The organism is Halomonas cerina (assembly GCF_014192215.1).
In the GTDB taxonomy this organism is placed as follows: Bacteria; Pseudomonadota; Gammaproteobacteria; order Pseudomonadales; family Halomonadaceae; genus Halomonas; species Halomonas cerina.
The window spans coordinates 113467-161335 of record NZ_JACHXP010000009.1; the positions used below are offsets into that span (position 1 = coordinate 113467).

Annotated in this window: 43 protein-coding genes, 1 tRNA gene and 1 CRISPR repeat array (1 of these 45 cut by a window edge); of the genes, 12 read left to right on the forward strand and 32 right to left on the reverse strand. The window is 63.4% G+C overall.

Annotation, left to right across the window (positions count from 1 at the left end; genetic code table 11):
* The 4 genes from parC to pgi all read right to left on the reverse strand — a co-directional run.
* On the reverse strand, window positions 1-1224 hold the 5' portion of the coding sequence (gene parC, locus FHR94_RS10580; protein ID WP_183325687.1) for a DNA topoisomerase IV subunit A. It extends 1029 nt beyond the left edge of the window; only the first 1224 of its 2253 coding nucleotides appear in the window; its start codon is at window positions 1222-1224; its stop codon lies off the left edge, out of view.
* A 146-nt stretch (window positions 1225-1370) separates the two neighbouring features.
* Window positions 1371-3251, reverse strand: coding sequence for a DNA topoisomerase IV subunit B (gene parE / locus FHR94_RS10585; protein ID WP_183325689.1), 1881 nt, complete (start codon window positions 3249-3251; stop codon window positions 1371-1373).
* Window positions 3252-3290: 39 nt separating this feature from the next.
* Window positions 3291-3917, reverse strand: coding sequence for a YqiA/YcfP family alpha/beta fold hydrolase (locus FHR94_RS10590; RefSeq protein WP_183325690.1), 627 nt, complete (start codon window positions 3915-3917; stop codon window positions 3291-3293).
* A 28-nt stretch (window positions 3918-3945) separates the two neighbouring features.
* A complete protein-coding gene (gene pgi, locus FHR94_RS10595) occupies window positions 3946-5628 on the reverse strand; it encodes a glucose-6-phosphate isomerase (RefSeq protein WP_183325692.1) in 1683 nt (560 codons plus the stop codon).
* Between the two features lie 86 nt (window positions 5629-5714).
* Between pgi and cmoA the strand changes: the two genes are divergently transcribed.
* From cmoA to FHR94_RS10610, 3 genes are all read left to right on the forward strand, one after another.
* On the forward strand, window positions 5715-6455 hold the full coding sequence (gene cmoA / locus FHR94_RS10600; protein ID WP_183325693.1) for a carboxy-S-adenosyl-L-methionine synthase CmoA: 741 nt from the start codon (window positions 5715-5717) through the stop codon (window positions 6453-6455).
* 21 nt (window positions 6456-6476) lie between these two features.
* On the forward strand, window positions 6477-7901 hold the full coding sequence (locus FHR94_RS10605; protein ID WP_183325694.1) for a phospholipase D-like domain-containing protein: 1425 nt from the start codon (window positions 6477-6479) through the stop codon (window positions 7899-7901).
* A gap of 145 nt (window positions 7902-8046) precedes the next feature.
* Complete coding sequence (locus FHR94_RS10610; RefSeq protein WP_183325696.1) at window positions 8047-8607, forward strand: hypothetical protein; 561 nt, start codon at window positions 8047-8049, stop codon at window positions 8605-8607.
* Between the two features lie 15 nt (window positions 8608-8622).
* Here FHR94_RS10610 and FHR94_RS10615 read toward each other — a convergent pair whose 3' ends face one another.
* Entirely contained in the window at window positions 8623-9675 is a 1053-nt protein-coding gene (locus FHR94_RS10615; protein ID WP_183325697.1) for an MBL fold metallo-hydrolase, read from the reverse strand.
* Window positions 9676-9873: 198 nt separating this feature from the next.
* Between FHR94_RS10615 and cmoB the strand changes: the two genes are divergently transcribed.
* The gene (gene cmoB, locus FHR94_RS10620) at window positions 9874-10860 is read left to right on the forward strand and encodes a tRNA 5-methoxyuridine(34)/uridine 5-oxyacetic acid(34) synthase CmoB (RefSeq protein WP_183325699.1); all 987 of its coding nucleotides are present in this window, start codon (window positions 9874-9876) and stop codon (window positions 10858-10860) included.
* Between the two features lie 33 nt (window positions 10861-10893).
* On the opposite strand, the gene FHR94_RS10625 is transcribed toward cmoB, so the two are convergent.
* The 9 genes from FHR94_RS10625 to FHR94_RS10665 all read right to left on the reverse strand — a co-directional run bounded on the left by FHR94_RS10625 (window position 10894) and on the right by FHR94_RS10665 (window position 18249).
* On the reverse strand, window positions 10894-11949 hold the full coding sequence (locus FHR94_RS10625) for an App1 family protein phosphatidate phosphatase (protein WP_183325757.1): 1056 nt from the start codon (window positions 11947-11949) through the stop codon (window positions 10894-10896).
* A gap of 306 nt (window positions 11950-12255) precedes the next feature.
* Complete coding sequence (locus FHR94_RS10630) at window positions 12256-12930, reverse strand: zinc metallopeptidase (RefSeq protein WP_183325700.1); 675 nt, start codon at window positions 12928-12930, stop codon at window positions 12256-12258.
* Window positions 12931-13145: 215 nt separating this feature from the next.
* Entirely contained in the window at window positions 13146-13475 is a 330-nt protein-coding gene (locus FHR94_RS10635; RefSeq protein ID WP_343064662.1) for a type II toxin-antitoxin system PemK/MazF family toxin, read from the reverse strand.
* Entirely contained in the window at window positions 13463-13696 is a 234-nt protein-coding gene (locus FHR94_RS10640) for an AbrB/MazE/SpoVT family DNA-binding domain-containing protein (RefSeq protein ID WP_183325701.1), read from the reverse strand. The genes FHR94_RS10635 and FHR94_RS10640 overlap by 13 nt, the downstream gene beginning before the upstream one ends.
* A gap of 160 nt (window positions 13697-13856) precedes the next feature.
* Window positions 13857-15281: a sulfate adenylyltransferase subunit CysN gene (gene cysN, locus FHR94_RS10645; protein WP_183325702.1), complete on the reverse strand. Its 1425-nt coding sequence runs from the start codon at window positions 15279-15281 to the stop codon at window positions 13857-13859.
* Between the two features lies 1 nt (window position 15282).
* The gene (gene cysD / locus FHR94_RS10650; RefSeq protein WP_246389901.1) at window positions 15283-16254 is read right to left on the reverse strand and encodes a sulfate adenylyltransferase subunit CysD; all 972 of its coding nucleotides are present in this window, start codon (window positions 16252-16254) and stop codon (window positions 15283-15285) included.
* 112 nt (window positions 16255-16366) lie between these two features.
* Window positions 16367-17110: a metallophosphoesterase family protein gene (locus FHR94_RS10655; protein ID WP_183325703.1), complete on the reverse strand. Its 744-nt coding sequence runs from the start codon at window positions 17108-17110 to the stop codon at window positions 16367-16369.
* 31 nt (window positions 17111-17141) lie between these two features.
* Complete coding sequence (locus FHR94_RS10660; protein ID WP_183325704.1) at window positions 17142-17588, reverse strand: DUF1249 domain-containing protein; 447 nt, start codon at window positions 17586-17588, stop codon at window positions 17142-17144.
* A 1-nt stretch (window position 17589) separates the two neighbouring features.
* The gene (locus FHR94_RS10665; RefSeq protein WP_183325705.1) at window positions 17590-18249 is read right to left on the reverse strand and encodes an NUDIX domain-containing protein; all 660 of its coding nucleotides are present in this window, start codon (window positions 18247-18249) and stop codon (window positions 17590-17592) included.
* Window positions 18250-18411: 162 nt separating this feature from the next.
* On the opposite strand from FHR94_RS10665, the gene greB reads away from it, so the two are divergent.
* On the forward strand, window positions 18412-18945 hold the full coding sequence (gene greB, locus FHR94_RS10670) for a transcription elongation factor GreB (RefSeq protein WP_183325706.1): 534 nt from the start codon (window positions 18412-18414) through the stop codon (window positions 18943-18945).
* Between the two features lie 324 nt (window positions 18946-19269).
* Entirely contained in the window at window positions 19270-19548 is a 279-nt protein-coding gene (locus FHR94_RS10675) for an EF-hand domain-containing protein (protein ID WP_183325707.1), read from the forward strand.
* Window positions 19549-19769: 221 nt separating this feature from the next.
* On the opposite strand, the gene FHR94_RS10680 is transcribed toward FHR94_RS10675, so the two are convergent.
* The 3 genes from FHR94_RS10680 to FHR94_RS10690 all read right to left on the reverse strand — a co-directional run bounded on the left by FHR94_RS10680 (window position 19770) and on the right by FHR94_RS10690 (window position 23252).
* The gene (locus FHR94_RS10680; RefSeq protein ID WP_183325708.1) at window positions 19770-20756 is read right to left on the reverse strand and encodes a methyltransferase; all 987 of its coding nucleotides are present in this window, start codon (window positions 20754-20756) and stop codon (window positions 19770-19772) included.
* On the reverse strand, window positions 20753-21577 hold the full coding sequence (locus tag FHR94_RS10685) for a methyltransferase (RefSeq protein WP_183325709.1): 825 nt from the start codon (window positions 21575-21577) through the stop codon (window positions 20753-20755). Before FHR94_RS10685 ends, FHR94_RS10680 begins: the two co-directional genes overlap by 4 nt.
* Before the next feature lie 172 nt (window positions 21578-21749).
* A complete protein-coding gene (locus FHR94_RS10690) occupies window positions 21750-23252 on the reverse strand; it encodes an amidase (protein ID WP_183325710.1) in 1503 nt (500 codons plus the stop codon).
* A 119-nt stretch (window positions 23253-23371) separates the two neighbouring features.
* On the opposite strand from FHR94_RS10690, the gene FHR94_RS10695 reads away from it, so the two are divergent.
* Window positions 23372-23448: transfer RNA gene (locus FHR94_RS10695), tRNA-Arg, on the forward strand.
* A 177-nt stretch (window positions 23449-23625) separates the two neighbouring features.
* On the opposite strand, the gene FHR94_RS10700 is transcribed toward FHR94_RS10695, so the two are convergent.
* From FHR94_RS10700 to FHR94_RS10725, 6 genes are all read right to left on the reverse strand, one after another.
* Entirely contained in the window at window positions 23626-24501 is an 876-nt protein-coding gene (locus tag FHR94_RS10700; RefSeq protein ID WP_183325711.1) for an FRG domain-containing protein, read from the reverse strand.
* A gap of 30 nt (window positions 24502-24531) precedes the next feature.
* Complete coding sequence (locus FHR94_RS10705) at window positions 24532-24798, reverse strand: hypothetical protein (protein WP_221188448.1); 267 nt, start codon at window positions 24796-24798, stop codon at window positions 24532-24534.
* Window positions 24799-25648: 850 nt separating this feature from the next.
* Window positions 25649-26287: a TRADD-N-associated membrane domain-containing protein gene (locus tag FHR94_RS10710; protein WP_183325712.1), complete on the reverse strand. Its 639-nt coding sequence runs from the start codon at window positions 26285-26287 to the stop codon at window positions 25649-25651.
* Window positions 26288-26521: 234 nt separating this feature from the next.
* On the reverse strand, window positions 26522-27796 hold the full coding sequence (locus FHR94_RS10715; protein WP_183325713.1) for a Y-family DNA polymerase: 1275 nt from the start codon (window positions 27794-27796) through the stop codon (window positions 26522-26524).
* Window positions 27793-28251 carry a LexA family protein gene (locus FHR94_RS10720; protein WP_183325714.1) on the reverse strand — a complete coding sequence of 153 codons (459 nt, stop codon included), beginning with the start codon at window positions 28249-28251 and terminating at the stop codon, window positions 27793-27795. Before FHR94_RS10720 ends, FHR94_RS10715 begins: the two co-directional genes overlap by 4 nt.
* Window positions 28252-28380: 129 nt before the next feature.
* Window positions 28381-29430, reverse strand: coding sequence for a helix-hairpin-helix domain-containing protein (locus FHR94_RS10725; RefSeq protein ID WP_183325715.1), 1050 nt, complete (start codon window positions 29428-29430; stop codon window positions 28381-28383).
* A 148-nt stretch (window positions 29431-29578) separates the two neighbouring features.
* Between FHR94_RS10725 and FHR94_RS10730 the strand changes: the two genes are divergently transcribed.
* Complete coding sequence (locus FHR94_RS10730) at window positions 29579-29803, forward strand: hypothetical protein (protein ID WP_183325716.1); 225 nt, start codon at window positions 29579-29581, stop codon at window positions 29801-29803.
* Here FHR94_RS10730 and FHR94_RS10735 read toward each other — a convergent pair.
* The 9 genes from FHR94_RS10735 to csy1 all read right to left on the reverse strand — a co-directional run bounded on the left by FHR94_RS10735 (window position 29764) and on the right by csy1 (window position 40627).
* On the reverse strand, window positions 29764-30195 hold the full coding sequence (locus FHR94_RS10735; RefSeq protein WP_343064663.1) for an SOS response-associated peptidase: 432 nt from the start codon (window positions 30193-30195) through the stop codon (window positions 29764-29766). The genes FHR94_RS10730 and FHR94_RS10735 overlap by 40 nt on opposite strands.
* 684 nt (window positions 30196-30879) lie before the next feature.
* Window positions 30880-31512, reverse strand: coding sequence for an SHOCT domain-containing protein (locus FHR94_RS10740; protein ID WP_183325717.1), 633 nt, complete (start codon window positions 31510-31512; stop codon window positions 30880-30882).
* A 119-nt stretch (window positions 31513-31631) separates the two neighbouring features.
* Window positions 31632-34724 carry a type I-F CRISPR-associated helicase Cas3f gene (cas3f, locus tag FHR94_RS10745; protein WP_246389913.1) on the reverse strand — a complete coding sequence of 1031 codons (3093 nt, stop codon included), beginning with the start codon at window positions 34722-34724 and terminating at the stop codon, window positions 31632-31634.
* A 512-nt stretch (window positions 34725-35236) separates the two neighbouring features.
* Window positions 35237-35509, reverse strand: a complete 273-nt coding sequence (locus FHR94_RS10750) for a hypothetical protein (protein WP_183325719.1) — start codon at window positions 35507-35509, stop codon at window positions 35237-35239.
* A gap of 25 nt (window positions 35510-35534) precedes the next feature.
* Window positions 35535-35684, reverse strand: coding sequence for a hypothetical protein (locus FHR94_RS10755; protein ID WP_183325720.1), 150 nt, complete (start codon window positions 35682-35684; stop codon window positions 35535-35537).
* Between the two features lie 6 nt (window positions 35685-35690).
* A CRISPR array of direct repeats spans window positions 35691-36438; the repeat unit is 28 nt; unit sequence TTTCTTAGCTGCCTACACGGCAGTGAAC.
* Between the two features lie 129 nt (window positions 36439-36567).
* Complete coding sequence (gene cas6f, locus FHR94_RS10760; protein WP_183325721.1) at window positions 36568-37143, reverse strand: type I-F CRISPR-associated endoribonuclease Cas6/Csy4; 576 nt, start codon at window positions 37141-37143, stop codon at window positions 36568-36570.
* A gap of 4 nt (window positions 37144-37147) precedes the next feature.
* On the reverse strand, window positions 37148-38221 hold the full coding sequence (gene csy3, locus FHR94_RS10765; RefSeq protein ID WP_183325722.1) for a type I-F CRISPR-associated protein Csy3: 1074 nt from the start codon (window positions 38219-38221) through the stop codon (window positions 37148-37150).
* Between the two features lie 15 nt (window positions 38222-38236).
* Entirely contained in the window at window positions 38237-39244 is a 1008-nt protein-coding gene (gene csy2 / locus FHR94_RS10770) for a type I-F CRISPR-associated protein Csy2 (RefSeq protein WP_246389903.1), read from the reverse strand.
* Between the two features lie 3 nt (window positions 39245-39247).
* Window positions 39248-40627, reverse strand: coding sequence for a type I-F CRISPR-associated protein Csy1 (csy1, locus tag FHR94_RS10775; RefSeq protein ID WP_183325723.1), 1380 nt, complete (start codon window positions 40625-40627; stop codon window positions 39248-39250).
* 1778 nt (window positions 40628-42405) lie between these two features.
* Between csy1 and FHR94_RS10780 the strand changes: the two genes are divergently transcribed.
* The 4 genes from FHR94_RS10780 (at window position 42406) to tnpC (ending at window position 47330) form a co-directional block, all read left to right on the forward strand.
* Window positions 42406-44031 (forward strand): hypothetical protein, encoded by a 1626-nt coding sequence (locus FHR94_RS10780; RefSeq protein WP_183325724.1) that lies wholly within the window; start codon window positions 42406-42408, stop codon window positions 44029-44031.
* A 955-nt stretch (window positions 44032-44986) separates the two neighbouring features.
* The gene (tnpA, locus tag FHR94_RS10785) at window positions 44987-45355 is read left to right on the forward strand and encodes an IS66-like element accessory protein TnpA (protein ID WP_183325725.1); all 369 of its coding nucleotides are present in this window, start codon (window positions 44987-44989) and stop codon (window positions 45353-45355) included.
* Window positions 45352-45687, forward strand: a complete 336-nt coding sequence (tnpB, locus tag FHR94_RS10790; RefSeq protein ID WP_183325726.1) for an IS66 family insertion sequence element accessory protein TnpB — start codon at window positions 45352-45354, stop codon at window positions 45685-45687. The genes tnpA and tnpB overlap by 4 nt, the downstream gene beginning before the upstream one ends.
* Window positions 45688-45779: 92 nt before the next feature.
* Entirely contained in the window at window positions 45780-47330 is a 1551-nt protein-coding gene (gene tnpC / locus FHR94_RS10795) for an IS66 family transposase (RefSeq protein WP_183325727.1), read from the forward strand.
* The last annotated feature ends 539 nt before the right edge of the window (window positions 47331-47869 follow it).

Below are 47869 nucleotides of genomic sequence, written 5' to 3' on the forward strand. Positions count from 1 at the left end.
GGCCTTGGGCTCGTCCTCCTCGCGGATGATGCGGATCACCTCGTCGATGTTGAGGTAGGCGATGAGCAGGCCTTCGAGGATGTGCAACCGGTCCTGGACCTTGCCCAGGCGATGCTCGAGGCGCCGGCGCACCGTGCTGCGCCGGAAGCGCAGCCATTCACCGAGCAGGTCCGGCAGCGACATGACCCGCGGCCGGCCATCCAGGCCGATCACGTTCATGTTGACGCGGATGTTCTTCTCGAGGTCGGTGGTAGCGAAGAGATGCGCCATCAGCGCCTCGATGTCCACCCGGTTCGAGCGTGGCTCGATGACCAGCCGGGTGGGCTCCTCATGGGTGGACTCGTCGCGCAGGTCGGCGACCATGGGCAGCTTCTTGGCCTGCATCTGGCCGGCGATCTGCTCGAGCACCTTGGCGCCGCTGACTTGGTAGGGCAGCGCGGTGACCACGATACTGCCCTCTTCCATCCCATAGCGGGCCCGCAGCTTCACCGAGCCACGCCCGCTTTCGTAGACCTTCCGCAGGTCGCGACGCGGCGTGATGATCTCGGCGGCCGAGGGAAAGTCCGGCGCCGGCAAATACTCGAGCAGGTCACTGGTGGTCGCCTCGGGATGGCGCAACAGGTGGCAGGTCGCCTCGACCACCTCGGCCACGTTGTGCGGCGGAATGTCGGTGGCCATGCCCACGGCGATGCCGGTGCCGCCATTGAGCAGCACATGCGGCAACCGTGCCGGCAGCACCACCGGCTCAAACATGGTGCCGTCGAAGTTGGGGGTCCAGTCCACGGTGCCCTGGCCGAGCTCACTGAGCAGCACCTCGGCGAACTTCGACAGCCGTGCCTCGGTGTAGCGCATGGCGGCGAAGGACTTGGGATCGTCGGGACTGCCCCAGTTGCCCTGGCCGTCGACCAGCGGGTAGCGGTAGCTGAACGGCTGGGCCATCAGCACCATGGCCTCGTAGCAGGCGCTGTCGCCGTGGGGATGGAACTTACCCAGCACATCGCCGACGGTACGCGCCGACTTCTTGTACTTGGCGCTGGCATTGAGCGAGAGCTCGCGCATTGCATAGACGATGCGCCGCTGCACCGGCTTCATGCCGTCGCCGATGTGCGGCAACGCCCGGTCGAGGATGACGTACATCGAATAGTCGAGGTACGCCTTCTCGGTGTACTCGCGGAGGGACAGGCGTTCAACGTCGCCCTCCGCCACCTGGATATCCATGGTCATGGGGTTAGCGCCCTTCTACCATCGATGGAAAATTCGCGGGGAGTGCCCGCACGATACGCTCTGGAAAAGCTTCGGGCCGCGAGCTTCGGGCTGCGAATCCCACGGCCCTTAGCCCGTAGCCCGTAGCCCGTAGCCCGTAGCCGAGGTTACACCTCGATCTCGGCGAGGTTGCCGTAGTCCTCGAGCCAGCTCTTGCGATCGGACGAGCGCTTCTTGGCCAGCAGCATGTCCATCATCTCCATGGTGCCGTCGCCAACCTCCCGGGTGAGCTGTACCAGCCGACGGGTCTCCGGCGCCATGGTGGTCTCGCGCAGCTGCAGCGGGCTCATCTCGCCCAGCCCCTTGAAGCGTTGGACATTGGGCGTCCCGCGCCGACTCTCGAGCTGACGCAGGATGGCGGCCTTCTCGCTCTCGTCCAGGGCATACTGCACTTCCTTGCCGAGATCGATACGGTACAGCGGCGGCATGGCCACGTAGACATGACCGGCGTCCACCAGCGCGGGGAAGTGGCGCACGAAGAGCGCGCACAGCAGGGTGGCGATGTGCAGGCCATCCGAGTCGGCATCGGCGAGGATGCAGATCTTGTGGTAGCGCAATTTGGTAAGGTCGTCGCTGCCCGGGTCCATGCCCACGGCCACGGCGATGTCGTGGACTTCCTGGGAGCCGTAGATGTCGTGGGCCTCCACCTCCCAGGTGTTCAATATCTTGCCGCGCAGCGGCAGGATCGCCTGGGTCTCGCGGTTGCGTGCCTGCTTGGCGCTACCCCCGGCGCTGTCGCCCTCCACCAGGAACAGCTCGCTGCCGGCCGGGTCCTGGCCCGAGCAGTCGGCCAGCTTGCCGGGCAGTGCCGGGCCCGAGGTGACCTTCTTGCGCGCCACCTTCCTGGCACTCTTCTGGCGGCGCTGGGCGGCGCTGATGACCAGCTCCGCGAGGGCCTCGCCCTGGTCGACGTGGTGGTTGAGCCACAGCGAGAAGGCGTCCTTGACCACCCCGGAGACGAAACCGGCCACGGTACGCGACGACAACCGCTCCTTGGTCTGGCCGGCGAACTGGGGATCGAGCATCTTCACCGAGAGCACGTAGGCGACCCGCTCCCAGAGGTCTTCGGCACTGAGCTTGACGCCCCGGGGCAACAGACTTCGGTATTCGCAGAACTCGCGAAGGGCGTCGAGCAAGCCCGCACGCAGGCCGTTGACGTGGGTGCCGCCCTGGGGCGTGGGGATCAGGTTGACGTAACTCTCGAGCAACGGCTCGCCGCCCTCGGGCAGCCACTGAATGGCCCAGTCCACGCCGTGCTCGTCGTCGGCGAAATGCCCGACGAAAGGCGAAGCCGGCAACACCTCATAGCCGTCGGTGGCCTGGGCCAGGTAGTCGCGCAGGCCATCCTCGAACTGCCAGACGCTCTGGGTGCCGTCGGGCTCAGTGAGGGTGACCTCGAGCCCCGGACAGAGCACCGCCTTGGCGCGCAGCAGGTGCTTGAGGCGACCCAGCGCCAGCTTCGGGGCGTCGAAGTAGCTCTCCTCGGGCCAGAAACGCACCAGGGTCCCGGTGGCCCGCTTCGGGGCACTGCCGATCACTTCCAGGGGCGAGGCCGTCTCGCCATGCTCGAAGGCCATGCCGTGGCGCTGCCCGCCCTTGAGCACCTCGATCTCGAGGCGCTTCGACAGGGCGTTGACCACCGAGACCCCAACGCCATGCAGGCCGCCGGAGAAACGATAGCTCGTAGCCGAGAACTTCCCGCCGGCATGCAGCCGGGTCATGATCAGCTCGACTCCGGACACTCCGTGTTCCGGATGGATATCGATGGGCATGCCGCGGCCGTCATCACCGACCTCGATGCCCCCGTCCTCGAACAGCCGCACGCTGATCGTGCTGGCATGCCCGGCCAGCGCCTCGTCGACGCTGTTGTCGATGACCTCCTGGACTAGGTGATTGGGCCGCGAAGTGTCGGTGTACATGCCGGGGCGCTTGCGCACGGGCTCCAGCCCGGAAAGCACCTCGATCGAGCTGGCGCTGTATTGTGTCATGGCATCATCCGGTTCCTATGCATGATGGGGTCGGCGACCTCAGCGGCGCGGCCCGACCGTGCCGGGCGCCAAGGCATGGCCGCCGTGGGCCAGCACCGCCGGCAGGTAATCGGCCAGGGCAGCAAAGCCATGGTCACCTCGGGGATGCAGGATGCATCGGGCGCCGCGGTAACACGCGAAGGCATCCCGGCAGTCTAGGGTCTCGTCGGCGGTGCCCAGCAACAGCAGGTAGCGCGCCGGGGTGACGTGGACGGGCGTCAGGGCCGCCAGTTCCTCACGGTGGGCCGCCTCGACGACGAAGGTCTCCTCGGTGTAGGGATTGACGAACGCAGTGTCGATCCAGTCTGCCACCAGCCCCGCCGGCGCGACCGCCGGATTGACCAGGACCGCGGGCAGCCCATGGCGCTCCGCCAGCAGGGTGGCCAGAAAGCCCCCCATGGAGCTGCCCACCAGCAGCGGATACGCCCCCAGCCGTGACAGGCATGCCTCGGCCTGGGCCAGCGCCGCGCCGGGGCGATGCGGCAGGTGGGGGGTCTCCCGGGGCAGCCCGAGCGCATCGCAGGCACAGCGCATCAGCGCTGCCTTGGGCGAGGCGCTGCCGCTGTTGAAGCCGTGCAGGTAGAGCACGCCACTGGCCGGTCGCCGGTCGAGCGGCGCACTCAGCATACCTCAAGCCCTGTATATATGGCCAGCACTAGGTCTCCCCCTCCGCCTCGGCCCGCCAGACCGCCTCGATGAGCCCGCGGGTGGAGTCGTCCATGCCATCGAGCCCACGGTGATGCTCGAGGATCCGCTGGGTCTCGCCGGCGATCTTCTTGCCCAATTCCACCCCCCACTGGTCGAAGGGGTTGATGTCCCAGATGGTCGCCTGGACGAATACCTTGTGTTCATAGAGGGCGATCAAGGCCCCCAGGGTCGCTGGGGTCAGGCGGTCCAGCAGCAGGGTGCTGGAGGGCTGGTTGCCCCGGTAGTGCTTGTATTCGGGGCGCGGTCCCTCGTCCTCGATGGCATCGTCACCGAGCATCAGCACCCGTGACTGGGCGAAGCAGTTGGCCAGCGTCAGGCGATGCTGGGCCATCAGGTGGTCGCGGGTCGCCGGATCCTCGACATCGTCATAGCGCACCCGGGGGGCGATGAAGTCGCACTCCACCGCCTGGGTGCCCTGGTGGAGCAGCTGATAGAAGGCATGCTGGGCGTTGGGCCCTAGCTGTCCCCACAACACCGGGCAGGTGGAATAGTCGACCTGGTGGCCTTCGTGGGTGACCGACTTGCCGTTGGACTCCATCTCCAGCTGTTCGAGGTAAGCGGCGAAGTACTCCAGCCGGCCATCATAGGGCAGGATCGAGTGGGCACGGATATCCAGGAAGTTGACGTTCCAGATCCCGGCGAGCGCCAGCAGCACCGGCAGGTTGTCGGCAAGCGGTGCCTCGCTGAAGTGGCGGTCCATGGCATGGGCCCCGGCCAGCAGCTCGCGGAAACGGTCCATGCCCACCACCAGGGCGATGGGCAGCCCGATGGCGCCCCACAGCGAATAGCGCCCACCGACCCACTCCCAGAATTCGAGCTGGTGGTCGGGGGCGATGCCCCAGTCGGCCATCTTCTCGGGACTCGCCGAGACGCCGATGAAGTGCTGACGCATGATCAGGTCGGTGTCGACCCCTTCCGGATGGCCGTCCATCAGCCGAGCCTTCAGCCAGTCCCGGGCGGTGCGGGCATTGGAGAGGGTGTCGATGGTGGTGAAGGACTTCGAGGAGAGCACGAACAGGGTGGTTTCGGGATTGAGCCGGGTCAGGTAATCGGCCAGCTGGGAGCCATCCATGGTCGAGGCGAAGTGCACATCGACCCGATGAATGCCCTCGGGCCGGTAGTCGGCCAGGGCATGGGTGACCATCAGCGGCCCCAGGTCGGAGCCCCCTACGCCGAGGTTGACCACATCGCGGATGGCCCGGCCGGTGGCGCCGCGCCACTGACCGGCATGGAAACGCTCGACCATGGTCGCCATGCGCTCCAGGGTGGCATGCACCCCGGGCACCAGGTCCTCGCCGTCGACCACCAGCGAGGCCTCCGGCGGCAGGCGCAGGGCGGTATGCAGGGCCGGCCGATCCTCGCTGCGGTTGACCCGCTCGCCGGCCATCAGGCCGCGGATGGCCTCCGGCACCCCCGCCTCACGAGCCAGGTCCAGCAACAGCTCGAGGGTGGTTTCTGACCAGCGCTGCTTGGAGAGGTCGAGGGTCAGCCCGGCCGCGCGGCGACCGAAGGTCTCGAAGCGTCCGGGCTGTTCGGCGAAGAGGTTGCGCAGGTGCCGGCGTCCCATGCCGGCGGCATGTTCGGCGAGGGCACACCAGGCCCGCTGCTGGTCGATGGGAGTATGGCGCATGGATCTCCTCCTGGACGTCCTGTCGTGCAGCCAACAGCAGGGAAGCGTAGAATAAGGGCCTTCCAGCCTACTGCTCCAGCCTGCCCATGAGTGACGCATCTTACCGTGACGCCATCTTTTCGACACCCCTGGACCGGGTGGCGAGCTTTTCCTTCGACGAGCGCGTGGTGGCCTGCTTTCCCGATATGATCCGCCGCTCGGTGCCGGGCTACGGCCAGATACTCGCCATGCTGGGACTGATCGCGCGGCGCCACCTGCGCCACGGCGGGCATGTCTACGACCTGGGCTGCTCGTTGGGCGCCGGGGGGCTGGCGCTGGCCGGGCGGCTTTCCCCCGACGCCTTTCGCTATACCGGCGTCGACCTCTCGCCGGCCATGGTCGCCCGGGCCCGGCAGACCCTGGCGGACGAGTGTCCCGAGCACGCCATGACGGTCCTCGAAGGCGATATCCGCATTCTGGACTACCGCCCGTCGGGAATGATCATGCTCAACTTCACGCTGCAGTTCCTGGCCCCGGAGGAGCGCGACGCGGTGATCGCCCGTCTGTATGATGCCCTAGAGCCCGGTGGGGTGCTGGTGCTCTCCGAGAAGATCAAGGCCGACGACGAGCAGGACAATGCCTGGCTGGTGGAGCGCTACCATGACTTCAAGCGCGCCAACGGCTACAGCGAGTTGGAGATCAGCCAGAAGCGTAACGCCCTGGAAAATGTGCTGGTTCCCGACACCCTGACCGCGCACCACACGCGCCTGGCGCGGGCTGGCTTCCCGCGCTCGCTGACGTGGTTCCAGCACCTGAACTTCGCTTCCCTGATCGCCTTCAAAGCCTGAGGATCAGGCACCGGGGGCCTGATGAGCAGCCTATCCGTTCTCGTGACATTGGTCCTGCTGTCCGCCTGGCTGGGCACGGCCTGGTGGCAGGTGCGCAAGCCCTTGCCCCGCGGCCTTCACCTCTGCGGCCCCTGGCACGAAGCCCGGGATCCGGTCCTGCTGCTCGACGAGACCTGGTTGGATACCGCCGGCCGACGGCAGTGCCGACAGCAGATCTTCGACGAGTGGCTGGCGCTTATCGGCCAGGCCCGTCGTCGGGTGGTGATCGACATCTTCCAGTTCGGCGTGCTGGCCGACGAGGCGTGCCACCGCCCCATCGCCAGCGAGCTCTGCCAGACCCTGCTGCTTCGCAAGGCAGAGGTGCCAGCCCTCGACGTATTGGTGATCACCGACCCGATCAACACCTGCTACGGTGACCAACTGCCGGCGCACCTGGCGGCGCTGCGCCAGGCCGGTATCCAGGTGGTGGTCACCGACCTGCGTCCCGGCCGGGACCCTAACCCGACCTGGACGGCGCTGTGGCGTCTCGCCTTCCAATGGTTCGGCACTCCCCCGCCCCGGGGCGGCTGGCTGCCCAACCCCCTCGGCCCGGGGCGCGTCACCCTGCGCTGCTACCTGTCCGTGCTCAACCTCAATGCCAATCATCGCAAGGTGCTGGTGGTCGATCGGGGCGAGGAGTGGCTGGCGGTGGTCGGGTCGGCCAACGCCGATGACGGTAGCAGCGCCTATCGCGACACGGCGCTGCGCCTTCGTGGGCCCGCGGTCCTGGACCTGCTGCACAGCGAACTGGCCATCGCCGCCTTTTCGGGCGGCTCCCCCCTTCCCACCCCAAGCCCCCCGACCTCCCCGTTTCTCGGGATACCTCGGCTGCGGGTCCTCACCGAAGGCGCCATCCGCGACGCCCTGCTGGTGCTGATCGACCAGGCCCGGGACGACGAGTGCCTCGACATCAACGCCCTCTACCTCGCCCACCGGCGGGTAATCCGGGCCCTGTGCCGGGCCCACGCGCGGGGGGTGACGGTGCGCCTGCTGCTCGACCCCAACGTCAGTCACTTCGGCCGGCGCAGTCCCGGCCTGCCCAATCGTCCGGTGGCCCGCGAGCTTCACGCCGCGGGACTGGCCATCCGCTGGAGCGCGGTACCCGACATTCATGCCCATAGCAAGGTCCTGCTGCGTCACGGTGGGGCCCGGCCAGCGGCCCTGCTGGTCGGTTCGGCCAACTACACGCGGCGCAGTCTCGACGACTACAACTTCGAAGCCGCGGTACACCTCGTCGCCGGACACGACCATCCGGTGATCCGCCGTGCCCGGGAAAGCTTCAGCCGCTATTGGCATAATCGCGACGGCGAACGTCACAGCCACCCCTACACGGCCTTCGACGATGCCACGCGCTGGCGCTACTGGCGCTATCGCCTGATGGAGGCCAGCGGCTGGTGCCTCTTCTAGGGCGAGGCTTTCCGCACCCGCTGACCTGATTCCAGTCTCTCGACGTCACCTCGCTGAACGCCGTCAAGGAGTGGTAACCCGGTGCGGCCACTATATTGAAAGAACGTCCATACTTGTTCCTTCGAACGTAAGGGGAGGATTGGCCATGTTCGACCTGGATCGCTTCAGGGAAGCATGCTGCCTCGCCGCGGCAGGTGGGGAGGCTCAGCAAGCCACCCGCGAGCTCCTGGCCAGGGCATTGGAAGACACCCCCGGTATGCTCGAGGCCCTAGGTGAGCCGCGGCGAGCGGGCATCCAAACGCTACATCGCTCGGCCGAGCTGACGATCCTCAACGTGGTTTGGGGGCCACGCATGATCCTTATGCCCCATAACCACAACATGTGGGCCGTCATTGGCATCTACACAGGCCGCGAGGACAATATCCTGTGGCGGCGCGTGCCGAACGTTCCTGCAGGTCGCATCGAGGCCCACGGAGCGACAGACCTCGGCCAAGGCGATGTCCTGCCCCTGGACCGAGATGTCATCCATTCCGTGACCAACCCGCTGGACCGACTGACGGGCGCCATCCATATCTATGGCGGTGACTTCTTCGCGGTAACACGCAGCGAATGGGATCCGGAGCGCCTGGAGGAGCGGCCATATAACGTGGAAAGGAATCTTCAGCTGTTCGAGGAAAGCAACCGCCTATCCGCGGCACGGCACTGAGCCGGCCCTGCCCCCTCAGGAGGCAGCTGCCAGGCGATAGACGCTGCCCACCAGGCTCGGCGCATAGCGACCCGGGCTGAAGGCCTCGGCCAGTCGCATCTTCGCCCGCCAGCCCGTGCAGTGCCCCGGCGCGACGAGGCGGGGCTGGATACGGGTCTCGAGGTCGCGAACCGTGGCCTCGATGCGCGCTTCCATCCCCTTGCCCGCCAGATGATAGCCCCCGTGGACCAGGTCGACCGGTAGGCTCGGGAATAGCTTCTGCACCGTCAGGCAGGCGTTGACGATGCCGGCATGGGAACACGCCGAGAAGAGGCTCACGCCACGTCCTCTCACACAGGCGGCGACAAAGCGTTCGTCCATGATCAGAGGGTCGGGCTCGCAGCGCTCCCCCCGAAAGCTGTGATGGCCGGGAAGGCCGGTCTCGTACTCGGTGACGCGCTCGATCTCCCCGCTGCCGAAGAAGAACCCCTCGCACAGCGGGTGGGGGGTGCCTTGGGTGACGACCTGTCCACCCGCCCGGGCGATGTCGTCGAAGGTCGGCTCCAGCGGCAACATGGCCATGATCCCGCTCGGCAACAGAGCCCCGCGCTGGTCGGGACGGTCGGGATGCAGATCGACCACCGGCGGCGACAGCCCCGCCGCGTCCCGGGCCGCGCGGATGGCAGCGACCACCGCCGGCAGGCCGCCACTGTGGTCGAAATGCCAGTGGGAGAGGAAGAGACACTCGATGCTCGCCAGGTCGATATCCAGGCGCGCGACATTATCGAGCCAGATGTCAGGATAGGGGCCGACATCGAACAGCAGACTGTGCGCCTGCCCGTCCCGGCGCCCTGTCACCAGCACGGAGAGCCCGTGGCAGGCACAGCAGAGCCGATCGAACACGGTCTTGCATTCGTGACCCTCGTGATGGCGGCTCGGCGGCGTGCGTTCGATGAGCCGCGCCACTTCGGGGCTCTGGGGCACACCCGGATCAATGCTGGACAACGTGTCGGTCTCGTTGTCCACGATCACCATGACCTCCAGTTCATCGAGCCATGTCATGCCGTCGGGAAGTGGTTCCTGGGTCATGGCAGCCCCTCCTCCCTTGCCTCCGCCTTATAGAGCAGACTAGCAGGGCAAGGAATCGACTGCCTGGTGCTCCGCGTTCCAGGCATCGCGTATGTCCCGTCGTCATCGCCATGCCCTCTCGGGTACACTCTGGCCCCGGCCAGCGGCGGCGATCTTGCTGCCAGCGCACGATGATTCCACTCCTGACCAGGCGAACCAATGCAGCCCCCACATCGCGCCCTCTACCACGCCTTTGTCGACCAGGGGCTCGAGACCTGGCTGGCCCGGCTGCCCGAGCAGCTGGCCGGTGGCCTCGATCGCCGCCGCTACGGTGACCTGCCCGCCTGGGAGAAGGCGGTGGCCAAGCTGCCGCCGCTGCCTGCCGACCGCCATGTCCGGCTGGACGCGGACGCGGTGACGGTCGACTGCGATCTCGGTACCTCGCGTCGCCGCCAGGCCGAGAACCTGCTGCGCGTCCTGATGCCTTGGCGCAAGGGGCCCTACCGCCTCGGTGGCATCGCCATCGAGACCGAATGGCGCTCCGACTGGAAGTGGCGGCGAGTGGCCCCGCACCTGGCATCGCTGGCCGGCCGGCGGGTACTCGACGTGGGTGGTGGCAACGGCTATCACGCCTGGCGCATGGCCGGGCAAGGGGCCGCCTTCGTGCTGGTGATCGACCCCTCGCCGCGCTTCTACTGGCAGTTCCAGGCGGTGCGCCATTTCGTCGGGGAGGCGGACAGGGGCGTGACCCACTTCCTGCCGGTGGGCATCGAGGCAGTCCCCGAGGGGCTGGGGTTCTTCGATACGGTATTCTCCATGGGCGTGCTGTACCATCGCCCTTCGCCGCTGGAGCACCTGCTGCAGCTGAAGGGCGCATTGCGTCCCGGTGGCGAGCTGGTGCTGGAAACCCTGGTGGTCGAGGGCGATGCCCGCACCGTGCTGTTGCCGGGCAATCGCTACGCCGCCATGCCCAATGTCTACTTCCTGCCTTCCTCCGCCGCCCTATGCACCTGGCTTGCGCGCTGCGGCTTCGAGCATGTGCGGGTGGTGGACGAGGCCGATACCACGCGAGACGAGCAGCGTGCCACCGACTGGATGACCTTCCAGTCCCTGGCCGACTTCCTTGACCCGGCCGACACCGCCCTGACACGGGAGGGCTACCCGGCTCCTCGGCGCGCCGTGGTCATCGCCAACGCGCCAAGGTAGGCGTTACTCCGTCGAGACGGCTGCCCCCGGAGCTCAGGCGACATCGTCGTCGCTCCCGGTCACGTCACGGCGCACGGCCTCCACCCCATGGGCGGAGATGAAGCCATGCGCATGGGCATGTTCCGCCATCCGCACGCTGTCGGTGGCCAGCACCAGATCGCAGCGGGTGTGGCGGATCTGGTCGCGCAACCGCTGGATGGCGCGCTCCCGGTCTGGCCGCCGGTCCACACGACGGATGTAGATCGCCTGCACGCGATCGGGATAGGCCTTGACGATTCGGGTATAGACCTCGGGGTCATGCTGCCCGCTGTCGCCGATCAGGATACAGGGCACCCCCTCGAATAGCGCCAGCATGCGGCTGATCAATTTCTGCTTGTGATCCTCGGCCCGGCGCGGCCAGGGATGGCGCAGGGACAGGCCCCACTCGCGCAGGAACAGGATCGGCCCGACCGGAATACGATTGAGCTGGAAGAAGGTCTCCAGCACCTCGTAGATTGCCCAGGGCCCCCGCGACACGTACAGGATGGGCCGCTCGCCCCGATCATCGGCGCCGCGATGCAAAGCTTGGTACAGCGATGCGACACCGGGAAAGGCCGTGCGGCGGTGGGGTTTCTCGATGAACAGCCGATAGAGCATGCCGAGCTTGTGGGCCACGCCGGTGTACATCACGGTATCGTCGATATCGCTGATCACCAGCAGATCGGTCTCGGGGGCCGGGATATAGACGTCCGCGGTAGCGCACACCGGCGCTTCGTGGTCGGCCGTGACTCGCAGGTCGGCCTGGTGCCAGGCGGTATCGCGCGGCAGGTGCGGGGAGAGCGGCAGGTGGGCGTCGAAATAGCCGTCAGGGTTCGTGGTCACGGTGACGTGACTGTCGGCCAGGCGGATCTCGACGCTGGCACCGGCCAGGCCGCGGCGGGCGATGCGACGCACCACATCGGCCAGGTCGCGCAAAAAGCCGCGCCGCGGCAACATCCGCGCCAGCGGCGACTGTCGGAACACACGCCCCGTCAGGAAGGCTTCCCGATGCGAGCCATACCCCCGATAGGGGGTGACCGTCAGGCCACCGCGGCCATGATCACGCTTCATCGGTCGGGCCACGACCCGCACCAGTCGCTTGACGAACAGGGTGACGTGGCAAAGCGCCTGTCTCACCCTCGTCATCCTGTCCGGTAGCCGCGCCGGGAAGTGTCGCTCATGGTCGGTCGCCGAGTCATGGTCATGACCCCAAGCCTAGCCCCAACCCAGCAGCTCCCGCACGTCCTTGGCCTCCCTTGACGATAATCTGCGCCAGGTAGAGACGCCGAGCGTACCGAACGTGCCAGGAATAACGTGGTGAAACTCAGCCCCATCGGCCAGCTAAGGTCGGCGTAGGGCATCACCGGCGGAGGGGGCCTACCGCCTCAGGATCACCAGCCAGCGCCCCAGGTTGAGCAGGCTGGCTAGCGACGCCGCCACATAGGTGAAGGCGCAGGCGGTGAGCACATGGCGGGCAGCGGCCAGGTCGCGGGGCGGAATGTACTCCTCGAGCAGCGGCAGGGCACGCTGGAAGCTGGCGTCGAACTCCACCGGCAGGGTAATGAGGTGCACCAGGGCGGCGGCACCGAAGCTGAACACCGCGGCCAGCACCAGTACCAGACTGCCCCCGGGCATGCGGGTGGCCACCAGCAGTACCGGCGCCGCCATCATCAGCAGCGCGCCGACCTTCTCGGCCTTCTGCGCCACCGCCACCAGCCGTGAACGGGCCAGCAGCGGCGCATAGCCCTGCTGGTGCTGGATGGCGTGCCCCACCTCGTGGGCCGCCACCGTCACCGCGGTGAGCGAGCGACCCGCGTAGTGGTCCCGCGCCAGTCGCACCCGGCGCGTCTGGGGGTCGTAGTGGTCGCCTTGGTCGGTCATCTCCACCTTCACGCCCTCGATGCCCAAGCGCCGCAGCAGGTGCTCGGCCAGCTCGCCGCCGGTACCGGGATAGTCGTCCCGTCGCCGGGCGTGACGACGTAGCACCCACTGCGCCCAGAGGTTGGGCAGCACGAAGAGGGCGAGCAGCAGGACGATGGCCAGGACGAACATCGATAGGGCACTCCAGGAGGGCTGTACAATATTGGACCCAGCCTACCAGAGGCGGTTTCCCGGCACTCATCGACCAAATTTAAAAGCTGCCAACAGCGAGGGGCGCCGGGGCAAGCCGAAGAGGAGATCCTACGCCAAGGGTGAGGAGGATTCCTCCGAACGGGATGGCCAGCACCGGCCCCTGCAAGCAGAGCAGGATGCGAGGCCGCGGTAGTTTATTGCAGCATCTCCAGCAGGGTCGCGTGCCAAACCGACTCCGGAATCACCCCCATTCTCCCGAGTAACCGGCGCTTGTCGATGCAACGAACCTGGTCCAGCAAGATGCGCGCCGGCTTATCTTGGAAGACCAGCGTAGGCCGACAGCCGAGAGGCTGTCCCTTGCTGGTGGTGACCGGCGCCACGATCACCCTGGGCAGCGCGGCGTTCATGTCATCCGGCGAAACCACCAGCGCAGGACGCGTCTTGCGAATCTCGGTGCCCATAGTGGGATCGAGGTTGACCCAATAGACCTCACCACGGCGTATCCTGCGACTTACCACTGCCACTCATCCGCATCCGCATCGACCAGCTCTTCCCAGGCGGCCTCATCGCGGCTGGCGTCATAACCATCAAACCAGTTCTTGCGCAGCTGATTGACCGGCTCCACCACCAACCGCTGCCCCTCCAGGTGAATCTCAACCTCATCGCTGATGCCCAACTCCGACAGCATGGCGGCCGGGATCAGCACCCCTTTCGAGTTACCGATCTTTCTCAGGTGCGTACGCATTGCCGACCTCCTTCCGCATACCAGACGAAACGTAACAACTTAGTTATTACACACGGGTAAGCGGGAATCAATGCCTCAGGCTCACCGGCCAGGGGCCCCAAACGCGACGGGCCCGGCAACCTCGGTTGCCGGGCCCGTCGAGGCGGTGGATCGCTCGCCGCTACTTGAGCAGCTCGCGCACGTCCTTGGCCTCCCAATGGGGGAAGTACTTGCGCACCAGGGCGTTGAGCTCGACCTCGAAGCCGGCCCAGTCCACTTCGCCCGGGGCCACAGCCTCGGCCTCGGCGACCCCGCGGATCATGCCCGCGCCCACCGTCACGTTGGACAGCCGGTCGATGATGATGAAGCTGCCGGTGCCGGGGCTACGGTCATACGCGTCCAGGGGCACCTCACCGGTCAGCGCCACCCGGCAGCGGGCGATGGCATTGAGCTCGAGGCGCGCCGCCGGATGCCGCTCCAGGGTGTTGACATCGACCTGGTGATGGATGGTCTCGACCTGGCCGGCCACCGCCCGACCGGCGAGGCGGATGTCGTATTGGCGGCCCGGCACCAGGGCCTGCTCGTTCATCCACACGATATCGGCGTCAAAGGCGCTGGACATGGCCACCTCGGCATCCGCAGCGACGATCCAGTCGCCCCGGGAGATGTCGATCTCATCACTCAGGGTGACGGTGATCGCCTGACCCGGCCAGGCGGCCTCCAGGTCGCCGTCGAAGGTGACGATGCGCTCGACCGTCGAGGTCTTGCCGGAGGGCAAGACCTTGACGGCCTGACCCGGGCGCAGGATGCCCGCCTCCAGGGTGCCGGCATAGCCGCGGAAGTCCAGATTCGGGCGGTTGACGTACTGCACCGGCAGGCGCAGGTCATGCAGGTTCTGGTCGTGACGGACCTCGACGGTCTCGAGCAGTTCGAGCATCGCCGGCCCCGTGTACCAGTCCATGGCCGCGCTTTGGTTGACCACGTTGTCGCCCTTCAGCGCCGAGAGCGGCACGAAGCGGATGTCGTCGGCGGCCAACTGCTCGGCGAAGGCCCGGTACTCGGCGACGATCTCCTCGAAGCGCGCCTCGCTGTAGTCCACCAGGTCCATCTTGTTGACCGCGATGACCAGGTGGCGAATGCCCAGCAGGTCGGCGATGAAGCTGTGCCTTCTGGTTTGGGTCTGCACGCCGTAGCGGGCATCGATCAGGATCACCGCCAGCCCGGCGGTGGACGCCCCGGTGGCCATGTTGCGGGTGTACTGCTCATGCCCGGGGGTGTCGGCGATGATGAACTTGCGCTTGTCGGTGGAGAAGAAGCGATAGGCCACGTCGATGGTGATGCCCTGCTCCCGTTCGGACTGCAGGCCGTCCACCAGCAGCGCCAGGTCCACCTCCTCGCCGGTGGTGCCACTCTTCTTCGACGCCTGGGTGATCGCCGCCAGCTGGTCGTCGAAGATCATCTTGGAGTCATGCAACAGCCGGCCGATCAGGGTCGACTTGCCGTCATCGACGCTGCCGCAGGTGATGAAGCGCAGCAGGTCCTTGTTCTCGTGCTCGTGCAGGTACTGCTCGATGTTATCGGCGATCAAGGTCGATTGATGTGACATGTTAGAAGTACCCCTCGCGCTTCTTCTTCTCCATGGAGCCGGCCTGGTCGTGGTCGATGGCGCGACCGCTGCGCTCGGAGGTCCTCGTCAGCAGCATCTCCTGGATGATCTCGGGCAGGGTATCGGCCCTGGACTCCACCGCCCCGGTGAGCGGGTAGCAGCCGAGCGTGCGGAAGCGCACCCACTTCTCCTCGGGCACTTCCCCGTCTTCCAGCGGCAGGCGCTCGTCGTCGACCATCACCAGCATGCCGTCGCGTTCCACCACCGGCCGGGGGGCCGCGTAGTAGAGCGGCACGATGGGAATCGACTCGAGGTAGATGTACTGCCAGATGTCCAACTCGGTCCAGTTGGAGAGCGGGAAGGCACGAATCGACTCGCCCTTGTTGATCCGGGCGTTGTAGAGGTTCCACAGTTCCGGGCGCTGGCTCTTGGGATCCCAGCGATGGTGCTTGTCGCGGAAGGAGAACACCCGCTCCTTGGCACGGCTGGCCTCCTCGTCACGACGCGCCCCACCGAAGGCGGCATCGAAGCCGTACTTGTCCAGGGCCTGTTTGAGCGCCTGGGTCTTCATCACGTCGGTGTAGCCGCTCGAGCCGTGGTCGAAGGGATTGATGCCGGCGGCGCGCCCCTCCTCGTTGATGTGCTCGATCAGGTCCATGCCGGACTCCGCGGCCATGCGATCGCGGAAGGCGATCATCTCGCGGAACTTCCAGGTGGTGTTGATGTGCATCAGCGGAAACGGCGGCGGCCCCGGGTAGAAGGCCTTACGCGCCAGATGCAGCATCACCGAGGAGTCCTTGCCGATGGAGTAGAGCATCACCGGATTGGAGAACTCGGCCGCTACCTCGCGGATGATGTGGATGGACTCGGCTTCCAACTGCTGCAGGTGGGTGAGCCGCCGTGGTGTCAGACCGGGGAGCGCCCCATCGGCCTGGACGGCGCTGTCGCGTGTCGGGGCATGAAGACTGGTCATGGCTCGGCTACCTCGAGTGGCATGAGCGGAAAAGGTCATGCCGGCGAGGATAACGTCCGCCTATAATAACGTAAAAGAATCAATAACTATCTTTTTATACCCATTAAGGATATCAAGGGTCGACTCGAGTGACCCGGGTGGTCAGCTCATTCCCTTTCAGGTCGATGATACGATAGCCTGGGCGGGTGGCCGCCTCGACGGCGAAGGCCGCCGAGCCCGGCAGGAACTGGTCGCTGGTGGCGGGGCAACCATAGACCCGGATCGTGCCGGGAGCGCCGCTCGGGTCGGGAAGCCAGCCTGCGAAGGCTTGGTGGATATGGCCGCAGAGGATCGCCTTCACCTGTCCATAGGGCGCGACCCTGTCCTGGAAGGCCTCGGCATCCATCAGACCGAGCGCATCGAGCCAGGCCGAGCCGACAGCCATGGGGGGATGGTGCATCACCAGCAGGGTCGGCCGGTCGTCCTGGGCGAGTCGTGCCTCCAGGGTCGAGAGTTGCGCCTTTCCCAGTTCTCCCCGAGGCTCGCCGACCACCTGAGTATCCAGCAACAGGGCCCGCCAGCCGTCGAGTTCCAGGCATTCCTGGAAGGGATGGCACGCGGCCATCGGCGCCGGCGCATCGTGATTGCCGGGCAGCCAGACCCAGGGACAGCCGAGCCCGGCGAGGGCCTGTTCCGCCAGCCGGTAGGAGGCCGGCGTCTGGTCCTCGCTGACATCACCGGTAACCAGTGCCAGGTCGGGGCGCTCGCGGGCCGCCGCCGCCACGACTGCCTCGAGCTGGCGCAGGGGAAGGCCGATGCGGGAGCGCGCCGCGGGGTCGGCATGCAGGTGGCAGTCAGTAAGCTGCACGAGGCGCATCAGGACATCTCTCTCAGCAGGGCCATTCGCTTCACGGCAGTTGGGGCAGATCCAGGGAGTGGCCGTGGGCGAGGCCGTGGTCGAGCCACTCGCCCAGAAAGCGGTTCAGCTGGAGCTTCTCGTCGGGCTGGTGCATGCGCGCATTGGGATAGCGATAGCGACCGTCGAAGTGGCGCTGGCGCTGGAAGTCGGTGACCTCGGCCATGCGCACATCGTGATAGAGGTGCACGCGCATGCGCGGTGTCTCGATCATCGCATCGAGCACCCCGCGCTGGGAGACCCGCACGATGCTGGTATAGGGCGCGCGCTCCTGCAGCTTCAGGCACAGGGCGCCCAGGCGTCTTCCCTGGCTGACCAGTTCGACCTCGCGGCTCTCGCCCGCCTCCAGGTCGCCCAGCAGTCGCATGAGGCGCAGGTAGTTGGCACTGCACTCTCCCTGCAGACTCCTGAGATCGGTGACATACGCGCTTCGCGACACGCTACCTCCTTGCCCTGAGGGACGCCCGCTCACCCGCCAGCCAGTGGAAGGCGATCAGGCACATGGCATTGTCGAGTCGCCCGGCCGCCAGGAGTTCCCAGGCGCGAGCGAAGGGCATCACCCGCACCCGGATATCCTCGTGCTCCTCGTCGAGGCCGTGGACACCGCCGAGCCCCTGACTGTCGACCAAGGCACAGAACAGGGTGACGCGCTCATCGCAGGCCCCCGGGCTCGGGTAATAGGTGTGCAGTTCGATCAACTCGCCGACCTCGCAGCCGGCCTCCTCCTTGGCCTCGCGCCGGGCCACCTCGGCGGCACTCTCGCCTGGCTTCACCAGGCCGGCCACCACTTCGAGCTTCCAGGGCGAGGCCGGGTCATCGATGGCCCCGGCACGGAACTGCTCGACCAGCGCCACGACATCGCGTTCCACATCATAGAGCAGTACGCCCACGGCATCATGGCGACGATGCACCTCGCGAACCACCTGGCCGCTCCAGCCACCCTCGAATAGGCGATGGCGCAGGTGCAGCTCCTCCAAGCGGAAGAAGCCCTGGTGAAGGCAGCGACGCTCGGCGAGTTCCACGTCGTCCCGGGTGAAGGGCGGCGTGTCGGGGACGTCCTCCCGGTCGGCACCGGGGGAAGGGGCGGGCGCGTCCGTCATGGGGGGTCTCCGAAGGGCACAATGCGCTCCATTATCATGGCCGAAAGCGAGCCTGCCAACCTCGCAGGCACTTTCCTGTGGCGTCGATCCCGCCGGTGCATTGCCGACTCACCCATGGATGGCGTATGTTGCGCCTCTCGTCGACGAGTCAGGAGCGTGAGCATGAAAGGCCGCAACATGACCCGCTGGCGCGACCCGGCCAAGGACCCGCGCCAGGAGCCTAAGAGCAACCTGATCACCGCCGAGGGCGCCGAGCGCCTGCGCGGCATCCTCGACCACCTGTCCCGGGTCAAGCGCCCCGCCCTGTCGACCAAGGTGGGCGAGGCGGCTGCCCTCGGCGATCGCAGCGAGAACGCCGACTACACTTATAATAAGAAGGAATTGAACCGGGTCATCGCCCGCATCCGCTACCTCACCAAACGCCTCGACGAGCTCCAGGTCGTGGACCGGCTGCCGGCGGATACCGAGCGGGTCTACTTCGGCGCCTTCGTCACTCTGGAGGACGAGGCCGGCGAGGAGTTGACCCTGCGCATCGTCGGCCACGACGAAACCGATACCACTAAGCGCTGGATCAGCATCGACGCCCCGCTGGCCAAGGCCCTGCTGGGCAAGGGGCTAGACGACGAGGCTACGGTGGCCGCCCCCGGCGGCGAGAGTACCTATCTCATCACCGCGATCGACTACCGCCCCCCCTAGGACGGGGCGTCCCGCCCCCTCCCCTGATGCCAGCCACCGGTACCCGCCCTTTCGCTTCGCGCCTGTCGCGGTTCGATGACAGTCATTGCAGTGGAGAATCAGGTACTTGCCGCCGAGAACCGCCACACGTCGCCAACCGTCGACAGACTCACCCCCCGACCGCGGGTGCCTGCCCACGACGCACCTCTCGAAATGACACCCATCCTTATGTTTTTAAAGAAATTTCTCTCAACCTGGCATAAAGATGGCTACCTACAGGACAAGCGAGCCATCCGGCTCGTGGTCGATCAAGAGTGTATTCACTGAAACCTCAGGAGAAGCACCATGAAGACATTACCCCTGAAATCGATGTTGCTGGCCCTCGCCCTGCTCTTCGGTAGCGGTGTTGCCATCGCCGAAGGCACCGACAAGTTTACCGAGCTGGATACCAACCAGGATGGTTCACTGAGCCAGGAAGAAGCCTCCGGTGTCGAAGGGCTGGAGTTCGAGTCCGCCGACACGGACGGGAATGGCTCCTTGAGTGAAGAGGAGTTCAAGGCCGCCAAGACAGGCTTGAGAGGCGAAGGCAGCACAGAGGGCATGGAAGGCGAAAAGACCTACTAAGAGCGCCTTTCCAAACCCCGGCAATAGTGGGCGCCGGGGGCAAGACGAAGTGAGTGTCCTTTGCCATGAATGGCAAAGGTAGCGCCCAAGGAAGGGTTCACAGCGCGCTCGCGAAGGCTTGTCGACGGAAAAGCCCACTCTATCTGAGTGGGATGTGAGAGAAATTCTAATATCCCTTCCCCACCCGGCAGCCGGTTCCTCCGGCTGCCTCCTTGCATGTCTCAGGCGCTGGCGGCGTAGACCCGGAAGCGTCGGTCGTCGGCTAGGATCTCGAAGCCGCCGAAGGCCCGCGTGAGCAGATCCGGATAGGGCAGGAAGGCATTGGCCACCAGCAGCAGCTGACCGCCGGGTCGCAGATGCGCTGGCGCCTCAAGGATCAGCCGCCCCACGGGCCCATAGTCGATGGCCCGCTCCTGGTGGAAGGGCGGATTGCTGACGATGGTATCGAAGCGTCGTGCCTCCAGCGCCGAGTAGACGTCGCTGGCCAGGACTTCCCCGTCGAGCCCGTTGGCGACCAGGGTGCGCCGGGTGGCCTCCACTGCGAAGTGGCTCACGTCCACCGCCGTGACCCGCGCCGCCTGCCGGGCCAGCCAGGCCGCCAGGATGCCGTCGCCGCACCCCAGATCCAGCACCTCGCTCCCTGCCGTTATCCGCCCCGGCAGCTGGCTCAGCAGCAGCCGGGTGCCGTCGTCGAGCTTGCCGTGGCCGAACACCCCCGGATGGCTGGCCAGGGTGAGCCCCTCGGCCTCGAAGCGGGACCAGGCGGCCTCGGGATCGAGATCGACCCGGTCCAGGCGCGTCTCGAACAGCGTGCAACGCCGCGCACTGTCGACCTTGCGACAGCCCAGCCCCAGGGCCGCCAGCACCCTGAGGACCCGCTTGATGCCACCCTGGTGCTCGCCCACCAGCTGCAGCGGCGCGCCGGGTGGCAGGGTCGCGCAGAGCCACAGCAGCCACCACTCGCCCAGGGCATGGCTCTTGGGCCAGAACAGTACCGCCCCCGGCGGAGCCGCCGGGGCGGCCTCGAGGGGCGAGACGGCCGGCCGGCCTCGGGCCCGCCAGGCGGCGAGTACCGCCTGGTCGGCGGTGAGCAGCGTCCCCTCCCCCGCCTCCAGCCAGGCGTCCCGGGGGGGCGCGACCCACAGCCAGCCGGAATAGTCGGCATCCTGGCGTTCCAGTAGCTGGCAGACAGGGGTTTCGGCACTCATGTGGTGGCCTCCTCGGGGGAACATGACGGTCGCTCCAGGGTATAGAGCAGGTAGCGGCCCAGCCGCCAGTGGGGATCGACCCGGCAGTAGCGCCGCTCCAGGGCCAGCAGCCGCTCCCGGTCAGCGGCCCTCTCGGGTGACTGGCGCAGGTAATCGGCGAACACCCGGATGCCCGCCACCTGGCGGATCATGAGGCCCTGCTCGGCGCTCCAGTCCTCGATCTGGCCGTGGGTGAGCGGCGAGATGGGCGTGAGGCGCGTGCGCTGCCCCTTGCCTTCCAGGCGGTCCGCCAGGGCCTTTTCCAGGTTGCCCTTGACCACGTTAGAGAGCCGCAGTGCATCGCGGTTGAAGACCATCAGCGACAGCTGCCCGCCCGGCGCCAGCAGACGCGCCAGGACGGCCAGGGCCGTGCGCGGATCCCCCAGCCACTCCAGTACCGCATGGCAGACAATCAGCGGCCAAGGGCCGGGGGCCTGCTCGGGTAGGGCCTGCAGCGGTGCCTGAAGCAGGCGCACGTCCTGCCCTGCCAGGTGCTCCCGGGCCCGGGTGAGCATCTCGGCGGAGGGTTCGGTCAGGGTCACGGCATGGCCGCGGGCCGCGAACCAGCCGGCCAGCTGGCCGAGCCCTCCGCCCACGTCGAGCAGTGGCTGGCCGCGAAGCTCGAGCATCTCGGGCAGCAGCTGGTCGAGCAGCGCCAGGCGCAGCTCGCCACGGGCCCCGCCATAGAGGCTCGCAGCGAACTTGTCGGCCAGGCCGTCGAAGTGACGGTCGCCGTGCGCGGACAGTGGAGAAGACACGTTGGGTCTGGGAGGCTGGGGCATAGCAGGACCATGGGACGGATTCGCGGGCATTCTACCCGGCTTTGCCCGCCGGCTCCCACCGGCCGACAGGGCTATCGCCGCTGGATCTGACGAGGAGACTCCCTCTACGACCTGTCGACGGATCAGCCCCGAGCGATACCGCTATCTGCGATAGCCCTGCACCGGTCAATACCTATCCCAGGACTCGCGGCAGGTGGCGTCCCCAGCCGCTGTCAGCCTCGAGCTGGGCAGCCAGCACCAGCAGGCGTCTCTCGTCGCCCATGGGGCCGATCACCTGTACCCCCACCGGCAAGCCATCCGGCGTGATGTGCAGTGGCAGCGACATGGCCGGCTGGCCGGTCAGGTTGGCCAGCTGGGTGAAGGGCGTCATGCGCAGCGCCTCCGCCGCCAGCCGCTTGAGCATGCCGGCCTTGAGGGCCAGGCGCGACGCGCCGGGGATGGCCAGCAGCGCCATCAGCCGCTCGCGGGCCGGCGACGGGTAAAGGGCCCTACGCCGTGGCGCGGGGCCGGCCGCCACCGGCAGCAGCAGCACATCGAAGCGCCGATGGAAGCCGGCCATGGCACGCGCCACGCGATTCCAGTCGCGCTTGGCCAGCTCATAGTCCCGGGCCGGCAGGCAGCGTCCCAGGCGGCCGATGGCGCGGGTGGCGGGCTCGATGTCGAGTCGACCCACCGGCACGCCGGTCTGTTCGCTGATCCAGGCCAGATCCGCGGCCAGGTGTCCGAGGTAGAGGGTCAAGTAGCTGTCGGCCAAGGCCCCACCCTCCACCGGAGGCTCGGCCCAGTCGACCCGGTGACCCAGCCCCTCCAGACGATGCGCGGCCCATTCCACCGCCAGGCGCACCTCGGGGTCGAGACGGGTTCCCAGCGGCGCACCCAGCGGCTCGCCCAGCGAGACCGCCACCCGCAGCGGGGGTGGCGGACGCCCCAACGCCGCCAGGAACCCCTGCTCCCGCGGCAATGGCCAGGGGCTGCCCGCATCCATGCCGTTGATCACGTCGAGCACGGCCGCGCTGTCGCGCACGCTGCGCGTCAGGGCGTGTTCCACCACCGCGCCCTGCCACACCTCCCCGAACATGGGGCCCAGCGGCACCCGCCCTCGAGAGGGCTTGAGCCCGAACAGGCCGCAGTGGCTGGCCGGAATGCGGATCGAGCCACCGCCATCGCTGCCCAGGGCCAGGGGCACCAGGCCACTGGCCACCGCGACCGCCGAACCGCCACTGGAGCCGCCCGGCGAATGCGCGGGTCGCCAGGGATTCACGGGATGGGCAAAGGCGCGGGGCTCGGTGATGCCCATCAGGCCCAGTTCCGGCGTGGCCGTCTGGCCGAGGATGCACAGGCCCGCCTGGCGCAGGCGTGTCACCAGGCTGGCGTTTTCCGGGGCACGCCACGCCGCCATGGAAGCGCTGCCGCAGGCCAGCGGTTCATCCTCGAGGGCCATCAGCAGGTCCTTGGTCAGGGTCGGCACCCCGGCAAAGGGCGCCTCGGGATCGAGGTGTCCCCCCTCGCGGGCCGCCCGCGCGAAGCGGGTGCGCACCACCGCCCCCAGGTAAGGGTTGTCGGCCTCGATCGCCGCACAGGCGGCAGCGAACACCTCCTCGCGGCTCACCTCCCCCTGACGGATCAGCGCCGCCAACCCCAGGGCGTCATGGGCGCGATAGTCGCCGATGTCCATGCAGGCTCCGCCATCAGTTATGCCAGGCCCAGCCTAGCCGCCCCTCCTTGGGGTCGCCAGGCCAGGACAGTGGCGGTTTATCTCGGCATCGACTTTCCCTATAATGCCGCCTCGGCTCCGCCCCTATAGCTCAGCTGGATAGAGCGTCCCCCTCCTAAGGGGAAGGTCTCAGGTTCGAATCCTGATGGGGGCGCCAAAAAATCAATGGGTTACCATTACATCCCGTTTCTTCTTACCGTCTTATCACCCTTCCGCCCCCTAGCTCGCCCCCTAGTTTTATTGCAATCGCACGCAGTACTCGGCACTGCTTCGCTTCACGTTTGGCATCGGCTACCAAAATATAGGAGGAAGCCTTTCGCGGTACTTTTGGTATCTAGCGGGGCCATTTCTCTGGTATGACAGATGGATTGGCACTGGCAAGGTCAATCACCTCTCGAGCAGCACCCTCGTAGCCAGGAAACAGCACAGAACCTTTGACACCGAGATCAGCACATAATCGCAGCAGTTCAGGTGCCTCCGAGACAGGGAGGGTCATCTGTATCAAACCAGGACAAGGCCCAAGCAGGTTGTTGTACACATCCTCCTGGTGCTCAATGGCCGTGGATTCAAAGTGCTCCCCCCCAGTGGCTTTGATGCCCGATATGGTGAAGACACCCGCTTGTGCGGCTAGGTTCGCTGTAGTGCCTCCAGGCATGGTTAGAAAAGATAATTTCTCCCACTGTTTGCACATGTCTACCCGGAGTGCCCATACCGCCAGCTCCCCAGCGCTTTCAGGCTCCCTTACAACGCTGGATGCAGAAAAATAGGCAGCCACATAAGACCTCCAAGTCCAATCTAACAGGCATGTTGGGACACCATGGTGCTGCGCAGTAGCGATCACTGGAAGTAATGCCATAGGTGGCCACTCAGAGGGGTTCAAAAATAAATGCAAGGCCTCATGCAGAAGCTGACGCACTTGGATCGAATCGCCAGAAACCTGTAAGCCTGATGCGTCGCATGCTTCCAGGAAGCTCGACAACATTCTGATTTCAAAAAATACCTGCCTTCCTCCAGACACATCGCCATGGCCCTGCCACATTCTTCTAGCAGAAATTTCACTCTGAGAGCGATAGGCTGAGGGAACAAGTCCGAACTGTGTCGAGCGCTGCCCCCGGAATACATACATCCCCCTGGGCCAATGATCTGTATTCAATGGTGAAAGAGCTGTTATTAGCTCGCGTGCAGTCTCAAAGTCCCTTTGCTCGTACATCTTCTACTCCTACCGATTGTGAAGGTCATTCTAGAACAGCCCCGCCGGCTCGGTCTCCACGTCCCAGCTGAAGATCAGCAGTTCGCTGGCCTTCGAGCCCTTGCCGCCGACGGTGTAGCGGATGTCGGTAGTCACGATGTGATAGCCGGCGAAGATGCTACGGACGTCTTGGGGGGTGGCGTTGAGGCTGATGATGGCCTTGCCCTTGAGCCGCCTCAGGATCTCAGCCATCTGCTCGTACTGCTCGATGCCAAACCCGACGCCATAGCCCTCAGTCTGCCAGTACGGCGGGCCCATGTAGAGCAGCGTGTGCGCCCGGTCGTAGCGCTTAATCCTGCCAGTACCCGGTCTTCCTCCACCAGTCCACGGTTCACCAGCATCTGGAATACCTCGGCCACCTTTGGCCCCAGGGGGAAGAACAAGTTGTTCGGGAGAGCCCTGACTTCCTCGGCCAATGAGGTCTCGATCTGCTGCCGTAGCCCCACCTGCTTCAGCATCGCGGGGGTGCCGTTGTAGTTCGCACCATTCACGAACACTGGATTGCGCAAGGCCGAAGTGTAGTGCACCAGGTGGGCATGGCGATCGAACAGCAGCGCGCTGTCGCAGGCGTTCTGCCTCGTTCTGCGGCGTCTCATCTAGCGAGAGCTGGCGGTGAGTGTCTGTGCTGAGTTCGAGCAGCAATACGCTAGCCTCCTTGTACCGGTAACCTTAACAGCAGTGGTGGCGACGCCCGAACGATGGAAATTCGGCGTTGCTAAGACCTCAAGCGGGGCCACGGGACTCAAGTCGCGATAGGCTCCACACCAGCGACGTGCCGGCCTGTCGAGCCAGGCAGGGTTGGTGTGGCTATGGCCCGGATGTCGCAAGCGGCGAGGGTTAGTACTGCAGCAGCATGGCGTCAGCCGTGCGGACCGGGGTGGCGGCGAAGCCGCTTGGCAGTATTGAAGGCTGCGGTGTTGCAAGGCCTCGATGACCACCCCGCTGAGAGGGGAGGATCGACGGCGATCCTCCAGTGTCAAGAACCGGCCAAAAGCGGGCCGTTCATCGCGAGCTGATATAACGTCGGCGCTCAGCCGCGCTTGAGGGCGACCGACTGGAGCGGAAGCGAAAGGAGGAAGCGGTCAAGCGTCGGTCTGCAGCGCCCATGTTAGGGCCTTGATGGGTTGGCCAAACACGTTTCCGTAATACCCTTGGCGACACCTTCCGCATTCGACACGCCCGCATAGTGGAGGGATAAATGTAGTCGTAGTGCATCTTTCGCTGTTTCGCTCGACACGTTATCTACCAGCCTCCGTGATTCCATGTGTAGCCGATCACTGCGCAGTTTATCGAAAAACTCGGCCATAGACTCTTGCGCATTTCTAGACTGAACAAAAAAGAGTCCGGCTACCGCGTCCATAATCACTCCGGCGACGAACTGTGCCACCGTAGCTGTTCCTGAACCGTCCGTATAGAGAAACGCCGCAACGACAATGATCGCGAAGCCAAGAGAAGCGAAGACAAGACTGAACCAGAAACTAATTTTCGATTGCGTCAGTATCTGACTGTAGTAATTTGTAAGTTGCTCGATCTCAAATGGGATGTCTTTTCCCGCTGTGACTGCTGCCTTAAGAGCCTCGCGGAGTTTTCTCGTTTCTTCGCTCGGCGCCTCGATTTCAATTGATCCGAATCGAATACGCCTCAATACGCCGGCATTGAATGCGCCAACGATGGATGCAACCGTCGCGCCCACAGCAATAGCCGTAGCGACAATGCCGAGAATTTCCTGTAGTGCAAAGTTGTTCATCGCTTCCAAGCCCTAACAGTGATTAGACAGCCCATCCTATGATTGAATAAACGCGCCAGCGCGTTCAATAATGTTATGCCGAACGTCGATACCCCCTAACCTTATGAAATACATAGACATTAAGTATAGTTCGGCAGTATAACACCAATCATTGCGTCTGCTGCATAACACGGATGAACGTGCCTGCTGCCTTTGCTGGCATGGCAGAGTTGGGTCGTGTGCTGTCATCTTCTCTCAGGCTTTTACCCTAACCAGCTCCTCCCACCGCGTCGTGTACCTGGGTGTCCTTCTCTCACAGCGTAGCCCCCAGGCGTTGCCTTTGCGTGGCAGGCCAAGACGCACCGCATCCCGGCACAGCTCCCTATTCAGCCGGTCCATGGTGGCCATCAGTCGCTGCCTACGCTGGCGTGCGGCCTCGCTCTGCGGCGTCTCATCTAGCGAGAGCTGGCGGTGAGTGTCTGTGCTGAGGTCGAGTAGCATCACCCCGATCTTTTGGTAACGGTAGCCCTTGAGGAAGATCGCTTCGAGTCCTCGGGCGGCGGCGTGGGCGATCTCGCGACTGTCGTCGGTGGGTCGCGGCAATGGCACCACAACGCTGTTGCGGTACTGCGGATGCTCGAGCTGAAAGCGGTTGGTATTGATGAATACCATCACCGCACTGGTGACGCTGCCCTGGCGACGCAGCTTCTCGCCGGCTCGGGCAGTGTGCTGGCGGAGCGCCTCGCGCAGGTCCACGAGATCGCCCGTCATGCGGCCGAAGGAACGCGACACCATGATCTGCTGCTTCGGTGCGGCCATGTCATCGAGCGTGATGGCAGGGTGGCCACGCAACTCCCAGACGATGCGCTCCATCACTACCGAGAAGGCGCGGCGGATCCGCTTGGGATCGGCCTCGCGCAGCTGCCACGCGGTCTCGATGCTCATCAGCGCCAGGCGCTCGCCGGTGCGCCGGGCCACGCCCCACAGCTCGGTCACTGGCAGCTGCCGCAGGATCGTCCGGGTGGCGGGATTGTCCACCTCGAGCTTGCACACGCCCCCATAGGCGGGGAGCTTCTTCGCCGCGTGATTGGCCACCTTGGCGAGCACCCGGGTCGGCGCCAGGCCCACCGACACCGGGATGCCGGTCCATTGCCTGACGGTCTGACGCAGCCGGTGGCCGCGTTCCTCCAGGGTGGCGGGGTCGAAGCCCTGGAAGCCGACGAAGCTCTCGTCGATGGAGTAGACCTCGACGTGTGGCGAGAACTCCGCGAGCGTCTGCGTCACCCGTTTGCTCATGTCGCCGTACAGTGCGTAATTGCTGGAGAGCAGCACGGCCCTGCGGCGGATGTAAGGTGGCAGAAGATGCAGGGCCGCGCCCATCTCGACGCCCAGGGCCTTGAGCTCGTTGCTGCGGGCGATGACACAGCCGTCATTGTTGGAGAGCACCCCCACCGGCCTACCCTCGAGCCTTGGGTCGAACACTCTCTCGCAGCTGACATAGAAGTTGTTGCAGTCGACCAGGGCGATCACGACGCTGCACCCGGGAGCGCATGAACGACGTGGGTAACCACGCCCCACACATGGGCCTCGCGGCCCTCCAGCGGGATCGGCCGGTAGCGTGAGTTGGCAGCGGCCAGATAGAAGCGTTGCCCCACCCGCTCGAGCCGCTTCACCGTGAGCTCGCCGTCCAAGGCGACGATCACCACCCGACCCGGCAGCGGCTCCAGGCTGCGATCCACCACCAGCAGGTCGCCATGGTGGATGCCCTCCCCCTGCATGGAGTCACCCTCGGCGCGCACGAAGAAGGTTGCTGCCGGTCGCTTGACCACATGGGCGTGCAGGTCGATGTCGGCATCCAGGTGATCGTCGGCGGGGCTGGGGAAGCCCGCCCGTACGCGGCCGACGTAGAGCGGCTGGCTGTGGGCGACGGTGACGGCCTGGGCACGGCCGAGCGGCGTGGCGGTGGTTTGCGGCAAGATCGACATGAGGGCTCCCTCGATTACTGTATAGATATCAGTATCGAGGGCGCATCGCCGACCTGCAAGGGTCAGCCCCATATCACCCAGAGTGAAACCAGGGTGACAGGCCTCACAGCCTCACCCGCCAGGCACGCATCACCGGCAGAGCAGGCCACTCTCCTCGATATCCTCGAGGCGGCCACCTCCGATGCCGCTCACCCTGGTCAGCTCTTCGGGCGACACCCAGGGGCGTCCCTCCACGATGTCTTCCGCCCGCGCCGGCCCGACATGGGGAAGCTCCTCGAGCCGCGATGGCGCGCTGGCATTGAGATCGATGCAGTCTTCGGTCTCAATGCCGGTCATGGCCGCTCCCTTCGCGGCCACGAGCTCGAGACGGGCACCATTGATGCCAATGTAGACGGGTGCATGGTCCGAGATCCGGTCGCGCGCCTCCAGATGGTCCATGGCCACCAGGTCCGGAAACAGCAGGATGCCGCGGTCGCTCAACTCGAGGCCGCCCCCTTCAAACCAGATGTTGTCGTAGAGATTCGCGTACTCGTCGGCCGTTATGGCCAGCGTGGAGCGCCCGTCGGTGATCGCCGGCTCCGCCCCGAGCTCACGCAACGGCCCCCATCCGTCGTGATCCGGCGGTAGGTTGAAGTCCCCTATCAGCAGCCGTGGCGTGCCCTTGGCGGTCTCGTCCAGCCAGCCCCAGTAGTCCGCCAAGGCGGCGATCTCCGGCAGCCTGTCGCCGATGCTGTCGCCATAGACCACGTGCACCGTGCCCACGGTAAACAGATCGCCAGTGTCCACGTCACGGAAGCGCGCCGAATAGGGTTCGCGAGAATAGACATCGCCCGAATCCAGGAACACCACCGCGCTGTCCGCATAGGCGACCTCGCTCTCACGCCAGAGGAATCCATAGTGCTCGGTATAGGAGGAACGCCCGAGATCCCGGCTGGCCATCGACGACCAGGCTTCGCCGGAAAGGGCCTCCACCTCCTGCTCCAGCCTCTCCAGGGCCGAGGTATCCATCAGCTCCTGAATGGCCAGAAAGTCGAAATGGTTGGCGACGTGGGCAACCTGAGGGATGGCCTTGTCGTTGGCCCAACCGAGGTGCCGGATGTTCCAGCTGCCGATCAGGACATCGGCCTGGGCGAGCATCGGGGCCGCGACCATCAGCGCAGCCAGCCATCGTGCGTGCATGCGTATCTCCGAGTGCCAAGAAAGAAAGCGCCATGGTCACGTTCGGAGGGCACCGAATCAATCAAGGCGTACGTTAACCGTCCTGTCTGACGGATACCGGCACCACCGCTCCCTCGGTAGCGTGGACGGCTAATTTGAGGAGACGGTAATGGACGAGATCGAGTTGAGACCGGCCCCCTGGGGCGACTGGGTGATGATCTGCCAGTGCGGGCATACGGAGATTCGCAGCGCCGGGAGCCAGGGTTGGCAGAACTTCGAGGTCAAGCCGCTGCCAGGCAGCCGCTACGACATCACCTGCCTGATCTGCCGCCGCAGGACAGAGCGAGAGTGTTTCTACAGGGACATGGGTCGGATCAGACCCGATCCTTCCTGATCCGGCCGATTGACCCGGGCCGACACCGGCCAGGCCGACAATGCCTCAGCCTCGAGGTGCTGTACGGCGCTGCAGATGGCATCACGCTCGGTCAGTGCCGGATCGAGCCAGGCTTCGAGGCTGTCGTCGGCCAGTACCAGAGGCATCCGGTCGTGGATCTCCTTGGCGATACCGCGGGCCGGCTCGGTGATGATAGCGCAGCAGGCCGACCCACCTGCGTAGTCGGCCCAGATTCCAGAGAGGAACAAGAGAGCGCGATCCTCACGGCAAAGAAAGTGAGACTGCTTGCCTCTACAGGTTTTCACCCACTCGTACCACCCGTTGGCAGGGATCAAGCAACGGTGATGACAGAAGGCTCCCTTGAAATAGCGACTGGTTGCCAAGGTTTCCACTTGAGCGTTGATCGGCTGAGGTGACTTGGTATCGGCTCAGCTCGGGCGCACCCCCCACCACAGGTCATCGATGGTAGGCTCGAACTCGGGCTCATGCCCTGCGAGCGCCGGTGATCCAGGTGCCGGGCGAGACATTGTAGCGTGGTGCCCAACTGGGGTCGGGTAGGCCCAGGCGATGGGCGACCGTAGGGTAGAGTACGATGTGAGAGCGCATCTCATCGAATCTCCGTGCCTTGGCTTTCACGAGTACTCGAGAGACCAGATCCGATACATCCTCGCCTCACCATCGCATGAAGCAATCGATGACGTCCCGTGCCTCGACACTCAACTCCAAGATCACCGGCTCTCTCGGTGGAAGCCAAATATCAGAGTCCATGGTGGTCAGCTAGCTGTGAATTTCTGAAAGCCCAACAAGCCAGGGTCATAGTCGATTCCCAGCTCAAGCCATCCATAACCAGCTGCATTGGCATTGCTGTGGGCTAGGCGACCACAGTGTCAGCCACCGCTCTTTGTCCACCAGTGGCAGCAAGCAGCCGGCCCCCCGGACAGCCAATACCACCCTGTGCGCTTTGGCTCTTGGAGCTATTTATGAACAAAAGCTCTCAGTCGACAACCTTCACCAGCACCATCAGTGTCTTTGCGATGGAGGTGCCTTTGTTGCACTTTAGGGTGGTAAGTTCTGGATCAATAGTTCGTCATGCGCTGCATTAGCGCTTGTTTTGCTTGGCGATACTCATCTTCCGAAATGGCATTGGCTTCACGCAGTCTCGCCCAACGCTCCAACTCATTGACCGGAGAGTTCTCGACACTGTTTGACGAGGTTGCCGACTGAACGGGGGCTGACGGTTGGGTCGTGGGTACCTTGCGGGAGAAGAACCTGCTGATGAGGCGCTGACCGGTAGACCTGTTCCCGCATTGCACCGAATGTTCATTGCTGAAGATACCGTGCTCGATCACCCAATCCCTGTGCTCAAGCAATGGTTCGTAAAACATGATCCTGACCAAAACCAGAGAAATCAACGGAACCAGGGGGGTGAGGAAGAGCCCGAGTTCTTCGATGCCAGGCGAGTAGCTGTCAATCCAGACGGCAACTGCTGTGGTGCCCACCCCGAGAGCGAGCAGGTACAGATACCACCTGATGGCGATCATGGTATTGCGAATGTAGCTGAAGTCTTGATTACGCTTTGCCATGGTCACGCCCCATACCATCAGCAGCGCAGGAATGATCCCACCGAGAAAGCCGATGGCGGGGATCATCATGAGGATAAAAATCAGCATGCTGGTTTGTTGACCGCTGGTTAATGGCTTGTCTTGCATGTGACGCTCCCTGTCTAGGCGATCAGCCTCGGTGGTGGGCCAGCCTTAGGCATAGCCTAACAGGAGCGGCAACTTAGGTGTACAGCTCTCAATGCATCAAGTGCAACACATGACCCATCCTATTCTTTCGAGGCCTTGGAGAAACCCAGTGCGGGATGAAAACGCCAGCGTTCGCCATTCCCCAGCTCAGGCAGGCTGATGCGCCCAAACCGCCAGGCACAGTCCTGTGACGAAAGGCGCAGCTCCTCGGCCAATTCTCCCAGTGTCTCGAGATAATCGTGAACGACCCAGGGGCTTATACCCTTCCCCATGCTGCCGTCGAGGTCGAGGTGGTGGAGCCGCTCATCATAGAGAGCCTCCCGTTGTGGGGCTTGGCGATCAGCGACGATGCGATACAAGGCATAGTCGTCATCCTCCTCGGTGGGCTTCAGGTAAACCTCCTCGTAAGATTGCGTGTCTTCCCGGAAGGGCTGTGCCTGCGTGAGAACGCCGGTCAGCTGCGCCTGAGGTTGCACATACCAGCTATAGGCCCCGAGATGAGGTGGCTGACGATCCTGTTGGTTCTTTCTGCGCTGGCGTGGCGTCAGCGTCTCGCTCGTCTCTTGGGTGTCGCTGGTTTCAGCCTGGGCAAGCTCCGTGGCGTCTCGGACCATGAGCCTATCCAGTCGAAAATGCTCAAGGTCCACCAGGTTGGTGGTCGGACTCAAGGTATCTCGAGGGACGATGCGTGGCTGGGCGTCGATGACCCTCCACTGATCGGCCTCCAGAATCTCGCGAAGGTCGTGGGAGACTAGGCGATGCCCCTCTGATTCGTAACCCGGAAACCGGAAGGCGGGCTGCCCCGGTCTTCGGATCGCTCGAAGGTTGCTCGTCAGAATCACCATATTGGGAATGGTGCAGGGGGTGTGGCGGTGTCGCATCACCCGGCCAGCCAGCTGAATCAACGATCGCATTGAGGAGGGCTCGGCTATCGCCCAGTCATAGTCGTGGTCACGGCCGAGCTCTGCCACGGGGGAGCTCAGCACGATGAAGAGGTGGTCCTGCGCCTCGTCAGCCTCGATGGCCTGAGACACGGCATGGTTCGAGAGTGGCGCTTGCTCACCCGCAGTACGATCGAGAACGCTGTCCAGGGTTCTTTCGATGGCCGATCGCATCAACAGGGGATACTGAGAGTGATAGGTGCAGAGATGGATGCGAACACCCTTCGGCGCACCCAGCCTGTAGAGTGCCAGGGCCACGTCGACCTGAGGGTTGATGTTGGCCATACGGACCAAGCCGAACGAGAGTCTCTTGCCGTTTGTGGGCTCTGTGATGTGGTGATGCTCGTGCAGGGTGAGCGCCTCTTCGCGTATCCGGGCAGCTACCTCGGTATACAGGACGTGCTCTGCCCCGGCAGTGTGGCGCAGGGGAGCCAGGCGTGCCCTGCGTTTCGGAGCAGCCTCGCGAAGCCGAGAGGCGCGTCGTGATGCGAACGCGAGGTGTTGGGACTGGAAGCTTTCCAGGTCGCCACTCGGTGCCTGGTAGCTCTCATATTCATCGAACCAGGCGCAGCACACCTCCTTCTTCCGCGGTTCCCCAAGGGCATGGCGCCGATAGAGGGCGCGGCCTTCCCGGTAGGCATCGAAAAGCCCGCTGACCAGGGAGGGAGGCAACGTGGCCGAAGAGACCAGCACTCTGGACCCCAGCATGCCCGCCCAGTTGACCAGGCGTGTGAGCGCCGGTAGATCCGCCAGGTCGAAGTTGTCCAGTTCGTCGAGGATCAGGTCGCTACCCATCAGTCGCAGCATGGGAGGAATCTGACGTCCCCCTCGCAGGCATTCGGTAGCCGGCATCAGGTGGTCCACGGTGCAGACTAGGAGGGGTGCAGCCAGGAAACTCTGGATATTTGAGTCGCGATCGAGATAGTCCCTGATAGGGTGATCGAATAAGGCTCCCTCATGGATCACCTCAGAAGCATCGGAGAATAGATCCTGGATCGACGAGGAACCAGTCTCCTGGGCCACCTTCTCGAAAGACTCGAGCAACGCTCTGCTGGCACTCCCTCCGACCCGTACCGCAAGCTTCTGGTCATCGAGCTTCAGCACGTCACGAAGGGCACGACCGGTTTGAAGCGTGAGGGTGCGCAGCCCGAGCCCTATGGTGATACGACTGCCCTTCTTGGGATCCGAGAGGCCGTAAAGGATGCGGGCATTGGCAACGGTCTTGCCTGTCCCCGTAGAGGCCATGTTGATACCGAAGAAGCCAGCGCTGATGCTGTCCGGCTGCAGGCTGGCCGCAAGTGCATGGGCATCGTTCTGCCACTGGAAACGCTCATGCTGGGTGTTGGTGCCGAGACATTCCTGACTCTTGAGCCTCGGGAGGGAAGAAACGAACTCAGGTAGAAGACCGGCAATCCGTTCCGCATGAGTTCCCACACCGATAAGATGAGCATCCAGGGATTGCTTGATCTTGCGGGTCTGGCGGTCAGTGTTGGCTCCAAGCTGGTAGCCCTTATCCCCCCGGAGATAGTGAGGATCTCCTGGTTTGAGGCTTGAATAGTGATGGTCGCTAAGAACCAGGCTCAACCTTGAGAGATGGAGAATGAAAGGATCCCGGTGCCAGCTTGGTTGCCCGCCACGCACCTCCTGCAGACAGGCGAGAAGCTCCCATGCCGTGTCACTCGCCAGTCGTTGCCAGGTGAGGGAGCACACGGGAAGCGGACCTTTCATGGTCCAGTAATCGACAACAGATTCCCGGTCACTGGTTGTCGCCCTGGAGTTCCACTGCGCGGTGATACTTTGGGGGAGCGGTTCGAGCCGCAGGGAAGAAAGGTTCTTCCGACGACCGCCCACGACGCCGGGTGTTTCTCCCGGCATGACTGGGAGACGGTGGTGCGTGAGGATCAACCAAGCAACCGCCTGCGCTACGGGAGGCAAGTGCCTGAGGGGATAGGGGCGAGTGCTGTCCAGGCCATCCCGCTGGAGACACGTAAGCCAGGGTGACTCACTACCATCGACCCACGTCATCCGAGTCAGCCAGCCCGCATCATCATCATTGCCGACGAATGCCTCGAAGAGACGCAGAGACACCCATTCATGTCGATACTGGTTGGGTAGTACCGGCCCCTTGGATTTCAGGCGTCCCTGAAACGCCACGATGGTCTTACCTAGGTCATGGGTGAGCCCAGCCAAGCTGGCGAGAAGACGTATCACCTGTGTGGATGGCCAATTCATCGATCCAGTGGCTACTCGACTGTTCACATCTTCCCCTTGTATCTTAGTCCTTCCTCCTTCCTCCTGTCCTGCAGTGAACACGAGGGGCGCCGATGATGCTACCCCTCTGGTTCATGGATCGCCTATACGAAAGTGACCCCAACCCATAACATCTACCGACACCAGTCGATGCTTTTAACTGCCTATAGGCAGTGAACAAGTACTGGCGACAGAAGCATGACATGGCCGTAGAAGAACGCGATGCCCTGACGGCACATGTGGAGCGCATCAAGACGCACGCCAAGTAGATCGGGTGGGAGCCAGAACGGAGCATCGTGGCGCAGAGGAGGAAGGTCCTAAAGCCTCCCTCGCCCGCCTCAAGGCCGAGTGGCAGGCGGAGGCTCTGGAGGCGGCCGCGGATCTCCTACCCAACTCCCACCCGGTAGCGACTGACCTAAGCGAGCAAGTGCATAAACTCCGTCGCCAGGCCGAGGGAAATAACGACACCCCGGTCGAGTGACCGGGGGTAAGGGTCAGAGGTTACCCAGTACCGCCATCCCTCCGAGCACGACCAGAGGCAGCAGGCCCGCCCAGAAGGCGCGGGTCGGAGCCTTGCCCTTCACGAGCCAGACGATCGGCAGACAGAAGATCAGCACCAGGGGCCACAGGAAGAACGGTCCGTAGAGCAACGTGAACCAAGGATCGGCCACCGCTTCCTCACCCATGATCATGGCGAGCACCGGGATGCCCAGCACGCTGGCCAGCAGCAACAGGCTCCAGCCGGGATGGCGATGAATGAACGGCATGTGATTCTCCTTGGTTCCCTGGGTTTCAGACGTCATGGTACACCTTGTGCTTCCTGCGCCATTCCGACAGGGCCTCGTCCAGAAGCTCCGCCTCGGTGACCCGCTCGCCGGCCTCCATGGTGCGCTTGTAGCTCTCGTCACGCAGCATGCGCGAGAAGCGCAGACGCATCCGCACGGTCTTTTTCTTAGCTGCCTACACGGCAGTGAACAAGCCAGAGAGCCCGGTGCGCGCCTACCTCAATTTCTTAGCTGCCTACACGGCAGTGAACGCGACGATCAACGCCCGACACTTGCCGATCGATTTCTTAGCTGCCTACACGGCAGTGAACACGACCAACTTCGAGGACTGCCTGCCGCTCGATTTCTTAGCTGCCTACACGGCAGTGAACCACCTCCCAGGTGCTCGCGCCGGTGGAGATCATTTCTTAGCTGCCTACACGGCAGTGAACGCCACCACCTGCTGCTCGCGCACGTAGGTCATTTTCTTAGCTGCCTACACGGCAGTGAACGATCGCGTAACGCGCCAGGTCCACGCGCCCCTTTTCTTAGCTGCCTACACGGCAGTGAACCCGTCCTCCGGCCCTGAACCCCGGATCACATATTTCTTAGCTGCCTACACGGCAGTGAACTGGACGAGCTGCAGCGTGCCGCCGAACTCCGATTTCTTAGCTGCCTACACGGCAGTGAACGAGCACCTGGTTGATGAAGCCCAGCACGTAGGTTTCTTAGCTGCCTACACGGCAGTGAACGAGCACCAGGAGAACCAGCGCACCGAACTCGATTTCTTAGCTGCCTACACGGCAGTGAACCTGCCGCGTCACGCCCGGCGCGGTATCGCAGTTTTCTTAGCTGCCTACACGGCAGTGAACATCCCGGCCTCGAAGTTCGTCGAGTTCACCGTTTTCTTAGCTGCCTACACGGCAGTGAACTAGAACCTGATCCCGACAACCCATTGATATTACATAGCTTTCCTTTCGGGGAAGCATTCCACCCTTTTCCTAGCACCCTTGGCAAGCCTCTGATTTATAAGCATCCATCCCTGCCGCCAAGGAAAAGGGTCAGAACCAGGGCACGCTGGCACCGGCACTCAAGCCATAGCGGTTGAACCCGCCCTCTGTCGTCGCAACGCTCGATAGCGGCTGGGTCTCGATGTTGAGGACAAAGTGTTGTCCGTTGGTTCGACTCTGCAGTCTTACATAAGGAAGGTTTGGCACGTCTGCCACGCTATCGGGAAGCGCTTGCAACGCTTCTTCCCAGCCCTTGCCATGTCGCCGACACCAGCGTCGCCTGTCGCGATCCAGGTTGACCTTGAACTGACGCCGCTTGACGATCCGATGCCCCTGAACGTCCTCGGGTACCGGCAGGACATCACTAACGATGAGATGGTCACGCACACCCCGCTGCCAAGGGTGAGCCATGAGGGCACCCAGTCGCTCTTCAGGACCGTGGAGACGCAACTCATAACCCAGTCCGACCGGGGCTAGAGAATAGCCGGGAAAGCTGATGCCGACCGAGGACTCCGCTAACTCCGCCAATGCCTGGTGCAGCTTGCCGACCAGTTCGGAGAAGACAATACCCGGAGCCATCTCCGGGTTTGGACGGTACATCATGCTCACATAGTGGGAGGTCAGCATTGAATCACTCTCCCTTGTCCTGCGCTTCCCCAAACACCCCACCACGAATCAGCGTCGCCAGCACGAAGTGTTGCTGATCTGGCGTTGGGGTTTTCCCTTCCGCCACCCAGCTGTCATACAGGGTGTAGAAATCATCCTGCCTGGGGGGACGGTAAGCCGTGCCGCGGGTCGTAACCGCCCCGTAGGGCTCCACCGCGATGGGACCGACCCCTGCTGAAGAAAGCGCTTGGGGATACCAGGTATCGATGGTGCGAATGGCATTGCCGACCTTCTGTGAGTGGATACCGGCCGTTCCCTTGACGCTGTAGAGCGTCTTGCTCTTGCCTCCCTTGGTGGTGCCCCCGCCCACGGTCACGAGCTCCTGAGACGGATAGACCTCCTGCCCACCGCCGACCCGGGCAAAAGCTTCCACCACGAGAAGAGCATGGCGCTCGCCCTTGAGCGCTTCGGCAATGATGCGGGCAATCTCTGACACGCCATCGGCCGCATGGGTCCGAGGGTCAAAGTCGTCGAGTGCCAGTTCGAGGGCATCGAAGGTCCAGGTCTGTGTCGTGTCGCCATGCTCCAGAAGGCTTACCCTGACCTCAAGGTCTTCCGCCTTCATTCGGTTGCGCCACAGAAAGCGCCCATTGGCAAGGTTGCAGGCGTAGCGGTGGGCGATCTCCTCGAAGCCATACTCGGCAATGTAGTCTTCGACCAGGGTCGCAAGGCTGTGCTGGTGCTTCGGGTTGTTGCAGGCGGAGGGGATACCGGCACCGCCCAGCACCTTCAGTGAAAAACGCACCTTGAGGGTATCGGCGTCATCGGGAAGCGTCGCCACATCCACGGTCTGAAGGTTGGGATTATCGATCTTGGCATCCAGCTTTGCCGGGTCCTGTTCACCAGCCTTCAGTCGATTGGAGATCGTGCCACGCACTGACTTCTCGCGCACCGGGATGTCGAGCCAGGCATCAGGTTGATCGCGCTGACTCCACTGACCGCAAGCCAGCAGGGCGTCAGACGGATCAAGCTTGCGTTCGAAGGCGAGCACGCTCGCCTTGTAGTCATTCTTGCTGCTGGCTTTACTTGTACTTGCCATGCGTCATACCTCAGGTCAGTCCGTGGGTTGGGTGGAATCGCTGGGGACGTAGTCATTGTTCAGGCGATAGATCCCCTGCTCCAGGTCGTTGTCGATGTACCAGAGCAGTGCCTGGGGACTGGTCAACCGGTGGGGGCTCTTCCACTCGCCTAACGAGTAGAGCGTTTCCGTGAAAGCCAGCCACCGTTTGTTGTCCCGGGCATTGGCTACCTCACCCGGCTCGTGCAGTTTCGAGATCGCGCCATACCCCACGGGGATCGGTACGATCCATCCTGGAGGGCGGCGTATCGACCACTCGACACCGCTCGCCTGCCCCTCAGCATCACCTTCCGGGTCGGCTTGATGGCAGTCCCAGTGCATGGCGGCCATGTCGAGCCAGGCATCCATCAGTGTCGTTTCAGGTCGAGTCTCGCGCATCTCGACGAGACGCTCCGCCAACAAGTCATGGCGCAGCACTAGGGCAAAGCCCGGTAACCAACGTCGCGTGAGCCGGCGGAATGTCTCCCGACGCTGATCCTCGTCATCCCCCAGGCTTACCAACTCGGGGTGTATAGGGGTGTCGGCAAGGAAGCTGCCCCCGGCCAGCCGCAGGCCTACCACGGCTTCACGGATGATGGCGTGTGCCTCTGGATCGTCAGGGTACTGGAGGGCAGTACCGTCAGTGATGCCCAATACTACCGTGACCTCGAGATGCATCCGTCCTTCCTCGATGAACGATGCTGTCTTGAGCACACCATGACTATCCAGGACTCCGGCTCCACGGCTGGCGGTCGGAAGGCGAGGCTGGTGAAAGGAAAACTCACCGTCACGGGTAACCTGGGCTTCATGGTGATGACAGATCACACCCACACCGTCGATCAGCAACTCGAGGCGGTCGCCCAGCCTGCGCTCCAGTGCCTGGGCAAAGCCAGTGAAGGCTGTCATCGACGGGAACCCCCAGGTCATGGGGCTCGACACGGCATTGGCATTCTGGACCTTGAGCCGAGGCAGGATCAGCAACCCTCGGGGATCTGGCATTGGCATGGGTTACCCCTCCAACCAGCTGAGTTGATCCCCAAAGCGTCGTGTCCACTCCCGGGCCTGCTTATCTCCCAGGGCGAGATCACGCTTCTGACGCTTGCAGAGGCGCAGGACCTCGCGGTTGAGCCAAGCCCCGAAGTCTGCTGCCACCTCATCCTGCCACCCCGGCAAGACAGCCCCTGACGCTTCTGGCCCTCTCTCCTGCACCGCCTCGGGGTCGAGCCACGCCTGCTGTGCCGAGGAGAGACGGCAGCGTTCATCTGCACTCCATCCCCCAGGGATCGATTTCACGGCACTCGCGCTGATCAGGAAATGATCGATGAGGGCTTCCACCAAGCCGTCGATGCGGCGATGGGTGAAGCGGTTGGGCGTAGGATCCTTGAGGAGGAAGGTGGTCAGGGCATTGACCAAGCCGTAGGTCTGACGCCTGTGCGATGGCAGTGAAAAGAAGGAACGGGCCCCCAGTGGGGGCTGGATCGCCTGTTGTCGCCACTCGGGAGGGCGTGCGTCCAGCAGATAATTGACCCCCCGGCGCTGTGCATTGCCTTGGCTGACGTTCTGCTTGTTGGCCCCGCCAATGGTGAGCCTGGCCAGATTGGGGAACTCCGTCACGCCCTGCGGATGTGACTTGTTGGCTTTCCTGGCATTGCGAGCTGCCTGGGCAGGCTCACTCCAGCGGGCTTCCTGAACCACACGATAGAGGTGTGCCGCCATGGAGCTACTGTAAAGCGGAACCAGAAGATGAAAATCCCTGTCACGTGCCGGATCATCCCCGACCAGCCAAAAGACCTGGCGAAGGCGTGGATCAGCCCGCAGAGGACGAGCCTGCTGGGCATATTGAGCCAATGCCTTCGCCATCTCGCGTCCTTCAGCCTCGTCCTCCGACAGCACGTCGATCAACTCTGGATCCTCAGCCTGGGCCAGCTCCAGCAGAGTCCTTCCATGATGCTCGATTCGTAACAGGTCTCTGCCGGGGAGGTTCGCTGAGCTGTTCACCGTGATATCAGGGGTAAAGGAAGGGCCGAGCGAATGGGTGCCAACGAGATCCCGCTCGGGAAGCGTCTCCGGCGTAACGAGGATATTGGTGCCCCTGGCCCCGGTATGTACCAGCTTGACGACGTGAGAAGCTTGCTTGAGATTCCCCGCGGCAATGGTCGCCGTCACCTGGCGCACCCAGGTGTCAGGGTGATACCTGGCTTCGATGGCGCGGATCTTTTCTGGATCCGCTTTCGCCTTGGACGAGAGCCCTTGGATTTTCTTGTCCCTCAGCTCACCAACCAAGGCTTCCACCTTGGCACGCAGGGAAGCCGAAGGAGGCGGAGAGCCTCCCTTCCCATCACCGTCTTCGTGGCCGGTCGGGTCGTCGAAGAGATCCATGTTGTGCATGGCGGACTCCTGTCCAAGCGGAGGGCATGTCGGGAGACAAGCAAATTGCCCCCACCAATTGAGGCCCTTGGGCACCGTGACATGAGCCCTCGGGAAGTAGGAAGAGTCATTGGCTTCATCGTTCTCCTCATCCCCTGCCTCGCTGATCCGCGTGAAGGTCAGTGTCGAGAAGAAGCGACCCTTCCGACCAGAACGGCCTACCACCAAATACACCAGCTAGTTGCTAGCCGCCCACTCCATAAACGAAGCGTCCACGAGGATCAGCGTTCAGTGATATCTGATGGAGCCATCTTACACAGCTAAGCACACTGAAAGGCAAGGGTGAACCAGTGCCACTGACGCTGACACCCCAAGCCATGAAAGGCCTACACACCCTGTCAGCGGTCTCTCACGCCGCTCTTCAGGCCCATGGTCAATGCTGGAGGTCGTAGGCGTCGCCGGAAGTCTTCGACCTGAGGTCGTCTCATAGCACGCAACGCCACATGGATCTCATGGAGTCCTCCTGCCAAGGAAGGCCAGGATGTCCGCACTGCCACAGTTCTCAAACCAGGAACCAACAAGACTGACTCAGGTAAACGTCACCAGCCGCTGCCCCTGGATCGCTGCCGGCCCAGGTATCACACCGCCTCTCCACGCAAACCCCTTAACCCCTGCGGGAGGGCCCAGGCACGCGCAGCCTCAGGCTAGCCAGCCAAGCCAGAAACCAAGCACCTCAAGCTAGTCCCGGCCAGCAGGCCCCACCACCTCATGAGCAGCGACAGCTCCAGCCACCACCGTAACCAGTAACACTCAGGCAGGGTGATCAGCTGATCCTGTCCCACTCATCATCAGTGAGGTACGGAGAACCGAATCGCCCGGGGAAGCTGGATGTTGGTTTCAGGATCCCAGGAAGGCCACGTCGAGACACCAGGCTCGAACTTCGCCTACATGAGCTCCCATCGTTCACGCTGCCATCCTCGGGCCAACCTCTGCCTGGCGTCGCGCTCGCTGCGCTCACGCTAGCAGGCTCGGTTGCCCCGAGGATGGCAACGGAAACTTCAACCCCCACCCCCAAGACGCCCGCAGGGCGTCTTGGGGGTAAGCTCAGGAGCATTAAAGGAGACCACCAGTCCGAGACAGCTGCACGGAACGAGCAGCAGAAGACCCCGCCAGCGAAGCGCAGCGGGGGAGTGTTTGCTGCGAGCTTCCGGTACATGCTGGCGAAGGAGAGAACACGCGGAACGGAACCGCGAGGCCCGCCTGCGGGTCGAGCGGTGGAGCCGTGGAGAGGTCACCCACATCCCCCCGAAGGCAAGAAGGACGCCTTTTGGATAGCCTCGCTACCCGTATCTGGCTACCTACCTTGCGCCACGCTCACAGAGAGGAGGCGGCAGAAAAGGGGGTCACAAAGCCTTATATAGTATTTAAGGCAAGGTGAACCCTTTATCTCAGCCCTTATCGGCCTCTACGGCCTTCGGACGTCGGGCGCTATGCGCCTCCGTCCAGGCCTGGGACCTGCGAGGGGGCCACAAACCCCAACCCCAGTGGCCGAGCAGGGACCTAGCCCGGTCGTCCGAGCGTAGCGAGCGACGTCCAAGGGTGGCGGTCCCCCGCGACGGCCCTATGGACCACGGGAGACGTGTGAGATTGGAGACATACCCAGAGCTACGCCAGCAGGAGGGGAAGGGGACTGACCCCATATAATGTGTTTGCATGGACGACCTGACTGTAAATAAATCAGCACGCTGCCGGAAGAGATGAAACAATGACCCTATATTCACCAAAATAGGGTCATGTTCATGATCACAGAAATTCTTCACGTCAGCAGCCGGTGCGGGGGTGGAAAAAGCCTCAACACCCTCAAGGAGCTCTATCCCTATCTGGTCAAGAATTCCGAGGAGACGGTGATCTTTGCGTCCAAGACCAACGATCTTACCCAGCAGAACCACGCAGGCTTTCTAAAGATCGTCGCTCAAAGGGTCGACCCTGTCGCGTCCGTAAGGGTGGACTCATCGACGGACAAAGGCGCGGTAATCCGGGAGCTGAGTGAGCTCCTGACCGCAGGCTACTCTGGCGTGATTTTCACCTCCCATTCAGCAATCGCTCGCATTCATTCAAGTCTGCTCAAGAAAGTACGCTTACTCGTGGATGAAGTACCTCAGGAGTTGGTTGAGTCCATCCAAGTCAGGTACGAGGCCAAGGACCAGGGCGCCAAGTGGGAGAGCTTTCTCACGACACACCCTTCATCCCACACGGGCTACCAGAAGACGGTGCTCCACCCCTCAGTCAGCCAGGAGAACGTTCAGCGCTACATCGACAATATCCGTGAGGGACGGGATACCAGCACAACCCAAGAAGTAGCATCGCTCCTCGAGTTCCTGCTGGCTGACTATGAGGTGATGTACACCACCGTGTGTGATGCCAAAAAACGCGTCTATCGCCTCTACCAAGCCATTCATTGGCAGAAGCTAGATCAGATCATTAGTAACGTAGCTCACTTCGCTATTCTGAGTGCACAACTCAGAGGTACCCTACTTGGGTTTGTTGCCGAGCACCACTGCGGAATACCCATCCAAGAAGTTCCCGTCACGTCACAAATCAATCTGGAAGCTAAGCACAGCAACAAAGCGCGCATCATTCCCCTCCTGGCGGGAGGAAACTGGTCTGCCACCTTGAAGGAGAAGCCCGCCAATGAAGCATTGAGCTACCAAGGAGTACCGGTTTCCTCCCCCGAACCCGTAGCCCTCTATGCACAGCAGGTGGCTGAACAAATCCTTGGCGCCAAGGGGTGCCTCCTGGTGCTCAATAAGGACGATCCTCTACATGCAGGCTTGGACAGGGGAAATGTCGAACGCATCACCATAGCGGTTCATGGCTCGAATAACTACAGGCACTTTGACCATGCCGTGTACCTCGCATCCAGCCGCCCCAACCCGTTTGAGGTCAAGTCACTGCAGATGTTTGCTGTCGATCACAACCTACCAGAGAACGGTATTACCCAGGCGGTCATGACGGAGCGATGCTACGAAGCCGCTTACCAGTGCATTGCACGTACCAGTATTCGCAATCCTCAGGCGGACCCGAACAAGGAGCATCTTTTCATCGTCCCAGACATGGAGTATGCGAAGTACATTCAGAGTTGGTTCGAGCCAGGGTACGCCATCATCGACGCCCAGTACGCCCATACAAAGCAGCCTACAGCAAGGCGAGACAAGGAGAAGGAGAATCGAAGGGCCGTCGTCATTCGAATTCTAACTGACTATCAAGCCAAGCAGGGAAAGCGGAAGGACTTGATCATGCAAGCCGGCATCTCGGAATCCAGCTTCAGGCGGTACAAGAAGGAGTTTAGAGCTGAGCTTGAGGGTCTTGGCCTTATACGTCCAAAGCGCTCCTCAACCAAAACCGGTACAAAGACGGCAGCCTAACCCTACCCCCATCCATCACCTCAACTCTCCAACCCCGCATAAAATCTGGGGTTGGAGAACTTCTCCAGACTTCTACGTGGACTTCTACCCTATATACTATCATTCCCTGAACAGCCTAAACCGACGATACGAAGCCGATACACCACCCCTTTTTTAACCCAGGGAAATTGCCGCAAATATTCGCCACCTCCTCCCTCATCGTCACTACTGGTTTTTCAGGTTTTTGTCATACCCCTCACCTGCCTACGAAGGCAGTAGTGAGAACTGACTTACCTTGGCACCAAGCCCCCCCCCTCCCACCTAGCAACTGGCTCACACAAAGCAGCCCCCTCTATCATGGTTGACCTAGCCCACACCAAACACCATCACACAGGAAGACAGTGAGTATCTCACTACCCGTGGTACTTCTTCGTGTGGCCGGTTCTTTAGGCACCTCCCTCTGCCTTCCTACCATTACTCCCATACAAGCTTAATCACACCCCATGACACACAAGTCACTGAAGTGAGAATAGGGGGCGCTCCGCGCCCTTCGGTGATTGCATAAGAAAGATATTCAGAAGCCTGCTCAGTAGCTCTGACAGTCATAGCACCCCACCCTCAGACTTGTCGTTTTTTTGTCCGCTCTGCCCATGGATAGACCCTGGAAATATGTCTCACAGATATCCACATACTTTTCCAAGACTCCCAAGCGGACCCCATCCATAAATGCCCTTACTGGGCACCAGTCACTTCCTAAAGAGGCTCACAACGCAGCCAAAAAACAGTACACATCATCACCAAAACTCTCTAACTCCATCTCACCAACTACTAGAAGATACACACCATGAAGCCGTTCCTCTCCACCTACGAAAAGCTGTCTCTCCTGAGCAACGTAAGCGTCCGGTGATCCCATCTACCGCTGAGCCCCGAATTCCGAGACGGTAGGTGTCCACCTATCAATAAGTGGACACCTACCATGACCGACTTAAGCGTGTTGGAAACACCCCGGAAGCGTCGCCGCTTCACCGCCGCGTTCAAGGCGAGGATCGTCGAAGCGTGCCAGCAACCCGGCACCTCCGTGGCCGGCGTTGCCCTGGCTCACAGCCTGAACGCCAACCTGGTCCACAAGTGGATCCGCACCGCCCGTCAGCGAGACACGGTGACCGAGGCCCCGGCGTTTGTACCGGTGCCCTTGGCCAGTGCCGCACCGTCGGCCACGCCACCGTCTCAGCCGCCGGATCGCATTCGCCTCACGATCCCGCGTCCCAGCGGCTCCGTGATCGTTGAGTGGCCCGCCTCGGAGGCCGACGCCTGCCGGCGGCTGCTCCGGGAGCTGCTCGCATGATCCGCATCGACGAGATCTGGCTGGCCACCGAGCCGCTGGACATGCGCGCCGGCCCGGATACCGCGCTGGCTCGGGTGGTGAAGGTGTTCGGCGCGGCTCGCCCGCACTGCGCTTATCTCTTTGCCAACCGCCGCGGCAACCGTATGAAGGTACTGGTTCACGATGGCCTGGGCGTCTGGCTGTGCGCCCGGCGCCTGAACCAGGGCAAGTTCCACTGGACCGGCACCTGGCACGGCGATCGCGTCGAGCTCTGTCCCGAGCAGGTCACGGCACTGGTGCAAGGCCTGCCCTGGCAGCGTCTCGGCGCCGGCGGGGTGATCTCGGTGGTCTGACGCGCCCGGCCAGGAAGCACACAGAATCTCCCGGCACGCTATTCACTAATGCGCCAATCCCGCTCCCGCCCGAGGGCTGGCATACTCACCGGATGACCATGCCGACCGATCTGTCTCAGCTCTCTCCCGATCAGCTCCGCCACCTGGCGGCGACGCTGATGTCGCAGGTTGAGCAGCAGGGGCAGGCACTGGCGCAGAACCAGCAGGCGCTGCGCCACAGCGAGCAGGTCAACCAGAAGCTGACCTACGAACTGGCGCTGCTCAAGCGCCACGCGTTCGGCAAGCGCAGCGAGCAGCTCAACGCCCTGCAGATCAGCTTGCTGGAAGAGGTGGTGGAGGCCGACATCGCCGCCATCGAGACCGGGCTGGAAGACCTGGTCACGCCCGACGCGCCGCCGGCGACCAGGAAGGCACCCAAGCGCGCCCCCTTGCCCCCTGAGCTGCCGCGCACCGAGATCCGCCATGAGCCGGAGAGCGAGCACTGCCCTTGCGGTTGCCAGCGGCGCCGGATCGGCGAGGAGATCAGCGAGAAGCTGGACTACACGCCGGGTGTGTTCCACGTCGAGCGTCATATCCGCGGCAAGTGGGTCTGCGATCACTGCGAGACGTTGACCCAGGCGCCGATGCCGGCGCAGATCATCGACAAGGGCATCGCCACCGCGGGGCTGCTGGCCCAGGTGTTGATCGCCAAATATGCCGATCACCTGCCGCTGTATCGGCAGGAGCAGATCTTTGCCCGTGCCGGCGTGGCGATTCCGCGCTCCACCCTGGCCGAGTGGGTCGGCCTCTGTGGGGTACGGCTCCAGCCGCTGATCGATGCCCTGCGCGACCTGCTGCTCAGTGAGCCGGTGCTGCATGCCGACGAGACCCCGGTGCCGATGCTGGCCCCGGGCAAGAAGAAAACGCATCGGGCCTACCTCTGGGCCTACGCCACCACGCCCTACGCCGGGTTGAAAGCGGTGATCTACGACTTCACCGAGGGGCGCGGCGGCCAGCATGCCCGCGACTTCCTCGGTGAGTGGCAGGGCAAGCTGATCTGCGACGACTACAGCGGCTACAAGCAGAGCTTTGCCAAGGGCGTCACCGAGATCGGCTGCATGGCCCACGCGCGGCGCAAGTTCGTCGACCTGCACGTGGCCGGCAAGAGCCAGATCGCCGAGCAGGCCATCGAGTTGTTCGGTCAGCTCTACCAGGTGGAGCGCGAGGCCCAGTCGCTCACCGCCGAAGAACGCCAACGACTACGCGACACACGAGCAAGGCCCATCGCCGACGCCCTGCACCGCTGGATGCTGGCTCATCGCGAGAAGGTACCGAACGGCTCGGCGACGGCCAAGGCACTGGACTACAGCCTGAAACGCTGGGCGGCGCTGACGCGCTACCTGGATGACGGCGGGCTGCCGATCGACAACAACCGGGTCGAGAACCTGATCCGCCCCTGGGCGCTCGGACGCTCGAACTGGCTGTTCGCCGGGTCGCTGCGCAGTGGCCAGCGTGCCGCCACCATCATGAGCCTGATCCAGTCCGCTAAGCTGAACGGCCACGACCCCTACGCCTACCTGAAGGACGTACTGCAACGGCTGCCGACCCACAAGGCCAGCCAGAGCCACGAACTCCTGCCCCAGCACTGGCAACCAGCCGATTGATCACCCGCCAAGGGTGATCAGCAGCCGCTTACTGAGCAACACCACTGCTACCCTACTGTTCTACCAAGATATCGCCAATCTGATTCTCTACCATGCGTTGCCTATGAGTCTGGGGTAACAAGAGACACCCAACACCACGAACACCACATTTCCCTTGTGCTTACTGGCTTGGGTTTTCCTGGCTTCCATCAGCAAGCTGATCACAAGTTCTGCCTAGCCTTCCTTGACCATTGCCCCGTAGTCGATCACCGCACTCGCTGCATTCCACTTCGCTCTATTTACGGTGCGGTGCCCGGCAACAGCATCAACAACTTGATGCCTTATGAGATGAGGTCAGGTCAGGTCAGGTCAGGTCAGGTCAGGTCAGGTCAGGTCAGGTCAGCATCATGATCCGATTGCCTTGCTGCATTATGGGCTTATGGAAGGGATGAATGACTGCACGACTGCACGACTGCACGACTGCACGACTGCACGACTGCACGACTGCACGACTGCACGACTGCACGACTGCACGACTGCACGACTGCACGACTGCACGA

Bases quoted from the DNA above. Each gene is read 5' to 3' on its own strand.
- parE (WP_183325689.1), bottom strand. From the start codon at position 3,251: ATGACACAATACAGCGCCAGCTCGATCGAGGTGCTTTCCGGGCTGGAG.
- FHR94_RS10590 (WP_183325690.1), bottom strand. From the start codon at position 3,917: ATGCTGAGTGCGCCGCTCGACCGGCGACCGGCCAGTGGCGTGCTCTAC.
- pgi (WP_183325692.1), bottom strand. From the start codon at position 5,628: ATGCGCCATACTCCCATCGACCAGCAGCGGGCCTGGTGTGCCCTCGCC.
- cmoA (WP_183325693.1), top strand. From the start codon at position 5,715: ATGAGTGACGCATCTTACCGTGACGCCATCTTTTCGACACCCCTGGAC.
- FHR94_RS10605 (WP_183325694.1), top strand. From the start codon at position 6,477: ATGAGCAGCCTATCCGTTCTCGTGACATTGGTCCTGCTGTCCGCCTGG.
- FHR94_RS10610 (WP_183325696.1), top strand. From the start codon at position 8,047: ATGTTCGACCTGGATCGCTTCAGGGAAGCATGCTGCCTCGCCGCGGCA.
- FHR94_RS10615 (WP_183325697.1), bottom strand. From the start codon at position 9,675: ATGACCCAGGAACCACTTCCCGACGGCATGACATGGCTCGATGAACTG.
- cmoB (WP_183325699.1), top strand. From the start codon at position 9,874: ATGCAGCCCCCACATCGCGCCCTCTACCACGCCTTTGTCGACCAGGGG.
- FHR94_RS10625 (WP_183325757.1), bottom strand. From the start codon at position 11,949: ATGAAGCGTGATCATGGCCGCGGTGGCCTGACGGTCACCCCCTATCGG.
- FHR94_RS10630 (WP_183325700.1), bottom strand. From the start codon at position 12,930: ATGTTCGTCCTGGCCATCGTCCTGCTGCTCGCCCTCTTCGTGCTGCCC.
- FHR94_RS10640 (WP_183325701.1), bottom strand. From the start codon at position 13,696: ATGCGTACGCACCTGAGAAAGATCGGTAACTCGAAAGGGGTGCTGATC.
- cysN (WP_183325702.1), bottom strand. From the start codon at position 15,281: ATGTCACATCAATCGACCTTGATCGCCGATAACATCGAGCAGTACCTG.
- cysD (WP_246389901.1), bottom strand. From the start codon at position 16,254: ATGACCAGTCTTCATGCCCCGACACGCGACAGCGCCGTCCAGGCCGAT.
- FHR94_RS10655 (WP_183325703.1), bottom strand. From the start codon at position 17,110: ATGCGCCTCGTGCAGCTTACTGACTGCCACCTGCATGCCGACCCCGCG.
- FHR94_RS10665 (WP_183325705.1), bottom strand. From the start codon at position 18,249: ATGACGGACGCGCCCGCCCCTTCCCCCGGTGCCGACCGGGAGGACGTC.
- greB (WP_183325706.1), top strand. From the start codon at position 18,412: ATGAAAGGCCGCAACATGACCCGCTGGCGCGACCCGGCCAAGGACCCG.
- FHR94_RS10675 (WP_183325707.1), top strand. From the start codon at position 19,270: ATGAAGACATTACCCCTGAAATCGATGTTGCTGGCCCTCGCCCTGCTC.
- FHR94_RS10680 (WP_183325708.1), bottom strand. From the start codon at position 20,756: ATGAGTGCCGAAACCCCTGTCTGCCAGCTACTGGAACGCCAGGATGCC.
- FHR94_RS10685 (WP_183325709.1), bottom strand. From the start codon at position 21,577: ATGCCCCAGCCTCCCAGACCCAACGTGTCTTCTCCACTGTCCGCGCAC.
- FHR94_RS10690 (WP_183325710.1), bottom strand. From the start codon at position 23,252: ATGGACATCGGCGACTATCGCGCCCATGACGCCCTGGGGTTGGCGGCG.
- FHR94_RS10700 (WP_183325711.1), bottom strand. From the start codon at position 24,501: ATGTACGAGCAAAGGGACTTTGAGACTGCACGCGAGCTAATAACAGCT.
- FHR94_RS10705 (WP_221188448.1), bottom strand. From the start codon at position 24,798: ATGGGCCCGCCGTACTGGCAGACTGAGGGCTATGGCGTCGGGTTTGGC.
- FHR94_RS10710 (WP_183325712.1), bottom strand. From the start codon at position 26,287: ATGAACAACTTTGCACTACAGGAAATTCTCGGCATTGTCGCTACGGCT.
- FHR94_RS10720 (WP_183325714.1), bottom strand. From the start codon at position 28,251: ATGTCGATCTTGCCGCAAACCACCGCCACGCCGCTCGGCCGTGCCCAG.
- FHR94_RS10725 (WP_183325715.1), bottom strand. From the start codon at position 29,430: ATGCACGCACGATGGCTGGCTGCGCTGATGGTCGCGGCCCCGATGCTC.
- FHR94_RS10730 (WP_183325716.1), top strand. From the start codon at position 29,579: ATGGACGAGATCGAGTTGAGACCGGCCCCCTGGGGCGACTGGGTGATG.
- FHR94_RS10740 (WP_183325717.1), bottom strand. From the start codon at position 31,512: ATGCAAGACAAGCCATTAACCAGCGGTCAACAAACCAGCATGCTGATT.
- cas3f (WP_246389913.1), bottom strand. From the start codon at position 34,724: ATGAATTGGCCATCCACACAGGTGATACGTCTTCTCGCCAGCTTGGCT.
- FHR94_RS10750 (WP_183325719.1), bottom strand. From the start codon at position 35,509: ATGCCGTTCATTCATCGCCATCCCGGCTGGAGCCTGTTGCTGCTGGCC.
- cas6f (WP_183325721.1), bottom strand. From the start codon at position 37,143: ATGCTGACCTCCCACTATGTGAGCATGATGTACCGTCCAAACCCGGAG.
- csy3 (WP_183325722.1), bottom strand. From the start codon at position 38,221: ATGGCAAGTACAAGTAAAGCCAGCAGCAAGAATGACTACAAGGCGAGC.
- csy2 (WP_246389903.1), bottom strand. From the start codon at position 39,244: ATGCCAATGCCAGATCCCCGAGGGTTGCTGATCCTGCCTCGGCTCAAG.
- csy1 (WP_183325723.1), bottom strand. From the start codon at position 40,627: ATGCACAACATGGATCTCTTCGACGACCCGACCGGCCACGAAGACGGT.
- FHR94_RS10780 (WP_183325724.1), top strand. From the start codon at position 42,406: ATGATCACAGAAATTCTTCACGTCAGCAGCCGGTGCGGGGGTGGAAAA.
- tnpA (WP_183325725.1), top strand. From the start codon at position 44,987: ATGACCGACTTAAGCGTGTTGGAAACACCCCGGAAGCGTCGCCGCTTC.
- tnpB (WP_183325726.1), top strand. From the start codon at position 45,352: ATGATCCGCATCGACGAGATCTGGCTGGCCACCGAGCCGCTGGACATG.
- tnpC (WP_183325727.1), top strand. From the start codon at position 45,780: ATGACCATGCCGACCGATCTGTCTCAGCTCTCTCCCGATCAGCTCCGC.